55 protein-coding genes and 1 tRNA gene are annotated in these 43,586 nt (G+C 35.1%); 46 read left to right on the forward strand and 10 right to left on the reverse strand.

Annotation, left to right across the window (positions count from 1 at the left end):
- The 19 genes from NTU58_03355 to NTU58_03445 all read left to right on the forward strand — a co-directional run.
- Positions 1-1,056, forward strand: a 1,056-nt coding sequence (locus NTU58_03355) for an alkaline phosphatase family protein (protein ID MCX6764705.1), incomplete at its 5' end; no start/stop codon positions are given.
- A 56-nt stretch (positions 1,057-1,112) separates the two neighbouring features.
- A tRNA-Gln gene (locus NTU58_03360) sits at positions 1,113-1,183 on the forward strand.
- Positions 1,184-1,273: 90 nt separating this feature from the next.
- Positions 1,274-1,864 (forward strand): DUF4145 domain-containing protein, encoded by a 591-nt coding sequence (locus NTU58_03365; protein MCX6764706.1) that lies wholly within the window; start codon positions 1,274-1,276, stop codon positions 1,862-1,864.
- A 375-nt stretch (positions 1,865-2,239) separates the two neighbouring features.
- On the forward strand, positions 2,240-2,788 hold the full coding sequence (locus NTU58_03370) for a DUF4430 domain-containing protein (GenBank protein MCX6764707.1): 549 nt from the start codon (positions 2,240-2,242) through the stop codon (positions 2,786-2,788).
- Positions 2,769-5,387, forward strand: a complete 2,619-nt coding sequence (locus NTU58_03375) for a terpene cyclase/mutase family protein (GenBank protein MCX6764708.1) — start codon at positions 2,769-2,771, stop codon at positions 5,385-5,387. Before NTU58_03370 ends, NTU58_03375 begins: the two co-directional genes overlap by 20 nt.
- A 440-nt stretch (positions 5,388-5,827) precedes the next feature.
- The gene (locus NTU58_03380; GenBank protein ID MCX6764709.1) at positions 5,828-6,067 is read left to right on the forward strand and encodes a hypothetical protein; all 240 of its coding nucleotides are present in this window, start codon (positions 5,828-5,830) and stop codon (positions 6,065-6,067) included.
- 103 nt (positions 6,068-6,170) lie between these two features.
- The gene (locus NTU58_03385; protein ID MCX6764710.1) at positions 6,171-6,866 is read left to right on the forward strand and encodes a hypothetical protein; all 696 of its coding nucleotides are present in this window, start codon (positions 6,171-6,173) and stop codon (positions 6,864-6,866) included.
- Between the two features lie 198 nt (positions 6,867-7,064).
- On the forward strand, positions 7,065-7,271 hold the full coding sequence (locus NTU58_03390; protein ID MCX6764711.1) for a hypothetical protein: 207 nt from the start codon (positions 7,065-7,067) through the stop codon (positions 7,269-7,271).
- A 168-nt stretch (positions 7,272-7,439) separates the two neighbouring features.
- Positions 7,440-9,041 (forward strand): dihydroorotate dehydrogenase, encoded by a 1,602-nt coding sequence (locus NTU58_03395; GenBank protein MCX6764712.1) that lies wholly within the window; start codon positions 7,440-7,442, stop codon positions 9,039-9,041.
- Positions 9,042-9,143: 102 nt separating this feature from the next.
- Positions 9,144-10,079, forward strand: coding sequence for a M15 family metallopeptidase (locus tag NTU58_03400; protein MCX6764713.1), 936 nt, complete (start codon positions 9,144-9,146; stop codon positions 10,077-10,079).
- Positions 10,080-10,094: 15 nt separating this feature from the next.
- Positions 10,095-10,295 carry a hypothetical protein gene (locus NTU58_03405; GenBank protein ID MCX6764714.1) on the forward strand — a complete coding sequence of 67 codons (201 nt, stop codon included), beginning with the start codon at positions 10,095-10,097 and terminating at the stop codon, positions 10,293-10,295.
- A 48-nt stretch (positions 10,296-10,343) separates the two neighbouring features.
- Complete coding sequence (locus NTU58_03410) at positions 10,344-10,850, forward strand: GerMN domain-containing protein (GenBank protein ID MCX6764715.1); 507 nt, start codon at positions 10,344-10,346, stop codon at positions 10,848-10,850.
- Positions 10,851-11,070: 220 nt separating this feature from the next.
- Complete coding sequence (locus NTU58_03415) at positions 11,071-11,418, forward strand: hypothetical protein (GenBank protein ID MCX6764716.1); 348 nt, start codon at positions 11,071-11,073, stop codon at positions 11,416-11,418.
- 101 nt (positions 11,419-11,519) lie between these two features.
- Positions 11,520-11,915 (forward strand): hypothetical protein, encoded by a 396-nt coding sequence (locus NTU58_03420; protein MCX6764717.1) that lies wholly within the window; start codon positions 11,520-11,522, stop codon positions 11,913-11,915.
- 118 nt (positions 11,916-12,033) lie between these two features.
- Positions 12,034-12,537, forward strand: a complete 504-nt coding sequence (locus NTU58_03425; protein ID MCX6764718.1) for a flavodoxin family protein — start codon at positions 12,034-12,036, stop codon at positions 12,535-12,537.
- Positions 12,538-12,604: 67 nt separating this feature from the next.
- Positions 12,605-13,150 carry a tryptophan-rich sensory protein gene (locus NTU58_03430; protein ID MCX6764719.1) on the forward strand — a complete coding sequence of 182 codons (546 nt, stop codon included), beginning with the start codon at positions 12,605-12,607 and terminating at the stop codon, positions 13,148-13,150.
- Between the two features lie 120 nt (positions 13,151-13,270).
- The gene (locus NTU58_03435; GenBank protein MCX6764720.1) at positions 13,271-13,609 is read left to right on the forward strand and encodes a transporter; all 339 of its coding nucleotides are present in this window, start codon (positions 13,271-13,273) and stop codon (positions 13,607-13,609) included.
- A 40-nt stretch (positions 13,610-13,649) separates the two neighbouring features.
- Positions 13,650-14,363: a hypothetical protein gene (locus NTU58_03440; protein ID MCX6764721.1), complete on the forward strand. Its 714-nt coding sequence runs from the start codon at positions 13,650-13,652 to the stop codon at positions 14,361-14,363.
- A 12-nt stretch (positions 14,364-14,375) separates the two neighbouring features.
- On the forward strand, positions 14,376-14,840 hold the full coding sequence (locus tag NTU58_03445; protein MCX6764722.1) for an FKBP-type peptidyl-prolyl cis-trans isomerase: 465 nt from the start codon (positions 14,376-14,378) through the stop codon (positions 14,838-14,840).
- Positions 14,841-14,899: 59 nt separating this feature from the next.
- Here the strand turns inward: NTU58_03445 and NTU58_03450 are convergent, their stop codons facing one another.
- Complete coding sequence (locus NTU58_03450; GenBank protein ID MCX6764723.1) at positions 14,900-15,226, reverse strand: RNA-binding protein; 327 nt, start codon at positions 15,224-15,226, stop codon at positions 14,900-14,902.
- 314 nt (positions 15,227-15,540) lie between these two features.
- On the opposite strand from NTU58_03450, the gene ychF reads away from it, so the two are divergent.
- The 22 genes from ychF to NTU58_03560 all read left to right on the forward strand — a co-directional run bounded on the left by ychF (position 15,541) and on the right by NTU58_03560 (position 33,673).
- A complete protein-coding gene (gene ychF, locus NTU58_03455) occupies positions 15,541-16,608 on the forward strand; it encodes a redox-regulated ATPase YchF (GenBank protein MCX6764724.1) in 1,068 nt (355 codons plus the stop codon).
- 7 nt (positions 16,609-16,615) lie between these two features.
- The gene (locus NTU58_03460) at positions 16,616-16,831 is read left to right on the forward strand and encodes a DUF167 domain-containing protein (protein MCX6764725.1); all 216 of its coding nucleotides are present in this window, start codon (positions 16,616-16,618) and stop codon (positions 16,829-16,831) included.
- 69 nt (positions 16,832-16,900) lie between these two features.
- Positions 16,901-17,125 carry a DUF5654 family protein gene (locus NTU58_03465; GenBank protein ID MCX6764726.1) on the forward strand — a complete coding sequence of 75 codons (225 nt, stop codon included), beginning with the start codon at positions 16,901-16,903 and terminating at the stop codon, positions 17,123-17,125.
- Between the two features lie 62 nt (positions 17,126-17,187).
- The gene (locus tag NTU58_03470) at positions 17,188-17,976 is read left to right on the forward strand and encodes an ATP-binding cassette domain-containing protein (GenBank protein MCX6764727.1); all 789 of its coding nucleotides are present in this window, start codon (positions 17,188-17,190) and stop codon (positions 17,974-17,976) included.
- 8 nt (positions 17,977-17,984) lie between these two features.
- Entirely contained in the window at positions 17,985-18,731 is a 747-nt protein-coding gene (locus NTU58_03475) for an ABC transporter permease (GenBank protein ID MCX6764728.1), read from the forward strand.
- Positions 18,732-18,813: 82 nt separating this feature from the next.
- Positions 18,814-19,791: a hypothetical protein gene (locus tag NTU58_03480; GenBank protein MCX6764729.1), complete on the forward strand. Its 978-nt coding sequence runs from the start codon at positions 18,814-18,816 to the stop codon at positions 19,789-19,791.
- A complete protein-coding gene (locus tag NTU58_03485) occupies positions 19,788-21,533 on the forward strand; it encodes a [FeFe] hydrogenase, group A (protein MCX6764730.1) in 1,746 nt (581 codons plus the stop codon). Before NTU58_03480 ends, NTU58_03485 begins: the two co-directional genes overlap by 4 nt.
- Before the next feature lie 25 nt (positions 21,534-21,558).
- Complete coding sequence (locus tag NTU58_03490; GenBank protein ID MCX6764731.1) at positions 21,559-22,089, forward strand: iron hydrogenase; 531 nt, start codon at positions 21,559-21,561, stop codon at positions 22,087-22,089.
- A 27-nt stretch (positions 22,090-22,116) separates the two neighbouring features.
- A complete protein-coding gene (locus tag NTU58_03495) occupies positions 22,117-22,668 on the forward strand; it encodes a hypothetical protein (protein ID MCX6764732.1) in 552 nt (183 codons plus the stop codon).
- 320 nt (positions 22,669-22,988) lie between these two features.
- On the forward strand, positions 22,989-23,288 hold the full coding sequence (locus NTU58_03500; protein ID MCX6764733.1) for a hypothetical protein: 300 nt from the start codon (positions 22,989-22,991) through the stop codon (positions 23,286-23,288).
- 165 nt (positions 23,289-23,453) lie between these two features.
- Positions 23,454-23,717, forward strand: coding sequence for a hypothetical protein (locus NTU58_03505; protein MCX6764734.1), 264 nt, complete (start codon positions 23,454-23,456; stop codon positions 23,715-23,717).
- A gap of 237 nt (positions 23,718-23,954) precedes the next feature.
- Entirely contained in the window at positions 23,955-24,734 is a 780-nt protein-coding gene (locus tag NTU58_03510; GenBank protein MCX6764735.1) for an RNA pseudouridine synthase, read from the forward strand.
- A 52-nt stretch (positions 24,735-24,786) separates the two neighbouring features.
- The gene (locus tag NTU58_03515) at positions 24,787-25,062 is read left to right on the forward strand and encodes a hypothetical protein (GenBank protein MCX6764736.1); all 276 of its coding nucleotides are present in this window, start codon (positions 24,787-24,789) and stop codon (positions 25,060-25,062) included.
- A gap of 192 nt (positions 25,063-25,254) precedes the next feature.
- Positions 25,255-25,707 carry a hypothetical protein gene (locus tag NTU58_03520; GenBank protein MCX6764737.1) on the forward strand — a complete coding sequence of 151 codons (453 nt, stop codon included), beginning with the start codon at positions 25,255-25,257 and terminating at the stop codon, positions 25,705-25,707.
- 195 nt (positions 25,708-25,902) lie between these two features.
- Positions 25,903-26,184, forward strand: a complete 282-nt coding sequence (locus NTU58_03525; GenBank protein MCX6764738.1) for a hypothetical protein — start codon at positions 25,903-25,905, stop codon at positions 26,182-26,184.
- A 201-nt stretch (positions 26,185-26,385) separates the two neighbouring features.
- The gene (locus tag NTU58_03530; GenBank protein ID MCX6764739.1) at positions 26,386-27,567 is read left to right on the forward strand and encodes a cysteine desulfurase family protein; all 1,182 of its coding nucleotides are present in this window, start codon (positions 26,386-26,388) and stop codon (positions 27,565-27,567) included.
- Between the two features lie 5 nt (positions 27,568-27,572).
- Positions 27,573-27,962, forward strand: coding sequence for an iron-sulfur cluster assembly scaffold protein (locus tag NTU58_03535; GenBank protein MCX6764740.1), 390 nt, complete (start codon positions 27,573-27,575; stop codon positions 27,960-27,962).
- Positions 27,943-29,121 carry a tRNA 2-thiouridine(34) synthase MnmA gene (gene mnmA / locus NTU58_03540; protein MCX6764741.1) on the forward strand — a complete coding sequence of 393 codons (1,179 nt, stop codon included), beginning with the start codon at positions 27,943-27,945 and terminating at the stop codon, positions 29,119-29,121. The genes NTU58_03535 and mnmA overlap by 20 nt, the downstream gene beginning before the upstream one ends.
- 6 nt (positions 29,122-29,127) lie before the next feature.
- A complete protein-coding gene (thiI, locus tag NTU58_03545; GenBank protein MCX6764742.1) occupies positions 29,128-30,450 on the forward strand; it encodes a tRNA 4-thiouridine(8) synthase ThiI in 1,323 nt (440 codons plus the stop codon).
- Positions 30,451-30,524: 74 nt separating this feature from the next.
- Positions 30,525-30,758 (forward strand): DUF1858 domain-containing protein, encoded by a 234-nt coding sequence (locus tag NTU58_03550; GenBank protein MCX6764743.1) that lies wholly within the window; start codon positions 30,525-30,527, stop codon positions 30,756-30,758.
- A gap of 85 nt (positions 30,759-30,843) precedes the next feature.
- On the forward strand, positions 30,844-32,967 hold the full coding sequence (locus NTU58_03555) for a ribonucleoside triphosphate reductase (GenBank protein ID MCX6764744.1): 2,124 nt from the start codon (positions 30,844-30,846) through the stop codon (positions 32,965-32,967).
- A 4-nt stretch (positions 32,968-32,971) separates the two neighbouring features.
- Positions 32,972-33,673 (forward strand): anaerobic ribonucleoside-triphosphate reductase activating protein, encoded by a 702-nt coding sequence (locus NTU58_03560; protein MCX6764745.1) that lies wholly within the window; start codon positions 32,972-32,974, stop codon positions 33,671-33,673.
- Between the two features lie 54 nt (positions 33,674-33,727).
- On the opposite strand, the gene NTU58_03565 is transcribed toward NTU58_03560, so the two are convergent.
- Positions 33,728-34,009: a hypothetical protein gene (locus NTU58_03565; GenBank protein MCX6764746.1), complete on the reverse strand. Its 282-nt coding sequence runs from the start codon at positions 34,007-34,009 to the stop codon at positions 33,728-33,730.
- A gap of 65 nt (positions 34,010-34,074) precedes the next feature.
- The gene (locus NTU58_03570; GenBank protein MCX6764747.1) at positions 34,075-34,872 is read right to left on the reverse strand and encodes an isopentenyl phosphate kinase; all 798 of its coding nucleotides are present in this window, start codon (positions 34,870-34,872) and stop codon (positions 34,075-34,077) included.
- 66 nt (positions 34,873-34,938) lie between these two features.
- Here NTU58_03570 and NTU58_03575 point away from each other — a divergent pair, with 66 nt between their 5' ends.
- Positions 34,939-35,853 (forward strand): arsenic efflux protein, encoded by a 915-nt coding sequence (locus tag NTU58_03575; protein MCX6764748.1) that lies wholly within the window; start codon positions 34,939-34,941, stop codon positions 35,851-35,853.
- A 71-nt stretch (positions 35,854-35,924) separates the two neighbouring features.
- On the opposite strand, the gene NTU58_03580 is transcribed toward NTU58_03575, so the two are convergent.
- The 7 genes from NTU58_03580 to NTU58_03610 form a co-directional block, all read right to left on the reverse strand.
- Complete coding sequence (locus NTU58_03580) at positions 35,925-36,494, reverse strand: hypothetical protein (protein MCX6764749.1); 570 nt, start codon at positions 36,492-36,494, stop codon at positions 35,925-35,927.
- Between the two features lie 7 nt (positions 36,495-36,501).
- Positions 36,502-37,437: a methionyl-tRNA formyltransferase gene (gene fmt, locus NTU58_03585; GenBank protein MCX6764750.1), complete on the reverse strand. Its 936-nt coding sequence runs from the start codon at positions 37,435-37,437 to the stop codon at positions 36,502-36,504.
- A 7-nt stretch (positions 37,438-37,444) separates the two neighbouring features.
- Positions 37,445-38,113, reverse strand: a complete 669-nt coding sequence (locus tag NTU58_03590) for a hypothetical protein (GenBank protein ID MCX6764751.1) — start codon at positions 38,111-38,113, stop codon at positions 37,445-37,447.
- The gene (amrA, locus tag NTU58_03595) at positions 38,103-38,669 is read right to left on the reverse strand and encodes an AmmeMemoRadiSam system protein A (protein MCX6764752.1); all 567 of its coding nucleotides are present in this window, start codon (positions 38,667-38,669) and stop codon (positions 38,103-38,105) included. The genes NTU58_03590 and amrA overlap by 11 nt, the downstream gene beginning before the upstream one ends.
- Positions 38,670-38,683: 14 nt before the next feature.
- Positions 38,684-39,340, reverse strand: coding sequence for a class III extradiol dioxygenase subunit B-like domain-containing protein (locus NTU58_03600; protein ID MCX6764753.1), 657 nt, complete (start codon positions 39,338-39,340; stop codon positions 38,684-38,686).
- 1 nt (position 39,341) lies between these two features.
- Positions 39,342-40,361 (reverse strand): AmmeMemoRadiSam system radical SAM enzyme, encoded by a 1,020-nt coding sequence (gene amrS / locus NTU58_03605; GenBank protein ID MCX6764754.1) that lies wholly within the window; start codon positions 40,359-40,361, stop codon positions 39,342-39,344.
- Between the two features lie 225 nt (positions 40,362-40,586).
- A complete protein-coding gene (locus tag NTU58_03610; protein MCX6764755.1) occupies positions 40,587-40,781 on the reverse strand; it encodes a hypothetical protein in 195 nt (64 codons plus the stop codon).
- A gap of 107 nt (positions 40,782-40,888) precedes the next feature.
- Between NTU58_03610 and thpR the strand changes: the two genes are divergently transcribed.
- The 4 genes from thpR to NTU58_03630 form a co-directional block, all read left to right on the forward strand.
- On the forward strand, positions 40,889-41,458 hold the full coding sequence (thpR, locus tag NTU58_03615) for an RNA 2',3'-cyclic phosphodiesterase (GenBank protein ID MCX6764756.1): 570 nt from the start codon (positions 40,889-40,891) through the stop codon (positions 41,456-41,458).
- Positions 41,451-42,821, forward strand: a complete 1,371-nt coding sequence (gene murC / locus NTU58_03620) for a UDP-N-acetylmuramate--L-alanine ligase (protein ID MCX6764757.1) — start codon at positions 41,451-41,453, stop codon at positions 42,819-42,821. Before thpR ends, murC begins: the two co-directional genes overlap by 8 nt.
- A gap of 44 nt (positions 42,822-42,865) precedes the next feature.
- Complete coding sequence (locus NTU58_03625; protein MCX6764758.1) at positions 42,866-43,144, forward strand: hypothetical protein; 279 nt, start codon at positions 42,866-42,868, stop codon at positions 43,142-43,144.
- Positions 43,145-43,243: 99 nt separating this feature from the next.
- Positions 43,244-43,586 (forward strand): response regulator (locus tag NTU58_03630; protein MCX6764759.1); only part of this gene is annotated, 343 nt, incomplete at its 3' end.

Raw genomic sequence — 43,586 nt, forward strand, 5'->3', positions numbered from 1 at the left:
ATTTCCGCCGTTTTTGCGATAATAATAGATCTAATTGTCGCCTTATTTACCAAGTTGAAAAAAGGAGCTTTTTTTGAAGGATTTTTTATAGAAAAAATTTTGCATATTTATAGTTCCGAGCTTGCTCAAAGAGCCATTAAGAGAGGAGTTCCTTCTCTATATGTTAATTTTACGGCTTTTGACAGAAGGTCCCACCGTTTGGGTAAAAAAAATATTTTAACCAAACTGGCAATAAAAAACATAGACAGGGAGATTAAAAAAATTTACAATTTGGCGAATAAAAATAATTTGATAAATTACGATTTTTTTATTATTACCGACCACGGCCAAATAGAATCCCTGCCCTTTAAAGATTATTTCAAAAAAACCATTAAAGAAACAATAAAAAGCAATTTAAAAACAGAAGTTATAGACGGTAGCGACGCTGAAAAGGGAATAATTATCCATCAAGTTGAGGATCTTTTAAACGAAATTCGTTGGCTGAAAAGGATAAGCTGGTTTTTAAGATTTGTTGCCAGAAGATATTATCACAGATATTGTCTTTCTTTTTTGCCGGGTCGCATTATTTTGATTTCTCACGGAGACGTAGTTCATCTTTACTTTAATATAAAAAAGAGTAGAATTTTCGGTGAAGAAATAGAGAAAATATATCCCGGGTTTCTGAAATTTCTTTTGGAACACAAGGGGATAGGATTGTTAGTTTTTATTTCCAGAAGAGGAATTAAAATTTTAGGAAAAAGAGGGGAAATTTTAATAAAAGGAAATAAAGAGAAGCTGAGAGGAGAGGATCCCTTGTTCGGAGTTTTTAACCGAAAACTTGTTTTAGAATCAATTAGAGAAGCGGCGGGAATGAAAAACGCAGGAGATTTGATAATTTTCAGCTCAAAAATAGAAAATAATCTTTTGAATTTCGTTCCTTACTTCAGTTGTCATGCTGGGATCGAGAAGGACGAGCAGGAAATTTTTATAATTTCGCCAAATTCATTTAAAATGAGTTCGAAAAACATTGAAAGTCCTAAAAAACTTTATCAGTTTTTCAGAAAATATTCAAAATAAAAAAATGAATCATTGCGGGGTCGCCTGCTCAGTCGCCTTAGAATAAACAATTTCATTGCGGGGTCGTCTAATGGTAGGACAACAGCCTTTGGAGCTGTCTATCTTGGTTCGAGTCCAAGCCCCGCAGCAGTCTAGTGTTCAATATCGAGAGACCGAGACGTCTTGAGGTCGTGAATGCTTGTACCAGAGATAAGTTATAAATTAAAAAGTAAAATGTATGTTATTTTGGCACCAATCTAGTCAATTACCTTCTAAAAGTTTTACATGTGGTCATTGCGGAAATCCACTCGCTTCAAATGTGGGTTATTACAGAGGTCAGTATGAAGATGGTAGCGGGGGCATGATTGAACACATATACATATGTCATCATTGTCATAAACCAACTTATTTTGGGAGTGGAAAACAAATACCAGGGATTCGTCCAGGTTCAGACGTTAATGGCATAGATGATGCGGGAGTAGCTTCATTATATAACGAAGCAAGAGATTGTTTTTCAAAGAATGCCTTTACTGCTACTGTATTAAGTTGCCGTAAATTACTTATGCATATCGCTGTTGCTAAAGGTGACGCCCCTGGTAAAAATTTTATAGACTATGTTGAATATTTATCTTCAAAAGGTTATGTCCCTCCCGATGCGAAAACATGGGTAGATCATATTCGCACTAAAGGCAATGAGGCTAATCATGAAATTGTTATTATGTCAGAAGAAGAAGCAAAAGATCTTATTGCTTTTTGCGAAATGCTTTTAAAGCTTGTCTACGAGTTTCCTTCTGTATCAAAAAAATATATAAAAAGTCCTATTACTTAATCATGCGAGAAGCCTGACTGAGAGGCATCAACGGGGAAGCCCGAAAATCGTTGAAATTCCCTTTAAAACCTTGGTTCTCTCGGCCGTAGCCTACGAGCGAGGCTAGACCGAGGATGCCAGCAGTTGACTTATGGTTTGTTTTTGTAATAAAATTACAATAGATTTAAAAATAAATTATTGCCATCGTCGCTTTTTTAAGCGATCCCTATTTATGGGGCAGAAAGTGGGGTCAGATTCCCCGGCTGTGCCGCAACGGTAATGTCCGCATTTTTGTCGGAATAAGCCCGAATATTGTTTGGCAATAAGCGTCCCGAGCAGGACAAATTGCGGATTTTTATCTGTAATCTTTCCTGTTTCGGGAAAGATTTTTTGTTTATGAATAATTTTATAAGCGAAAATAAGAAATTATTAATTATTTTTTTTATTTTTTTAAATCTTGCAATTGCAAGTTATATTTACATAAATCAAAGTGCAGTAATTAAAAATCCGAATTATTCGCAAAGGCAAATACTAGATGGTCAGAATCAACTAAATATAAGACAGGTTCAACAAGGAAGTGCGGTTTCAGAAGAAAATCTTAAAATATCCAAATCCACATCAACTTCATCCGAAACCGAATTATCAAGCGAGCGACATATCATATATGTCGGTGAAAAAAAATATGAAATTTCAGTTCCGGAAAAAAGCACAGTTTATGAATTGATGGACTTGCTTAAAGCGAGAGGTGATTTTAGTTTTCAAGGGAAAGATTTTTCAGGACTAGGTTTCTTTGTCGAGGAAATTAATGGAATAAAAAACAATCCCAGTGGAAAGACTTACTGGATCTACTACGTAAATGATAAATCGGCTCAGGTCGGAATTTCTAATTATACTTTAAAACCAAACGATGTAATAAATTGGAAATATGAAAAACCTCAATTCTAAAATTTTACTTTTTTTAATTTGTTTTGGTTTGTTCATGTTTGTCTCGCAAACCAAAGCTGAAGGAACAACTACAGTTCAATTAAAAGTTGTCGCCTTTGACCAAGTTTTGTTTAATAACGATTTTATAGTGAATTCTTGTCCTGACCAAGCAAGTAGCACAAATTACTCTTTAAACGCCTGGTGCGCCGTTGAGCAATTAATTTCCAGTCAGGGCTGGACCGCGACTTCAACTTGGTATCCATACGGCGTAATGCTAAACACTATAAATCAATACGAAGGAGGCTACAACAATTACTGGCTTTGGTTTAGCAATTCTGAACCGGGCGAAACCGCGTTAAATCAACACCTACTTTCCGATGGCGAAAAACTACTGCTTTCTTTTGGAACAAGTCCGCTTAAGATAATAGCTTCCGCAACCTCGTCATATATTAATTCTACAACAACCTTAAATGTTTTATATTTTGACACTTCTTTCTGGCGATGGCAGCCGGCAACGGACAGCACTTTTTCAATTAATGGCCAGGAAATTTCCAGCACAAGCGGGGCTTATGAATTATGGACTAATACCACCACGGCTTATGAAATTTTTGCAAAAGAAACAGGGTTTATTGACAGCGAATTAATAACAATTAATCCTCAATTGCCGTCAGCAAATATTAATTTGCGGATTGAAACTGCAAGCTCGACTATATTCAACCAGAATCTTGCCGTTTTAGCTTGTGAAGAAAATGTCGGTAGCGGCACCTATAGTCTGAATGGCAGATGCGCCGTGTTACAATCTGGGCTTGCAAACCAATGGACGAGCTGGGGGAGTGATTTATTTTTAGATTCGATTGCAGATTATATAAATAATCAAAATAATAACGGAATTTATTGGAGCTGGTTTAAAAATCTTGATTACGGCCAAACGGCGCTAAACAAGTATATTTTAAGCGAAAATGAAGATTTGCTTCTTATTTACGGCATAAATCCTTTAAGGATTACAACCTCCACCACAACTCCGCTTTTAAATAGCACAACTACTTTATATTTGGAGCAATTTGGCTATGACTCTGGCTGGAATCCTGTTTGGCAACCGTCCGCCAGTAGTACATTTTTAATCAATGGTCAGGAATTTTATTCTCAAGAGGGTATTGTACAACTACCCATTGCGACAACTAGCCCGTATTTGGTTTTAGGACGCAAGGCTGGATATTTAGACAGCTCGACTTTAACTCTGACTGGAATTTTTCAGAATGAAACCTCGAGCCAGCCGACTACTCCGGACAATCCAGTCGGCGGTTCTGGTAGTCCAAGTTTTAATACGAGCGATGCGCCGACACACCATACCGTAGATATAAATAAAGCTATAAATTTTCTGATTTTAAATCAAAATAACGATGGTTCAATCGGTTCTTCGATTATTTATTCCGATTGGGCTGCAATTGCTCTCTCTGCTTTTGGCAGCGGTGATGCACAAAATAAATTAAAAAATTATTTATCAGGAGCTGGGTATAATACCAATGGGAGTGTTACAGACCTCGAAAGAAGGGCGATGGCTCTGATGGCGCTTTCGGTTGATCCATACAGTGAAACCGCGACCGATTATATTTCAAAAATTGTTTTGGCTTTTGACGGAACACAAATTGGCGATTCCAGTCTTTTCAATGATGATATCTTTGCGTTATTTCCCTTATTAAAAGCCGGATATTCTGGTTCAGATCCGATTATTAGCGCAACCGTAAGATTTATCATTTCAAAACAAAGCGTAAACGGTTCGTGGGGCAATATTGATTTGATGGCAGCCGCCATACAAGCGCTTTCTCTTGCAAAAAAGACCGGAAATTTAGATACAGATATTGTAAATTCAATTAACCAATCCCTGCAGTCTGCGAAGAATTTCTTAAAAAATTTTCAAGGGGCAAATGGTGGTTTTAACAACGATACAATATCAACCTCATGGGCAGTTCAGGCGATCTTAGCTTTAGGCGAACAGGTTTTGGATTGGGAAAACAATGGAAACAACCCTTTTGATTTTTTAACTTCTCGCCAAAATGGCGATGGTGGGTTTGAAGATACATCTGTTGCCGTAGATACCAGGATTTGGACTACTGCTTATGTTATTCCGGCCGCGCTGGGTAAAACCTGGGATGAAATAATGGGAAGTTTTCAAAAAAAAGTTCAAAATTCTCAAAGTCAAGATGACGATGTAAACAATTTATCTATCAGCACCAGTTCTGTTTCTGATTTATCCGCCTCCACCAGCTTAACTTTTGCTAATACCTCAATAAATGAAAATATATTGACAATTAAAAATGCGACCTCAGCGGAGTTAATTCTTGGAACATCAACGGCTCCCAATAAAATCCTACCGCAAATTACTGCTGAGCAAAATTTATCAGTCGGAGAATCAGTAAATTCTATACAACAAAATGAGCCGAATAAAGAGAATGATTTAAAAAATCTTACTGCCCAAATAAGCAACAGTATTAACATTGACTATTCCTTAAGCGAAAAAACGATAAAAATAATATTTTATTTCTCGGCTGGCGCCTCTTTCTTATTAGGGTTATATTTGACTATAAAATTTATAATGTCTCGTTTTATGTTAAAATCGTAATATAGGCCTAGACCGAGAGGCGTCAGTGGGGAAGTCCGAAAATCACTGAAATTCCCTTTAAAATCTCGGTACTAGACCGAGAATTCCAGCACGAACAAAGTGAGTGATGCGGGTATGCGCCCGTCCGAAGCCCAAGGGGCGTAGGAGGGCCCCGCAGCTTTTTTCGCTCGTTTGTAAAATATATAAAAAAGAAAAAAGTACTGAGGAGCGAAGCGACGAATGTACCGCATTTTGCCCCGAGCGAGGCGTAGGCCGACGAGAGGCCATACTCGCGAGGAGGTACTGAGCGCAGCAGCGCGAACGTGCACTTCGACTCGTAGTATCTAAAAATAAAAAATCGCCAATCAGACCTCGCCCTTAAGCGGGCTATGGCCGAGGGCGATTTTTTGATAGAATAAAGAAGGTCAAAAATATATATATAAAAAATTTAAATCTTAATTATGAATCAACTTGATATTTTTAATGTTCTAAATGCATTAATAAGTATGCCTATGCGCGCTTTAAGAGGTGATCCTCTTGGCATTTTATTTGTCTTTTTTGCATGTTTATTAATATTTCTTATTTTTCGCGCTTTTTTACTTTGGTATTGGAAAATCAGTAGAATCGAAAAATTATTAGAAGAAATAGCAGCTAATACAAAAAAAGAATCAAAATCGAAAGAAGAATTTCCTGGATTATAAAATAATTTATGTTAGATTTTAATTAAATAGGTTATAACTTCATCCAAGCCTCGCAGTAAAAAATGAAATTTATATTATGAAAAAATATTCGTCTGGCGGTGTTTTGCCCATATTAAAAACAGAGGACAATAAACAATATATTGTTTTGGTAAAGAGATCAGATGACGCCAAAACTAATCCAGGATCTCATTCCGGATTTTTTGGATGGGCCGATAGCGATGAAGAAAGTTTAGATCCTGAAGTGATCGCACATAGAGAACTTCTTGAAGAACTTTTTATTATTTCAAAAGATGGCAACAAGGCTTTCAATCTTATTTTCAAAAAAAACACAGACTCGAAATATAAAATTAAAAAACCTAAAAACTATACGCAAAATTTAATAAAGGCATGGAGAAAAGAAAAAGGAATAGAAATAAAAGATGAAATAAAGATTCAATCAGTTATAAGAGAAGAAGACTTTAAGTCATTTGATTTTATAGATCTTAATGGCAAAACTAAAGTATACATTTTAAAATTTAATTTACCATTAGATACCAATGATATATGTATATTCGACGGAGAAGCAAAAAAAGAGTTTACAGAGCCACCAGAAGATCTTTTAGATCGTGAAATCGACGTTTTTAATTTAGATGAATTTAAAAATTGGTGGTGCGAAAATAGTAAAGGGTCTTTAAATGCTGAAATTTCTTTTAAGACAGGCAAACAAAAAATAATAAAAGGATTTATTGATAGAAAAAACAAAAACAAAATATCTCCAACTTTATTAATAATTCTTAATAAATGGTTAGGAGGTTGTTAGATTTTTAGTAAAAATATATTCGTTTGAATTTCCAAATAGGTTTTAATGTCGTCTAAGCCCAGCAGCAAAAATAAATCGCCAATCAGGCAGTTTTTTTGTTTGACAAATTAGGATTTAGTATGACATAATATAAAAAAAGAAATAAGGAATTATTTTTTATAGTTTAGCAAATTAAAAAATTAAATATGGAGGTAAAAAATGGTAGTAGTAGTTAGAGCTGATAAGGTTATGAACACGGTAGAAGCCATAAAAAATGATTTTAATGCAGAAGAAATATCGGAAATAATCAACGCCTTAATTCTAGATAAAAAAGTTCAAGAAGATATACATCAGGATTTTATAGGAAAGGTCAGGTTGGTTGGGCTTTATAACTGGGTTAAAAATACAAAGATTAAATATTTTTAAAGAGGGAAAAAATAAAAACGAGGTTAATTGACCTCTTTTTTGTTTAATTCTTCATTGAATAGGTTCTAATAAAGCTCGGCAAGAGACCACTATAAAATCGCCAATCAGACCTCGCCCTTAAGCGGGCTATGGCCGAGGGCGATTTTTTGATAGAATTTATTAAAATCAATGAAATATAAATTTTTTCACAAAGAGATTAGCGGAATTTTTACAATACCCTCTGGTATTATTTCTGTAGAAGTACCAGTAATTGAGAAAATTGCCAAAGAAATTCCTGAAATCGGCATACTTACTACAAAAAGCATTGGATTGGAACCGAAAGAAGGAAACAAGGAACCAATTATAGCTGAATATGCCCCTTTTTCTTTTATCAACGCTGTTGGGCTTTCTAATCCGGGAGTAAAAGAATTTGTAAATAAGTTATCAAAAATAAAAATTCCCGATGACAAGTTTTTATTAATTTCAATTTTCGGAGATAGTGTTAATGAATTCAGAAAAATCGCAGAAGAATTATATAATTGGGCAGATGGTTTTGAACTAAACATTTCCTGCCCTCACTCTGAAAAATACGGTCAAGTTATAGGTCAGGATAAAAAATTAATGGGGGAGATAATAAAAAACGTTGTTTTTCTTGGAAAGCCGGTATTTGTAAAAATTTCACCAAACTTGAATATTAAAGAGACCATAGAGTGCATTGTAAAAAATGGTGCTTCAGGGATAACAGCGATAAACACTAAGGGTCCGGAATTATTTTTGCACAATAATTTTCCGGTTCTTTCCAATAGAGTAGGCGGAATTTCTGGAAAAGCAATTTTAGAGCTTGGTTTAAAAAGCGTAAAAGAGATAAGGGACATTACAGACTTGCCCGTGATAGCCTGTGGTGGCATTTCAACGGCTGAAGAGGTGAGAAGCTACAAACAAGTTGGAGCAGATTTTTTTGGAGTAGGTTCTGCATTAGCAGGGATGAGCACAGAGGAGATAAAACAATATTTTCATAAATTAGCTTTGGATTTAAAAGAAGGGACGAATAATGCAGCCACTCTTTTAAAAGATGAGCTAAGAATGGAATATAAAGAATATAAAGTGATAGAGAATAAACGAATAGCTGAAGACTTATTTCTTTTGAAATTAGACAGAGGAATAAAAACGGAAACAGGGCAATTCATTTTTACTTGTTTACCAGGGATAGGAGAAAAACCATTCTCTGTTTTAGATGATGACCCCCTAACCTTACTTGTTCAAAAAAGGGGCTGTTTTACAAATGAATTGTCAAAATTAATTAGTGGAGATAATTTATTTATAAGAGGACCATACGGGGATACTCCGGCCGTAAAAGGTAGAGTTTTATTGGTGGGAGGAGGAACTGGCGTAGCAGCGCTTTATTTATTTGCTAAAAGAAATAAAAATGTAGTTGCGGTGTTGGGGGCGAAAGATAAAAATCACTTGTCTTATCTTGAAAAGTTTAAATTAACATGTAAAGAATTATTTTTAACCACGGAAAATGGCGAAATAGGTTATAAGGGTTTGGTGACAGATATGTTGGAAGAGATTATAGAAAAAACACAACCTGAATATTGCATTAATTGCGGTCCAGAACCCATGGTAAAAGAAGTCATAAAAAAGGAAATTAAACATATAAATCCAGAAAAAATTTATTCTTCAATGGATTTTTTAACGAAATGCGGAATTGGTTTATGTGGAAGCTGTGCCAGCTCTAAAGGATATAGAAGTTGTGTTGACGGGAATTTTTTAAAAAGTGAACAAATTTAAAGATAATTTTTATTAAACAGATTTTGCATCATCGCCTATTAGGAGCTCGTAAAAAATCGCCAAGAAGACGATTTTTTGTTATAATATTTTTATTAATAAAAAATGTGGTATAGTTATTTAATGAAGAAAAATGATAATAAATTAAATTTATTTTTGTTTGCGTTAGTGATAATAAACCTTGGGATAATAGGATATCTTGGATATCAGAATTATCAATTGAAAAAAGATAAATTAACTCTTGAGAGTGAAATTTCGCAAACCAAAGAGAATTTTTTTTCAACAACAAAAAGTTTCCAAGAAGTCATTGATTCAGTTGAGTGGGAGCTTGCCAAAACAGAAACCGAAAGAGATGATTTTGAATTGCAATATACCATGGAAAAAAATAGAATGGATTTTCTTGCTTCGCAAATAAGCGGTATTCAGGGCACGGTGGGGACTTTGGAAAAATTAAGCAAGACTGACCCCGAATTACTTAAGAAATATTCCAAAGTTTACTTTCTAAGCGAAAATTATATTCCCGAGACATTTATTAAAATAGAGACCGGATATACTTACGATTCTCAGGAGGATTATTTGATTTATGCGAAAATTTGGCAGTTTTTACAAGACCTATTGGTAACCGCAAAGAACGGCAACATTGACATTAAAGTTATTTCAGCTTATCGGTCGTTTGATGCGCAAAGTGATTTAAAATCATCATATAAAATAATTTACGGCTCGGGCGCCAATAAATTTAGCGCAGACCAGGGATACTCGGAGCATCAATTAGGCACAACCATTGATTTTACAACATCGGAAATAGGAGCTAGCTATTCGGATTTTGAGAAAACGTCGACTTACCAATGGCTTTTAGAAAATGCTTATAAATACGGTTTTGTTCTTTCGTATCCTGAAAATAATAAATATTATCAGTTTGAGCCTTGGCATTGGAGATTTGTAGGCAGGGCTTTGGCTGAAAAATTACATCAAGACGGAAAAAATTTTTACGACCTCGACCAGCGCGAAATTGACCAATATTTAATATCATTTTTCGACTAGAAGTTCATAAAAAACATGGAAGATAAAATTTTAAAAAAAATAGAAGCGCAGGACAGAAAACTTGAAGAGATTTACTCTTCTGTTGAAAAAATAAGAAAATATTTTCTCTGGGCGCTTATTATAACGGTAGTTGCCATTGTTTTGCCGCTTATCGGGCTGATGTTTATCATCCCTCAATTTTTAAAAACTTTAAGCGGCAGCTATTTAGGTTTATAAGGTTTTTATTAAAGAGCTCAAAGTTACAGCGAAAATCAGATTTAAAATATGAAGAAAATAATATTCTTTGTAATTATTGTTTTTATCATTGTTGTTAATTTTTATATTTTCTTTTTGCAAAAAGAAAAAAAAGAAGAAGAAAATATTATTCCTGTCGAAAAAAGTATTTTACTTTATTATTACAATGCCAGCCTAGACAAGGACGAATCGGGAAACGTTCTTTGCAGTCGAGCGGGTCTCGTTCAAGTAGAACGTAAAATTCCGATTACCCAAACCCCAATCCAAGATACCATTCGTCTTTTATTGAAAGGAGAGCTTACCGATAAAGAGCGGAATCAGGGAATTTTCACCGAATATCCCTTGGAAGGTTTTTCTTTAAAGGGAGCTTCTTTAAAAGATGGAATTTTAACTCTGGAATTTGAAGACCTGAATAACAAAACCGTTGGCGGTTCCTGTCGGGTGGGGATATTATGGTTTCATATTGAATCCACTGCCAGGCAGTTTCCGGAAATCAGGGAAGTGCGATTTTTACCGGAAGAACTTTTCCAGCCTTGATTTTTACATTAAAAAAAGAATATAAAAAATCAATCAGCGGTCTTGATTTCAAGGCTGCTTTTTTCTTGACAAAATATAAATTATCGTGGTATAATATAAAATAGTTCTTTTTATAGAAGAAGGAAAATTCACTTTTGCAGAGAGGAATTAATAATAATTTTTGTCTGCAGAGGTGAATTATATGGGTTATATAGCAAAACATACTCGGTCGAGGAAAATTTTGTTAGAAAATCACGCAAGAAAACAATTAAAATTAAGTGGAGAAAAAAAACTCATAAACGCTGAAAATTTGAAAAATCCGCATCCTGATCTCTATGGAGACGCAAAATTTGCGCATGGTGAAGCTTCTAATATTTGGGGCGATATCACTGGCATCGAAGGAGATGTTTCGAAGCTTCAAGAGTGTGTTTCCGGTGTTTATGGATTTGTTTCGGATAATTCTGGTATAGTTTCTCATTTAAGAGGTAATTTGACTAGAATTTCCGGGCCATTAGAGGGTCTTTTTGGGGACGTAGAAGATATCATAGAGATATTGGAAAAACATTGCCGTACAAAAAATAAAAAATAAAACCTTCTTCTTTCTTTTTTTGAAACCGCAAGTTAATTGTGGATTCAGAAAAGGAAAATAGTTCCTTTAAAAAAATATAGACAGAAATGGAGGTATATGAAATGCCAATTGTGAAAGTTTATGGATTAGTCAATGAAATGACCGAAGAAATGTTGGTAGAATTGTATGATACAATTCTAAAGGCTGTTGTAGCAGTAAAGGAGCTTAAATTGGAAGAAAAGGATGTAACTGTTTTTTTCCCAAAAGATTTAATGCAAAAAGGACTGGGCGACGAAGTGATTATTTTTGTCGATGGTCTTTTTGAAAGACCAGAAAGAACAAAAGAAGTCAAAAAACTTCTTGCAGATATTTTAGTAATGTCAACGGCAATTTTTTTCAGCAAGATTGCAGAAAAAAACGTAATTATAAAAAAACCAAAACTGATAGAGTGTTTTGTGAGAAGCTTTGATCCTGAAAGTCCAAATTGTGCCTTCTTCTCATTTAAAGACAATGCATGATCTTTCAAAACAGCGCCAACAGTAATTAAGGGAGCGAGAAATTATAATAAATATTTCTTTCTCCCGATTTTTTATTTTTGCTGGAAAATTAGGGAGAAGGGGAGTAAAATAAAGAAACATGAAAACTCTGATAATTTATAATTCTTATCATCATCAAAATACCAAAAAAGTAGCTGAAAGGATGGCATTAATTCTTGAGGCGAACTTGACCGGACCTGAAATAATTAATCCCGATGACGTAGGGGCGATAAACGAGCTCAATATTTATGATTTAATTGGTTTTGGCTCGGGTATCTATCTTGGAAAACATCATAAAAACTTAATTAGTCTGGTTGAAAAACTTCCCCAATTTATTGGCAAAAAAGCGTTTATTTTTTCTACCTGCGGCGGAGATGAAAAAGAAATTGAAACCAATCACGATAGATTGAGGAAAAAATTACAAGAGAAAGAATTTGATATAATGGGAGAATTCAGCTGTAAGGGCTGGGATAGTTTCGGCCCTTTGAAGCTGATGGGCGGGATAAACAAAGACCGGCCAAATGAAGAGGATTTGAAAAACGCGGAAAATTTCGCCAAGGAAATAAGAGAAAAGCATCCTGAGTTTATCAATGGACACATATAAATTGTAAATTGCAAATGGTAAATGGTAAATTGGTTTGGCAAATTGTAAATTGAAGATAAAAAAACACATGAATAGTAAAAAAATTTTTAAATTTATAGTCAGTATAATAATTTGTCAAATGGCGGGTTTCGTGGGGGCCATTTTTACAATGCCGCAAATTGAAGGGTGGTATAAATATTTAAACAAGCCTTCATTCACTCCGCCTGGTTATTTTATTGGGTTGGTTTGGACGATTTTGTTTTTTTTAATGGGAATTTCTTTGTATTTAGTTTGGTCAAAGAATTTTAAATGTCAGATTTCTGATAAGGATAAAAAAATTAAAGCCTGGAATCGTTTTTCTGAAAAATTATGGATAGGCGCTTGGCGTGAGGAAAACGCGGTTTTGATTTTTATTTTCCAGTTGATTTTAAATATTTTGTGGTCAATATTGTTTTTCGGCCTGCAGTCACCCGGTTTAGCTTTTATTGAATTATTAATGCTTTGGTGGGCGATTTTATACACTATCGCTAATTTTTACCGAATTTCAAAACCTGCTGCTTACTTATTAATTCCTTATATTGCTTGGGTTTCTTTTGCCGGTGTTCTGAATTTCATCCTCTGGAGGATGAATTGAAGTCCTGAGTGCCCCGAAGGACTAAATTTTATTTTATGGAGAATGAATTAGAGAAATTGCAAATTGTAAATTGCAAAATGTAGATTAAAAGAAAGGAAAAAAGTTTATAATAAATAAAACATGAATTTAAAATTAATTTCATTGATATTTGTTGCGGTTTTAAGCTTAGTCGGCGTTATCGGTGATTTTTTTATCAATCTTGCCGGCGAAGGGAAAAAATTCATTGAACTTAAGTGGTTTGTAATCGGTTTTATAATTTACGCTTCAACGGCTTTCGGTTGGTTTTTTTTAATGAAAAACATCAAACTTTCAACACTCGGCGTGTTTTATGCAGTTTCAACAATGATTTTTTTGACAATAATAAGCGTTTTTTATTTTAAAGAACCCATTAACAATTATGAAATTTTAGGCATTGTAACGGCTGTAATTGCGCTAGTTTTAATGGGGAAATTCACTTAAACTTAAAGTTTTATTAAAAAATAAATCGTATAAATATAATATGTTTAAAACCACAATACCGGCGCCATTGGCTTTTATTATTATTATTATTTTGGTTTTCGCGGTTACGGGGGCAATTTATTGGCAGTATTCTCAATTTTCAAAAGAAATAGAGACAAATAATTATTCAACGGATAGTTATTTGAAAGAGCAAAAAGAGACGGAAGAAATTGTAATTCAAGAGGAAGAAAGGAAAGCAGAGACAAGCACTATGGAAAATGGAGGCGAAACGGAAGAAAAATTAATCCATAAAGAATTTTCTTATCCTTATCCTCTTGCTTGGACGTGGAGAGAAGAGATTAGAAAAGCCGACTTTTCTCTTACCGGAGCATATTTTGGCGAAAGAGCAGTTCCTTCGTGGATATCAAAATGGAATCTCGATGCCTCGGGCTATAAAGCCGGAGAAAGGATTGATACCTTGACCCTTTATTTTAAAATTAAAACAAACTGGGAAGATGTCGGAGTGTGTCTCGCAACCGAATTAAGATTATTGCTTAGTGAGGAAGGGGATTTGGCTCCGCCAATTAATCCGAGGTTTAATACAGAATGTCTTTACGGAAACAGAACTTATTTTAACCAAGAAATTATTTTTGCTGTTCCTGAAAATAAAAAAGAGTTTACAATTACGACCGGCGGGAAAACTAAAATTTTCTTTACAGTTAAAATTTTGGACAACGGAGATATTACAATAGACAAACAAATTAATAAAGGATAATATATTTTTAACATGAAAAAGATATTTTTAATTATTATTTTAATAATCATAGGTTTAGGAATTTATTTTGTCTTTCGGAATCCAAAAACCAGTGAAGAACCGGGTTCTAATTCCAACGAAGAGCCAGAATCAAATTCTCAAAACCATGAAATTCAAGGCATGAAAGTAGAAATTTTAAAAAAGGGGACAGGCGAGGTTTCCAAAAATAGCGACAAGGTCACCGTTCATTATGTGGGAACTTTTGAAAACGGCGAAAAGTTTGATTCGAGCGTTGACAGGGGAACTCCTTTTTCTTTTACTTTAGGGGCCGGGCAGGTGATTGAGGGCTGGGATTTGGGAGTTTTAGGAATGAAGGTAGGGGAGAAAAGAAAACTAACAATTCCTTATGATTTGGCTTACGGAGAATCAGGCTACGGTCCTATTCCCGCCAAAGCCACGCTTATCTTTGAAGTTGAGCTTTTGGGGATTAATCAATAATTTTATTTTAATCAAACTAAAAACAGGGCATAAGCCCTGTTTTTTGATTACAATTGTTTTTACCAACTGTTTCTTCGTTGCCCGCCGAAACCTCCTCTTCCGCCTCCTCCGCGGTTGAAGTCTCTTTTCGGGCGATCTTCCATTGGTCGGGCCTCAGCTACAGTCAAAGTTCGTCCTTCTACTTCTTTGCCATTCCATAACTCGATGCCTTTCTGGGCTTCTTCGTCTGTGGACATTTCCACAAACCCAAACCCTTTTGAACGGCCGGACATTTTGTCCATAATGATTACTGCAGATTCAACTTTTCCAGCCTGAATAAACATTTCTTTCAAAGAATCTTCAGTTGTGCTGTAAGGTAAACCGCCAACGTATAATTTTTTTGCCATGTTGATTTATTTTAATTAATTGTAAGTCGACTGACACTTTTCATCTAATAATTTTCCAAGACCTTAAAGATCTTTTGATACTTCGGCTAAAAGCCTCAGTATCAACCCTGAGATAGTAAACCTCGATGTTTATCATCGGAGCTACCGAAGGGTTGACTTACACTTTTAAAAAAAGTAAAGCGAAAATTTATTGAGAAAACTTACAAAATAAATTATAGCTTAAATCCAATAATAAAGTCAATGGGATAAATTGGAAGTTGTAATTTATTTTTTATAGTATATATAATATATGAAATATAATATATAAATAAAAAATGCCTCTTTCAATCGGAATTGTCGGCTTGCCCAACGTGGGCAAATCAACGCTTTTCCAGACAATAACTAAAAAACAGGTCAACATAGCTAATTATCCTTTTTGCACCATTGACCCGAATGTGGGTGTAGTTGCGGTTCCTGACGAAAGAGTTGATAAGCTGGCCGAGCTCACAAAATCGGAAAAAAAAATCAATACAACTATTGAATTTTTTGATATTGCGGGGTTGGTCAAAGGAGCCAACAAGGGAGAGGGGCTGGGAAACAAGTTTTTGGCCAATATCAGGGAAACAGATGCCACGGTTTACGTTTTAAGGGCTTTCTTAAAAAAAGATATTATTAATACGCAATCCGACATAGATGTTTTAAAAGAAAAAGAAATCTTAGACACGGAGTTAATCTTAAAAGATTTGGAAACTGTGGACAAAAGAATTGATAGCCTTGAAGGGGAAGTAAGGGCCGGGAAAAAAGAATCTTTGAAAGAATTTAATGCTTTAAAAAAAATCAAAGAATTTTTAGAAAAAGGAAAAATTCTAAGCGAAGAGATTTTCAGTGAAGAAGAGTCAAAGATAATTAATCATTATCAGTTGTTGACCATGAAGCCGAGATTGTATTTGCTCAACGGCAAAGACGAAGAAGTGCCGAAAGATATTATAGAAAAATTTAAGCAAAATAATTGGCCATTTTTGATAATTGACGTTTTAACGGAATTTGAAGCTGAAGGTTTAAACAAAGAAGAAAGAGTTTCTTTGGGATTGCCCTTGGAAGGGGAGCTGGATTTGTTAATTAAGAAAGCCTATGAGATATTGGGGCTTTTAACTTTTTTTACAACCGGTCCCGATGAAACTCGCGCCTGGACAATTAAAAAGGGCCAAAAAGCGCCCCAAGCCGGAGGTGAAATCCACAGCGATTTTGAAACTCATTTCATAAAAGCCGAAGTTATAAACTGGCAGGATTTGTTAGACGCCGGCGGATTTGCCAGAGCCAGAGAAAAAGGTTTAATCAGAACCGAAGGCAAAGAATATGTCGTTCAAGACGGAGATGTTATTGAGATTAAGCATAACGCCTAGTTTTTTTATGAAAATTTTTGTCAGGACTAAACCTAAATCCAAAAAAGAATATATTAAAAAAATTGACGAAAATCATTTTGTGGTTGCGGTTAAGGCAATTCCGGAAAAAGGAAAAGCCAACGAGGCGATGATAAAAGCTATTTCCCTTTATTTCAAAAAAAACTGTTCAAGCGTTAAAATTATTTCCGGCCAAAAATCGAAGTTAAAAATAGTTGAATTTTAAAATAAAAAAGGACGATTTGATTCGCTCCTTTATTTTATTGAAATAAAAATTGTACTATAATTTATTAATATGAAAAAAGAAATAATAGAAAAAATTTCCACTTTGGTTACTACGGCCTTCGGCTTGGTGGCGGCCTTGGCCTGGAACAGTGCCATTCAGGCTATTTTCCAGCAAGTTTTCGGCGACGCCAAGGGAATTTTGCCGATGTTGATTTATGCGGGAGTGGTAACGGTGATTGCGGTGGTAGCGACAATTTGGATAGGCAGGTTGGCTGAAAAAGCAAAGAATCTATAATTATAATAAAATAGACACATACGTTCTGTTGGTCTTTTTTCATTTGTGATAAAATTTCATTTATGAATACAATTGAAGTTAAAAATCTAACAAAAAAATTCGGTGATTTTATTGCAGTTGATAATATCTCTTTTTCTGTTGATAAGGGAGAGATTTTTGCATTTTTAGGACCTAATGGCGCTGGAAAATCTACAACGATAAAAATGCTTACCACGCTTTTACGTCCGACCAGCGGAGAAATCAAGCTGAACGGATATAATCCGATTGAGGATCCGAACGCGGTTCGTTGTTCGTTCGGCATTGTATTTCAAGATCCAAGTTTAGATGAAGAACTTACGGCCTATGAAAACATGGAATTTCATGGTGTGCTTTATGGGGTTCCAAAAAAGGTGCGCAAAGAAAGAATTGAACAACTACTCAAGTTCGTTGAACTTTGGGACAGAAAGGACGAGCTGGTAAAAAAATTTTCTGGCGGGATGAAACGCAGGTTAGAGGCCGCAAGAGGTTTAATTCACCATCCTAAAATTCTTTTTCTGGATGAACCAACCTTAGGTTTAGATCCTCAAACAAGAACTCATATTTGGAACTATATTAAGATCCTAAATAAAGAAGAGCAAATGACAGTTTTCTTCACCACTCATTATATGGAAGAAGCGGAAAAAATTGCTCAAAAAATTGCTATTATTGACCACGGAAAAATTGTTGCTCAAGGAACTATTCCAAAACTAAAAGAACAAACAAAAACTAATTCTTTAGAAGAAGTATTTTTATTATTAACGGGAAATACAATTCGCGAAGAAGAAGCCGGCAGTATTGATAGAATGAGAACAATTATGAAGATGCATAGATAAAAAAATTTATGAATGTAATTTATATTCTTTGGTTAAGACAATTGAAAAGATATTTTCGTTCCAAATCCAGAATGATAGGCTCTCTTGGCCAGCCACTGCTTCTTTTACTTGCCTTTGGTTTTGGTTTTGGACCAATATTTCAAAAAGCAGGAGGAGGAAATTATATACAATTTTTAGTTCCGGGCATAATTTCAATGGGGATTCTTTTTACAGCAGTATTCTCGGGCATTGAAATTATTTGGGATAGGCAGTTTGGTTTTCTGAAAGAAACTTTAGTGGCGCCGGTTTCTCGTCTTAAAATTATGATAGGAAGAACTTTAGGCGGAGGAACAGTAGCTATAATCCAAGGATTTATTGTTCTTGCCATCTCTTTTCTTATAGGGTTTAGGCCGACAGATTTGCATCTTTTATTGCTTTCTTTTGTTTTCATGGTCCTTATTGCTTTATTTTTTACTGCCTTAGGAACAGCCATTGCTTCGGTTTTACAAGACATGCAAGGATTTCAATTGATTATGAATTTTTTATTAATGCCCTTATTTTTTCTTTCAGGCGCTTTGTTTCCACTTCAAGGACTGCCGAGGGCTTTTGTTATTATTGCGAGCATGAATCCTCTTTCGTACGGCGTAGATGGCTTAAGGGGTACACTCGTAAACGGTTCTAATTTTGGACTAGTAAATGATTTATTTGTTTTGGGATTTATAACCTTTATAGTGTTAGCCATCGGAAGCTATCTTTTTTCTAAAATGCAGGCTTAATAATTTTAAAAAATAATTATTTAATTAGCTGAGGAAAACCTCGGTTTTTTTATTTTTTAAAAAAAGTTATAATAAATTTATTATGCAGGACATCATTAAGAAAATAGAAAAATATAAACTCTTGGGCCGAAGCGGTTCTCGTTTTCCAACGGGATTAAAATGGGAAACAGTAAAAAAAACCAAAGCTGAAAAGAAATATATTATTTGCAACGCTTCAGAGGGGGAACCCGGAACTCTTAAAGACGGTTTTATTTTAAGAACCTCTCCCGAAAAAGTCATAGAAGGAATAAGAATTGCCTTAGAAACAATAGATAATAGTTCAGCTTTTATTTATTTAAAAAATGATTATTACCGGGAATTCGGGGGAAAATTAAAAACATTATCCCAGGGCTTACCCATAACTCTTTTTGAAAAAAAAGGAGGATATTTGGCCGGCGAGGAAACCGTAATTTGCGAGGCCATAGAAGGCAAAGCTTTGGAGCCTCGAATAAAACCGCCTTTTCCGGCGGAAGCAGGTCTTTGGGGTTATCCGACTTTGGTTAACAATGTAGAAACTTTTTATGCAATAGCCCAAATAGACCAAGGCAGTTATCGCAATGAAAGGTTTTATTCAATAAGCGGAGACACGGCAAAGCCCGGAGTTTATGAGCTGCCCGAGGATTGGACTTTAAAAGAAGTTTTGGAGCAAACGGGAAATTTGCCTGATTTTGATTTTTTCGTTCAGGCGGGCGGGGGAGCGGTCGGTGAAATTTTATTGCCCAAAGAACTTAATAAAAAAATAGAGGGGATGGCGACAATTATTATTTTTGACAAAAAGAAAACCGATTTAAATATATTGATGAGAAAATGGATAAGTTTCTTTTTAAGAGAGAATTGCGATAAATGTACGCCCTGCCGGGAAGGAGCTTTAAGAATTGAGGAATTGTTAAACGAGAAGAATCTTAATCAGGTCATTTGGCAGGATTTATTTTTTGTTTTAGAAAATACCAGCTTTTGTCCTTTGGGAAAGAGCATGGCTTTGCCTTTTTCAAGTTTGATAAAAAAACTAATAGTGAAATGAAAAAACAAATTCAAATTTTAATTAATGGGAAAAAAATAAAAGCCCAAGAAGGGGATACGATTTATGAGGTTGCGAAAAGAAATAATATTGAAATTCCCTTGCTTTGTTTTCATCCGGATTTGGAAATTAAAGCCAATTGCCGGATTTGCGCAGTGGAGCTGGCGGAAAAAAGGGATTTAGTGGCTTCCTGTTCAACCAGGGTCAAAGAAGGAATGGAGATTATCACCGATTCTCTTAAGGTTAAAAAAGCCAGGAAAATCAATTTGGAATTAATTTTCGCCCAGCACAAAGAGGAATGTGTTGACTGCGTTTGGCGGTTTAACTGCCAGCTTTTAAAATTAGCTAAAAAATATGATGTTATAATCAACCGTTTCAAAGATAGGAAGACCCGTTTTCCGATTTACCAGTTTAAAAACGCCATTATTTTTGACAGCGGGAAATGCATTGATTGCCGGAATTGCGTTGAGGTTTGCCATAAACAAGGAGTTGATTTTTTGGAATTGGAAGAAAAAAAGCATTTATTCCACATCGTTCCTTCCGAAAAACTGAACCGAGACTGCGTTTATTGCGGCCAGTGCATTGTTCATTGTCCGGTTGGCGCTTTTGAAGGAGTGGGCGAGTTTGAAGACATCGAAAAGCCTCTTAAAGAAAAAGATAAAATTGTGGTGGCGCAGTTTGCTCCTTCAATCAGAACAAGCTTGGGCGAAGAATTCGGTTTGCCTTACGGAGAAGTCGTTACCGGCAAGATAACGGCCGCATTGAGGAAATTAGGGTTTAATAAAGTTTTTGATACTTCGGTCGGAGCGGACTTTACGACCTCGGAGGAATCAAAAGAAGTGGTTGAAAGAATAAAAAACAACTCGCTTTTACCGGTTTTGACTTCCTGCTGTCCGGCTTGGGTGAAATTTATTGAATTTTTTTATCCCGAATTCGTTCCCAATCTGACGACCGCCAAATCTCCCCAATCAATGCTGGGCGGACTCATTAAAACTTATTGGGCGAAAAAGGAAAATATTGACCCTAAAAAGATAATAGTGGTTTCAATAATGCCTTGCGTCGCGAAAAAATACGAAGTTGAAAGGGAAGAACAATTGTTTGACGGTTTAAAACCGGTGGATTATATTTTAACGACAAGAGAGCTGGCGAGATTGATAATGAAAAATGAAATTGATTTTAAAAAATTAAAATCGGAAAATTTAGACAGCGCTTTCGGAGAACCATCGGGAGCCGGGGTTATTTACGGAGCCAGCGGCGGGGTAATGGAATCAGCTTTTAGGACCACTTATTTTAGATTGACCGGCAAGGAATTAAAAAAAGTTGATTTTGAAGAGGTGAGGGGAATACAAGGAATTAAAAAAGCTGAGGTTAAAATAGGGCCCAATTGCCATAAAATAGCCGTGGTTAACGGTCTCGGCAACGCTAAAAAGCTTTTGGAAGAAATAAAGGCCAATCCCAAGGAAAAATACACCTGTATTGAGGTTATGGCGTGTCCAGGAGGGTGTATCGGTGGCGGAGGGCAACCTATGCCCTGTTATCCTGAAATAAGGCAGAAACGGGCGGAAAGCCTTTATGATATTGACAGCAAGAAGAAGCTGAGAAAAGCCCATGAAAATCCGATTGTCAAAAAAATATACAGCGAATTTTTAGACAAAGACGAAAAACTGAGGCGTTCTATTTTACATACGTATTATCACAAAAAAGAAAAAGAAGGATTCACAATTTTAGATTTAAATAATAAATAATATGTAAAAAACAAAAATTTTAAGTTTGTCCCTTTCTAAAATTTTATTTTGGAAAGCAGCTCTTTTTGCGAGTTTTGTCGGGATTGCTTCTTTAGCTCCTATTTTAAAACAGCAATTAATTACCGGCTCCATTGTTAATGCTCTGCTTTTAATTTCTTTAGTTTTATTAGGGAGGGAAGCGGCAATTTTAATCGGTTTTTTGCCAAGCTTAATTTCCTTATCCTTGGGATTTTTACCCTTAGTTTTTGCCCCCTTTTTGCCGTTTATTATTGTGGGAAACATTATTCTGGTTCTGGTTTTCGGGTTTTTAAGAAAAAAGAATTATTGGCTAGCCATGGTTTCGGCCGGTTTTTTAAAATTCGTTTTTTTAGCTGTCAGCAGTTCAATTGCAATTGATTTATTCATTAAAAGTCCGATAGCCAAGCAATTGACTTTTATGATGAGCTGGCCCCAGTTGTTTACCGCAATTTGCGGTGGAATTTTAGCTTATTTATTATTGGCGGTTTTTTATTCCCCCGCCGCTAAAAGAACTTGCCCCGAAGGGGATACCTTTTAGAAAAGGGTAGTTCTTTTTAAAAAATTTATGGCGATAAAAATTAAAAACAAATCCAAAACAAAACTAAAGCCCGTCAGTGCAGAAGTGACATTTTTTTTCTTGAGCAGCATTTTGCAGAAATCCGAGAATTTTGCCCGGCATATGGATAATCAAACCAGCATTTTAGTCGGCTTGAGCTCAGGTCTTTTCATTCTTTCCGTTTCCCAGATTAAAGCGGAAAATATAGCTTTTTTTCTTCCCTTGCTTATGCTGGCTCTTTTTTCTCTTTTTGCGGCTCTTGTTGCCGTGTTTGCTTTACTTCCGCCAAAATTTATGAGAAAAAAAGGTCAAAAAGAAAGTTTGCTTTATAATAAAAAAATTGCCAGTTATTTTTCCGAACAATACAGAAAAGAGCTTAAAAGCGTTTGCATGGATTTAAACAAGATAATAGATGAGTATTCTCTAGAAATTTATAATATTTGCCGTTATTATTACCGGCCCAAAAGACGACTTTTCAAGCTTTCCAGGCTCCTGCTTTGTTCGGGAATTTTTATAAGCCTTTTTGTATTATTGCTTCAAATTTTAATCAGCTTGTGGTGAGCTTGTCGAACCATATTTTCTGATAATTTATTTAATTTTTAAATCAAAAATGAGGAAGCTTGTTCTTTCTCATTTTTTTGTTTAGCTCTTGACAAATATAAAATAGTATGATATAATTTAAGCAGAAGAAGAGAAAAATAGACAGTTCTTTGAGTAAATAATAAAGAGAAAGAAAACTTGGATGGCATAACCTAATTATCAAAAAAAACGGTAATTAGATTAAGCCATCCAAGGGAAACGGTGTCTTCCGGAGGGATGGTGTCAATAGGAGCTTTGCTTCTGTTGTCAGATTATACTTCTTAATGAAGGAGGGCGAGAAAATGAATTTCGCAAGATTATTTGGGAAAAAAGAAAAGCCAAAAGAACCTGCTCGATGTCCACATTGCAATGAACTAATGAACATAAAGAGTAGACATCATGTCTGTAAGAAGTTTGCAGAAACGGGCAACGCTAGGTTTCCTAAATCTAGTATTTGCTGCCACGCAGGACACATCTTCGTTGAAGTGGGAAAAATGGAAAGACTGGCACATCTTAAAGCCGAACTCGAATATCGTAAAATGTTTGAGTCAGAAGCTGGAGAAAGCCAGGTATTCTATATTTTCCCTGACAGTCTCTCTTAATTCTTTCTCTTTTTTTCTTTCTAGGTCAGGATGAAAATCGTGATCTAAAAAAAGAAAAACAGTTCTTTATAACTCATTAGGAAGGAAGAGATTTTACCTCCAGAGAGGAAATCATGGTTCAGTATTATTATTTTAAATCATGGTTTCTTGCCTGGAGGTAAAATCATGAAACGATATGTTATTTTTATAACGGTTCGTATTTGGGAAAATGGAAAAAAGGATGTTTACTCTAAGGACGTTTGTCTTATGGAAAAGAGACTCAGCCAGTTCGTAAAAGAGCTAGACGAAGAGGAAGGAGAAATTTTAAATCTAGTTCAGAGTATGAATGATGATACTATCTGTATTATGATAGTATATCGGTGTAAGAAAAGCCTTTATATTCCACAAGGAACTTATATTCCGAACGAAGCTTATGTTCCGAAAAATTAGAAATTTTTTTTCTTCTTTCCTATTTTTTTTCTAGCCCATAATGAAAGTTACGGTTTAGAAAAAGGAGGAAACAAAAATGCAATTTTAACAAAAAGAAGGGAGAGAAGGAAGCAATGCAAATAGTATTCACTCTCCCTTCTACATAATCTCATTTTTATTTTAGTTCAGAATAAAAATTGTGAATTAAAACAAGGATGATAGAAAAAAATAATAATTAAATAAACAAAAATCGCTTTCTTGCCCTTGCCATTTGCCTCCACTATCCGCCAACCGGCGGAGGCGGACGACGAAGAGACAAGAGGCGGAGGCGATTTTTGTTTTGAATATTATCTGTTATTATCTAATAATATGAAACTTCAAGTTTTATACGAAGACAACCATTTAATTGCGGTTTTTAAACCCGCCGGAGTTTTAACGCAAGGAGATAAAAGCGGGGATGTTAATTTATTAGACGAGGTTAAAAAATATCTCAAAGAAAAATATAAAAAGCCGGGTAATGTTTTTTTAGGGCTTTTGCACCGCTTGGACAGAAACGTTTCGGGAATTGTTTTGTTTGCCAAGACCAGTAAGGGAGCCAGCCGGCTTTCAGAACAATTTCGTGAAAGAAGCGTTGAAAAAATATACCACGCCATAGTTTTGGGAAGGCCAAAACAAAAAAAAGCGAATCTGATAAATTATTTAAATAAAGACGAATCAAAAAATAAGGTGGCGATTTCCAGGGAGAAAAAGTCAGGATTTGAATTAGTCGAACTTTCTTTTGAAACAATTTCTTCAAATAATAAATACTCGCTTTTAAAAATTAAACTTGAAACCGGCAAACCCCACCAAATTAGAGCTCAATTATCTTTTTTGGGTTTTCCCATTTTGGGGGATAAAAAATATGGCGCTCCTTTTGCTTTGCCGGATAATCAACTTGGCCTTTGCGCGACTTCTATTGTTTTTAAATCAGTTGTTGGAAACGAAAGAAAATCAATTTCAATTCCTTTTCCCAAAGAGTGGAAGGAATATTTAAATTAATTTATACACAGCTTAGTTTTGACAATATTTTTTTTGTGTTAAAATAAAAACAATGAACAAAAAACAAAAAGAAAATAAGAATCAAGTTGAGGTAAGGGCAATTATTAAAGAAGTTTTTTTTGTATCTAAAATAAGATTTGCTCTGTTTTTAATTTCGATTGCTTTTCTGTCTTTTTTTCTGGCTTTAATTTCCGGCGCAATTTTCTTTAACTTCATTGCTTTGTTTTTGCTTTTTTGGATTTTATATTCAATAAGAAAATTCGACAGGAAATTAAGCTTGATTTTAAAAAAGATATATTCCGAAGAAATAGAATCTGACATTGAATAATCGTAAAAAAAATTTAAAATTGAAATAGAAATTTAATTAAAAGAGAGGAGCTAAAACGCTCCTTTTTGGTTTATCTTCGCTATTGACAAATATAAAATAGTATGATATAATTAAAGCAGAAAGAAGAGAAAAATAGATAGTTCTTTGAGTAAAATATAAGGAAAACAGTTCTTTGAGTAAAAGGTGACAGCAATGTATGTAAAAAATATCTTAGATAAAATTAAGGAAGCAACTTATTTGGGTCTTCTCGATTGGAAACCCACGAGCGAAGCAATAGGAAAACCGAGAGGTTATAGCTGTGAAGACAAAGAATCGGGGATTACGCTTACTATAAGCGTTATAGAGACAGAGAAGGATGTTTCGACTTTAGCTTTTTGTATTAAAAAAAAGAATGAAACATTGACTTTAACTTCCAATCCCGAAATCGTTCCAGGATATCTAATTACGAAACGATACTGGAACGGAAAAATAATAACAAATAATATTGTGTCTTACAATGCCTTGTCCGTTTTACTGTGGAAGATTGAAGATATCAAGGAAAAAAAGAAAAATCCTTCAAAGCTTCACGATGAATTTGTTGACATGATGATTCACGCAATTTCAGTAAAACAAATTCTTGAGAAAAGAGCTTCGCAAAATCTATGAGAGGTTAAATTTTTAAAATTTAATTCTCTCTCTTTCTTCAATCTCGTAAGTAAGCTTGCGGGATAGAAAAAGGAAAACAGTTCTTTGAGTAAATAATATAGAGAGAGGAAAAACTTGGATGGTGTAATCTGATTACTAAAATAGTAGTTAGATTAAGCCATCCAAGAATCGGTGATTCAGAGATGGCCAAGGAGAATGAAAAAAATGGAATTAACGACTATTTCGGTTATATTAAGTTTTGTTGCCATTTTCACAAGTGGTTATGGCATTGGAAAAGATTCGCTAAAGATTAAAACATTTGCTATTTTTATAGCTATTTCATCCTTTATAATTACTGGGTGTAGTATACCGAATCTTCCAACGATTAATGAAATAATAATTATAATTATTTTTGTCGTAACCGCCCTTGCCACTGGTTATTTTGCTTCAGGTATAACTTACGTGGAAAAGGGTTGTGTGAAAATTATAACATATTAATCCTCTCTCTTTCTTTTTCTAGCCCATCCTTCGACTTCGCTCAGGACAAGTCCAAGGGTAGTTTAGAAAAAGAAGAAATCTCAGGAACGCCCATTATTATGAGCGTTTTTGAGTTTATTGATTAAAGAAAAACCTTGATATATAATAAAATAGTTCGAGAAACTCATTATTATCAAAAAATAGTTCGGAAATCTCAATATTATGAGTAAACAAAGTATCTATTTAGATTATGCGGCTACCACTCCGATTGACCCAAAAGTTTTGAAGGAAATGATGCCTTATTTGAAAAAAGATTTTGGCAACCCTTCTTCAATCCATAGTTTTGGTCTAAAGGGACAAGAAGCGATTGATAATGCCAGAGCTGAGGTGGCTAAATTTTTGAATTGTTTGGAAAGCGAAATTATTTTTACCGGTTCAGCTACTGAAGCCAATAATTTGGCGATTTTTGGAACAGTTAAGGCGTTAAAATCAAAAGTGGAGACGCCCCACATTATTACCACTAAAATTGAACATCCGGCGGTTTTAGAACCATTCCGGTTTTTGGAAAAAAGAGGAGTAGAAGTAACTTATTTGCCAGTCAGCAAAGAGGGTATTGTTAATTTTTTTGAAATTGAGAAATCAATCAAAAAAAATACAATTTTAGTTTCAATAATTTACGCTAACAACGAAATAGGAACAATTCAGCCCATTAAAGAAATAAGCAAGATAATTTCAAATTACAGGGTTCAAAATGACGCTTCCAAGATTGTTTTTCATACCGATGCGGTCCAGGCAATAAATTATCTTAATTGCGATGTTAAAGAGCTGGGAGTGGATTTGTTAACTCTTTCCGCCCATAAAATTTACGGTCCCAAGGGAGTGGGGTGCCTCTATGTTAAAGAAGGAACCGCTTTGGCGCCTTTGGTTTTTGGCGGGGGACAGGAAAACGGAAAAAGGTCCGGCACTGAAAACGTTGCCGGAATCGTGGGATTAGGGGCGGCTGTAAAATTAGTAAAAAAAGAAAAACCAAAAAATAAAAAAATAATAAAGTTAAGAGATAAAATAATCAAAGAAGTTTTAAAAACAATTTCCGGCTCTAAAATAAATGGTTCGTTGGAAAAAAGGCTTTGCAATAATATTAACTTTACCCTGCCCGGAGCTGAAGGCGAGAGCATTGTAATGGCCTTGGACAGAGAGGGAATTGCCGTTTCCACGGGCTCAGCTTGCTCTTCAAAGAGCTTGGAACCCTCTTTCGTGCTAATGGCTCTCGGGCTTTCCGAGAAGGACGCCCACTGCTCTTTAAGGGTGTCTTTGGGAAGATATACGAGCCCGAAAGAAATAGACCAATTTTTAAAAATTTTACCAAAAACTATTAAAAAATTAAGAATAATTTCCGGTTATTAAACAAAATGAAATCTGGTTATTCAAAAAAAGTAATGGACCATTTTTTACATCCGAGGCATCTGGGTAAAATTAAAAATCCGGACGGAGTAGGCGATACTGAAAATTTGCGTTGCGGGGATATAATGAGAATTTATATTAAGGTTGGCAAGAAAAAAGACAAAGAGTTTATAAAGGATATTAAATTTGAAACTTTAGGGTGCGCGGCAGCCATTGCTTCTTCAGACATGATTTGCGAGCTGGCAAAAGGGAAAATATTAGAAGAGGCAAAAAAAGTTGGATTTAAGGATGTTGCGGATGAATTGGGTTTTCTGCCTTCGCTAAAGCTTCACTGCGCTAATTTAGCCGAATCAGCTTTAAAAATGGCGATAGAGAATTATGAAAAAAGAAAAAGCTAAAAAAGTAATAGTTGCGCTTTCCGGCGGTGTTGATTCTTCGGTGACCGCAGCCCTTTTAAAAAGGGCTGGTTTTGATGTTGGGGGAGTTTTTTTTAAACTTTATGATTTGCCGTCTTTGAAAGAAGGAGAAAGGAGCGCAAAAGAGGTTGCCCGAATTTTAAAAATTCCAATTTCAGTTTTAGATTTAAGAAAACAATTTAAAGAAAAAATAATCAAATATTTTTTAAAAGAACAAAAACAGGCCAAAACACCAAATCCCTGCGTTTTATGCAATAAAGAAATTAAATTTAATTTTCTCATCAGAGAAGCTCAAAAACAAAAAGCGGATTTTGTGGCAACCGGACATTATGCCATAAAAAAAGAAGTTAAGGGTAAATTTAAAATGTTCGTTGCCAAAGATAAAGAAAAAGACCAATCCTATTTTTTATGGAAGCTTAATCAAAAACAGTTAAAAAATATTTTGTTTCCAATCGGAGATTTATCCGACAAAAAAGAAACGAGAAAGATAGCCCAAACAATGAAACTCCCGACTTTTAAAAGAGCCGACTCTCAGGAAATTTGTTTTATTAAGGGCAGTATTAAAGATTTTTTAAAAACAAGTTTAAAAACAAAGCCCGGAGATATTTTAGATAAAAAGAGCAATTCAATCGGAAAACACCAAGGACTTCATTTTTATACAATAGGACAGAGAAAGGGAATTAATATTTGTGCGGGCCCCGCCTTCGCTAAAGCTTCCGCCCACACTAAAGCTTCGGCGGACAAGTCGGCGGGCAAGCCCTGGTATGTTTTAGAAAAAGATTTAAAAAACAATAATTTAATTGTTACTAATGAAGAAAAAGATTTAGATAAAAAAGAATTGATTGCAAAAAATATAAATTGGTTATCAGGAGAAAAACCTAAATTACCTTTGAAGATAAAGGCAAAAATAAGGTCAAGAGCTCCCTTGGTTTCGGCAAAAATAATTAAGGGGGAGGGGAACAGTTTAAAAGTTATATTTGATAAGCCCCAAAAAGCAATAACTCCCGGTCAATCAATAGTTTTCTATTTACCCGCCTTCGCCAAGGCTGCCTCCTTCGCCGAAGTAGATTCGGCTACGAAGGCCGAGTCGGCGGGCGAAGGAGAAGAGCTTATCGGCGGAGGAATAATCAGTGAGAAGTAAAATTTTATGAATTTTCAATTTATTATTTGCCATTATTCGGAAATCGCTTTAAAAGGCAGAAATCGGAAACTTTTTGAAGACAAGCTGGTGGAAAACATAAAAAAAGCCATAAACCCTTCTTTTTGCAAAAAAATAAAAAGAATAGAGGGTAGAGTTCTGGTTGAGTTGAAAGATAAATATAAAGAAAAGGAAATCGAAGAATCCTTAAAAAATGTTTTCGGATTATCTTCTTTTAGTTTTGCTTTTTTGTGCGAGCAAAAAATTGAAGCCATGCAAAATAAAATTCTGGAAACAATAAAAAAAGAGAAGCCCAAAAGTTTCAAAATTTTTGCAAAGAGGTCAAAAAAGGATTTCTTTTTAACTTCACCGGAAATTAATGAAAAAATAGGAGCTTTTATATTGCAAATGGTAAATGGCAAATTGAAAATTGATAAAGATAAAGAAAAGCAAATGGTACCCTTCGACAGGCTCAGGGCGACGCTGAGTAAAGGCGAAGCGTCGAATGGCAAATTGAAAAATGGAAAACGCGCCCTTCGACGGGCTCGGGGCAATACTTCGGCTGCGCTTAGTACCGAATTAAAAGTTGATTTGGAAAATCCGGAATTAACTTGTTTTATTGAAATCGTGCAAAATTACGCTTTTTTATATTTTAAAAAAATAAAAGCAATGGGTGGTTTGCCGGTTGGAATTTCCGGAAAAGCGGTCAGCTTGATTTCCGGCGGAATCGACTCGCCGGTAGCGAGTTTCTTGGCTCAAAAAAGGGGAATTGAAATAATCTTTATCCATTTTCATGCTTATCCTTTTGCCAGCAAAGCCTCTCTGGAAAAAGTGAGAAAGATTATCAAGGTTCTGAATAAATACCAATTTTGTTCAAAGCTTTATTTGGTTCCCTTTGCCGAAATCCAGAAAGAAATTTTATTGAAAACAAAATCAAGTTTAAGGGTTTTATTTTACCGGAGGTTTATGTTTAAAATTTCCGAAACAATAGCTCAAAAGGAAAAAGCCAAAGTTTTAATTACCGGAGAGAATATCGGGCAAGTGGCCTCCCAAACATTGGAAAATATCGGCGTAATTGAGGAAGCGATTGAGCTGCCCGTCTTAAGGCCTTTGATTTGTTATGATAAAGAGGAGATAATAAACAAAGCCAAGGAAATAGGAACTTTTGAAATTTCAATTTTGCCCCATCAGGATTGCTGCGCCAGATTTTTGCCGCAAAATCCCGAGACCAGAGCTAACTTAAAAGAAATAAAGGCTGAGGAAGAAAAATTAAACTCAAAAAAAATAATAAAAGAAGCAATTTTAAAAATGAACTACCTCGTCCTAAGGTGACGAGGTATCCCCTTCGGGGCAAGTTCTTTTGTCCTCGAAGATTCGGGACAAAACAAAATTAGAAATTATTTAATATGCCTAAAAAAAATACCCAAAATTTCAAAAAAATCACCAAAGAGACGACTTTGGCCGAGGTTTTAAAGCAAAAGGGAACTGAAATTATTTTACAAAAATACAATTTTCCCTGTTTGACCTGTCCGATGGCTAAATTTGAGATTGAAAACCTGAAAATCGGCCAAGTTTGCGAGATGTACGCTATCCCTTTGGAAAAAGTTCTTGAAGAGCTGAATAAAAAAATTAAATTTTAGTTTTTGAAATCAAAAACTAGTTTTCCACAGTTTGACTACTTAAAATCTTAAAACTAAAATACAATAATAGTTTTTTTTCTTTAGAATGGCGCAAAAAATTACAAATAAAATTTTAAAAGTTAAGAAAAGAACAGGCGAGGTGGTTGATTTTGACGCGAAAAAAATTGAAGATGCTATTTTTAAGGCGATTACCGCCACCGGACAGCGGGATGGAAAGGTTTCCAAGAGGTTATCCCAGAGAGCGGTCAATATTTTGAACCGGAGATTTAAAAAAGACGAGGTTCCGACAGTGGAACAGATCCAGGACATTGTTGAAGAAATTTTAATTCTAGAAGGATTGGTGGACACGGCCAAGGCTTATATTCTTTACCGGGAACAAAGGAGAAGAATAAGGGAAGCCAACGTAATAACAGAAGAAACAGTGGAGATGCTTGACCAGTATATCGGAGAATTGGATTGGCAGGTGCACGAAAACGCCAACATGGCTTATTCCTTGCAGGGATTAAATCATTATGCCGTCTCAATGCTGATTAAAAAATACTGGTTGAATAAAGTTTATCCCAATGAAGTCAGGGAAGCGGTGAAAAACGGCGATTTTCATCTTCATAATTTGGATACCCTGGCCACTTACTGCAATGGATGGGATTTATACGATTTGCTTTTAAGGGGTTTTGGAGGGGTGCCGACAAAAATTGAAGCTCGACCTCCGAAACATTTAAGAACAGCTCTCGGGCAATTGGTTAATTTTTTCTATACCTTGCAGGGAGAGTCGGCGGGAGCTCAAGCAGTAGGCGAATTTTCAACATTATTAGCTCCCTTTGTCAGATACGACGGATTAAATTTTCATCAAACAAAACAGGCCATGCAGGAGTTTTTATACAATTGCGCAATTCCCACCAGAGTGGGATTTCAGTGTCCCTTTACCAATATCACGGTTGATATCGTGCCTTCGCCAAATTTCGCCAAACAACCGGTAATTATCGGCGGAAAACCGCAAAAAGAAACTTACGGCGAATTCCAGGAAGAAATAAATATGATAAATCAGGCGCTTTACGAGTGTATGATGGAGGGAGACGCCAAGGGAAGGCCTTTTCATTTTCCAATTCCAACCGTAAACATTACAAAAGATTTTGACTGGAATAATGCTACGTTAGCCCCGATGTGGGAAGCGTCGGCTAAATACGGAATAAATTATTTCGCCAACTACATAAATTCCGATATCAATCCCGAAGATGCAAGGTCAATGTGCTGCAGGCTGAGATTAGACAAAAGACAACTATACAGCAGAGGCGGGGGAGGGTTGTTCGGCAGTGGTGCTTTGACCGGTTCCATAGGAGTGGTCACAATTAATTTGCCAAGAATCGGATATTTATCTAAAACAAAAAAAGAATTTTTTGAAAAATTAGCTGGCGTGATGGATGTTGCCAAAGAAAGCCTTGAGATTAAAAGAAAAGCCTTGGAAAGTTTTATGCTCAAAGGCCTGTATCCTTATTCAAAGTATTATTTGGCCGGAATTAAAAAAATGAGAAATAACTATTACGGAAATCATTTTTCAACCATCGGTTTGTCGGGAATGAACGAGGCCCTGCTTAATTTTATCGGAGAGGATATCGGCAGCCGGCGGGGAATAAGGTTTGCCTTAGAGGTGATGGATTTTATGAGAGACAGACTTATTAAATACCAAACCGAAACCGGTAATTTTTATAATTTGGAAGCCACTCCGGCGGAAAGCACTTCTTACAGACTGGCTTTAAAAGATAAAGAAAAATATCCCGACATTATTACAATGGGAACGAAAGACGTGCCTTATTACACCAACAGTTCCCAGTTGCCGGTCAATTATACCGGAGATGTTTTTGAGGCATTTAAACTTCAAGATAAAATTCAGTGTAAGTATACCGGCGGAACGGTTTTGCATGTCTTTTTAGGAGAGCAAGTTTCCGACACAGAAATGATAAAAAGTTTTGTTAAAAAAGTTTTTGAAAACTTTCGTTTGCCTTATATTACAATAACCCCTACTTTTTCCATTTGTCCTGTTCACGGTTATTTATCCGGAGAGCATTTTAACTGTCCGAAATGCACGATAAAACAGCCTTGCGAGGTTTATTCCCGAATTGTCGGTTATCTACGCCCCGTCAGGCAGTGGAATAAGGGAAAACAAAGGGAATTTGATGACAGAAAATTATTTAAATTAGCCAAAGCCCGTTAAATTTATGGAAATCGGCGGACTTCAAAAGTTAACCCTAATAGATTATCCGAAAAAATTAGCCTGCACTGTGTTTACGACAGGCTGTAATTTTCGTTGTCCTTTTTGTTACGCTTCCGAATTAGTTTTACCAGAAAAAATTAAAAACCAGCCCAAAATTGCTCAATCTGTTTTTTTTAATTTTCTGAAAGAAAAAAAAGGATTAATAGAAGGCGTTGTAATTTGCGGAGGGGAGCCGACTATTCATAAAGACCTGCCCTCCTTTATAAAAAAAATAAAAAAAATGAACTATTCCGTAAAATTGGATACCAACGGTTCCAACCCCGCTGTTTTAAAAAAATTAATCGAAAATAATTTCATTGATTATGTGGCAATGGATATTAAGGGCCCCAAAGAGAGTTATCAAAAGTTAACCGTCAGGAAAATCAACGTGGCAAACGTAGAAAGGAGCGTTAAAATTTTGAAAGAGTCAAAAATAGATTTTGAATTCAGGACCACGATTGTTCCGGAAATTTTGGAGAAAAAAGATATCACGCAGATTGCCCGCTGGATAGGACCGGGCGGAAAATATTATTTACAGGGCTTCCGGCCGGAAAAAACCGTTGACCCGAGATTTGAAAAAGTAAAACCATATCCTGGCGAATATATGGTGGAAATAAAAAACGCCGTCGCTCCTTTGTTTGACGTTTGTGAAATAAGAGGAATTTAAAATTTTTAACCAAAAATAAAAAAAGCCGAGATTTTTAAAGATTTAGTCGGCTTTTTATTTATTTTTATTTAATTCTTTTATTTTTTTTGTAAGAAGCGGCAAGTTGGTTCCCGATTGATTTTCAATGGTTTGGCAGATTTCAAGAAGAATTTCAGGTATTTCTTTAAAATTTCCTTCTAAATCGTCGATTCTGTCTTCAAATTCTTTAATTTCATTTTCTTTTTTATTGTTTTCATTGTCTTTAGTTTCTGCCATCTTTTCTAATATATTTTTGGCTTCTTCCAACTTTCCTATTCCATCTTCCATTTTTTCTACAGCATCTTTTAATGTTGTCAAAAAAATACCTCCTTATTTTCTAAATTTACTTATTTTTAAAATTTTGTAAAGAAAATTAGTTTATTTTACCACTCAATTTGAGTTCCAAGAAGCTCTCCTAAAAGAGCTCTTTTTAAATAGTCGGGTTTATTTCCGTTTATAATTAAAACCTTGCTGCCGGTTTTTGCCAATTCAAGGCTTTTTTCCACTTTGTGAAGCATTCCGCCGGTAACATCAATTCCATCAGAACCTTTTAAATATTTTTTAATTTTATTCCAATTTTTTCGGTTTATTTTAGGAATAAATTGGGCTTCTTTGTTTTTTAAAGGGTCATCGGTGAAAACTCCATCAACCTTATCAGCAATAATAACTTCTTTCGGTTTTAATTTTTTTGCCAAATATAATAAAATTTTTTCTGTAGATAAGATACAACAACCCTTTTTTAGGTCAACGACAGCATCTCCATAAAAAACAGGAACAATATTATAGTCCAGTAATTTTTTTGTAGTTTTCAAATAAGAATCTGAAATTTCTGAATTACTTGAAAGAAAACAAGAAGAAGGCGGGATTGAGAAAACTTTCTCGCCAGCCTCGATTAAGAACTTAATAACTATTTGATTTAATTCCGCGGCATCGCTCCGAACTTTACAAAATCCGTACTTGCTTTCTTGGTTTAAAAAGCCTTCGTGAGTTTTGTATTTTTTAGCTGAGGTATGAGGAAACGAGCCTCCGCCATGGCCTAATAATAAATTAAAATTTTTTTCTTTTCTCGCTTCAATAATTTCTTGAGCAAGCCTGCCAATAACGTCTAATTTTGGAGTGTAAGGAGTGGTTTTATCGGTAATTAATCCGCCGCCCAGTTTAACGAAGATTAGATTTTTCATATATTATGAATATAATAGATAATACATAATAGAACAGGCAAAATAAAAATCAATATTAATTTTTTTATGTTTCAAGTTTTTTCAGACGCCATAACAGATACGGTAAAAATGATTCCCTTGCTTCTGGTAATCTATATTGCGATAGAGTTAATCGAATATAAATTCGGAAACAAGATTAGAGAAAAGATACAGAAAGCCGGAGCATTGGGTCCTGCGGTAGGGTCTACGGTCGGCAGTTTTCCTCAGTGCGGCTTTTCCGTTGTGGTTACAGCTTTATATACCCAAAGATTAGTCACAATAGGAACGTTATTGGCCGTTTATCTTTCTACTTCCGACGAAGCGATACCAATAATTCTTTCCCAACCGGACAGGGCCAATATTATTTTACCTCTTATTTTAACAAAAATTTTTATTGCTTTAATTGCCGGTTATGCCGTTGATTTTGCATTCAGGAAAACCAACAAAGAAACGTTGACGCACATTAAAGCTTTCGCCAAGGGTCTAGACGATGGAAGCCATCACCATGAATCAATTATGGAAGAAAAGGCTTGTTGCGGGCACAGCGCCAGCCCGTCGGCTAAAAAATTCAATCCTAAGGAAATTTTTTTTCATCCCATAATTCACACCGCAAAGATTTTTGTTTTTATTTTTATCATTTCATTATCGATAAACGTTATTATTTTTGAAATAGGGGAGGAAGCGTTGGGTAAGTTTTTTTTAACTCATAGTATTTTACAGCCGTTTATATCGGCGCTGGCCGGGCTTATTCCGAATTGCGCGGCTTCGGTTGTTATAACGGAGCTGTATCTTAAGGGAGCAATTACCTATGGTTCCGTTATCTCCGGGCTTTGCGCAAGCGGTGGATTGGGAATTTTAGTTTTATTTAAAGAGGAAAAAGATAAAAAAAATATATTTAAAGTTTTATTTTTGCTTTTCGGAATAAGCGTTACTGCGGGATTAATAATTCAATATTTTTTCTGAATTTAACAATTCTGATTTAAGCCTAAAACAAAAGAAAGCGTTTTTTTTCGCTTTCTTTTTTTTGATAATTTTTATTCTTTATCTATTCTTCTGATGTATTCGCCATTTTGGGTATTTACTTCAATGGTGTCTCCTTGTTCTACAAATAAAGGGACGTTTATCGGAGTTTTAGTCTCCAGTATAGCTATTTTAGTGCCGGCTTGGGCCCTTTCTCCTTTAACTCCGGGCGGGGCTTCCGTGATTTTTAAAAAGATTTTTATCGGCAGCAAAACGTTAACCACTTTATTTTCAAAAACAAGGCCTTCTAATATTTGATTTGATTTAAAAAATTTGGCTTGGCTGCCTATCTGCTGGCCGGTCAAGCTGAATCTTTTTGAAGGGTCGTTTTTTTCGCAAAAGAAAAATTGGTCCTTATGGAAATATAAAAACTTGACGTCTATTTTTGTCATCTCGGCTTCTTCGGCGGTGTCTCCCTGGTGGAAATTTTTATCTAAAACGTTTCCGGTAATTAAATTTTTAATCCGGGCCTGAATCACAACTCTTCTTTGGGCTTTTTTCATCGGCTGGGACTCTAAAATTTCATAGGGCTCTCCGTCAATAATAATTTTTGCTCCTCCTCTGAAATCAGTATGTGTTAGCATGGTTTTTTTATTTTAATATTTTACCGATGAAATTCATGTTTCCTTTTAAGAAATCCTTGGCCGTCATTTTTTTCTTTCCCTCAAACTGCAATTCTTCTATTATCAGATAATCTTTTTTGCATTGAACGGCAATTTGTTCGTTAGTTGCCAAATAAGTCTTTCCAATGGGACCCTGAGGGCCCACTTTTGTTTGTTCTAATGCGGATGCTTTTAAAACTTTCATGATTTTATCATCAATTTTGCAAAAGCTGCCCGGCCAAGGATGAAAAGCTCTTATTTGTTTTTCAAGATATTCGGCCGGTTTTGACCAGTCAATCTTGCCGTCTTCTTTTTTGATGATTTTGGTATAAGTTGCCTCTTTTTCGTTTTGTTTTTGAGGTTTTATTTTATTTTTTATCCATTTCGGGATTATTTTAACCGCCAAATCAGCTCCCAATTCCGCCAGTTTTTTTTCCAGTTCTTCCGGAAAGATTTTTTGATTTTCAATTTTAATTTTTAATTGGTCCAAAATCGGACCTTCGTCCATTTTTTCCGTCATTAAAATTAAAGTAACCCCGGTTTCCTTGTCTCCGTTTAAAACCGTAAATTGAAGAGGGGAAGCTCCCCGATGTTTGGGTAAAAGAGAGGGATGAACGTTTAAACAGCCGTGTTTTGGTATTTGCAGTATTTTTTTAGGGATTATTTTGCCGTAAGCCGCTACTAAAATCAAGTCGGGATTTATTTTTTCTAATTCTCTCTGAATATTTTCAATTTTATCCGGCTGTAAAAACGGAATTTTATATTTTTTAGCTAAAATTTTAACCGGCGGGGGAGTGATTACTTTTTTTCTGCCTATGGGTTTGTCGGGCTTGGTGACAACCAAAACCGGTTCCATTTTATTTTTTAACAGTTTTTCTAAAACAATCGCCCCGAAATTCGGGGTGCCAATGAATATTATTTTCATAATTTTTTTATTTGATAATTCTCCATTCTATTTTCTCTTCTTTATCGGCGAATTCCAGCCAGCTGCCGCCGTCGTCAATTACGTACCATTTTTTTTTGGCTTCCGACCAAACCATTGGCCGGCCATCGTAAAAAGGTTTCTTAACAAGGTCTTTTGGTTTTAATCTATCTAATTCTAACCATTTTTTAAAAACCGTTTCAATGGCGTAGTCCAGATTGCGGGAATTAGCCCAGTTAGCCACAGTATTAATTGCTTCCTCAGCTTTTTTTACGGAACCCGCCAATTCTAAAAGTTGTTTTGCGGGTTTGGTAAATCTGGAATATATTATTTTCTTTTTTTTGGCGTTTTTTTTAAGTTCGTCCAGAGCAACGCCTTTTGTTTTGAAATAATGGGTAACTATCTGGCGGATAGCGGTTTCTTCTTTCAGCTCTTCGTAATATTTTATTTTCCCTGTTTTCAGATGCTCTTCAATTTTTTGGGCGATGCTTTTTCCCACGCCCGGGAGCTCTTGTATTCCCTTAAGGCCGGATGTTTTGTAAATAATGGAAACATCTTCCTTTAAATTTTCCAGGGATTTAGCGGCTTTTTCATAAGCCCTGGGCTTGAAAGGAACGCTTTTTATTTTAAGAAGTTCGGATATTTCGTAAAGTATTTTAGCAAGCTTATTATTCGCCATATTTTTCTGCTGAAAATTTATAAATCGTTATTCCTTCTCTTTCCGGGTCAATTCCCGCTTTTTGGCAGGCAATATCAATTTGTTCTTCTGAATTATCTATTCCTTCCAAATCAGGCAATAAAAGTCCGGATTTGGCTCTCGGCCAGTCATCAAATATCGCATCTTTTTTTTCAGAAAGAAGAGAGGGAATATTTTTTATAATAATACCATATTTTTTGGGATTTAACTCCTTTAAATCCGTAATAATTTCCGGTGTTCCCAAAATATAAACAACATAAGAAAGTAAGAGCAGTTCTTCTTTTTTGATTTTTCCGAATCTGTGATCTTGGGTAGCGGCAGTAATCGCATTTTCTATAACCTCTTCGGCAATATTTTCTTTGGTTGCTAAATAAGTGCCGATACAGCCTCTTAATTTTTTCTGTTTCATTATTGTGACAAAAACACCGGCCTTTCTTTTCAGATATTCTTTTGGAAAGTCGGAGGGAATTGAAATAATTTTATTGTTTTCAATGTAGTTTTCAATAGCTGACTTTGCAAGTAAAACCAAGGGATGCATATTTTAATTATTTTTTATTTTAATTTAAAATTAACCACTAAATATCCCACGCCAAAAGGTCCTTCATAGGATAAAATTTCAGGTTCCCATTTTAACCCTGAGCTTGCCTGCACTGAGTTTATTGAATGTGTCGAATGGGCTTCTAAAATTCCCAAAGTAAAACAAAAAGAACGAAGACCGCATTCTCCGGCTTCCGGAAAATCATCGTTTAACTTTAAAATTGCGCTTATATCTTTTCTTTTCAAAGATTCAATCAAAGCTTTATCAAATTTTGGACCTTGGGGATTGAAACCGTATGGCCCGTCTTTTTTTAAACAATGGGAAAGGTCGCCGGAAGCTATTAAACCAATTTTCATTTTACAATTTAAAATTTGCGTTTGATAAAACTCTTTTCCTTTTTTAAAATAAAAATCAGGGGGTTCTAAGCCCACAAGATAGGGCTTAACTTCGCTTTTAAATTCATTTGCCAAAAAAAACAAAGGAACGTTAAATCCCCAATCAGGATGAGGAGAGGAAATTATAATCAAATCAGGGTTTATTTTTTTAAACTTTTTGCCCAAACTTTCCAGAGACTGGATTGTTTTTTTGACTTTATTCCTGTCTTTTTGAGAGCCGATTGACGGAAGCAGAATCGGCGGGTGAGGAGAGAAAACGGAGAAAACAATGTCCATGTTAATTTAAAATTAAGTTTAAATTTTCTTTGCACTTGGCGCACTTTCCTTTTTTATCAAAACGTTGGATGTCATATCCTGTTCTTTTAATCATTAAAGAGTCACATTTCGGGCAAAAAGTATTTTCACTTTCCAGTCCTTGAACGTTGCCGTTGTAAACATATTTTAAACCGGCGTCCTTTCCGATTTGCCAAGCTCTTTTAAGAGTTTCAACCGGAGTATCGGGTAGTTTTTTTAATTTCCAGGAAATTTTACTGTAAAACTGGGTTAGATGCCAGGGAGTTTCCGCTCCCAATTCTTTTTTAATAAACTTGGCGATTTTTTCAAACATTTCCAATTGATCGCTTAACCCGGGAATTACCAAGGTTGTAATTTCAAGCCAGATTTTTTTATTTTTTATTCTAACCAGGTTATCTAAAACCGGCTGCAGTTTTCCACCGCAATTTTTTCGGTAAAAATCATCAGAAAATCCTTTCAAGTCTATGTTGGCGCCATCCAAATAAGGGGAAATTAATTTTAAAGATTCTTTGGACAGAAACCCGTTGGAAACCCAAATATTTTTTATGCCTCCTTTTTTAGCAAGCCGCATGGTATCTAGGGCGTATTCCAAGAAAATAACCGGTTCCGTATAAGTATAAGAAATACTGGGAGTATTGTTTTTAAGGGCTAATTTGACTATCTTTTCCGATTCTATTTTTTCCCCGGGAACCTCATCTTTATTTTTAGAAAATTGGGAAATATTGTAATTCTGGCAGTTTAAGCAACGGAAATTACAGCCCATTGTGGCAATAGAAAGAGAGGAGCTTCCCGGCAGAAAATGGAAAAGAGGTTTTTTTTCAATCGGGTCAACATTGCAAGCGATTAGCTTTTCATAATTTAAAGCGAAAAGCTTGCCTTTTATATTTTTTCTGACTTGGCAAATTCCTTTTTGATTTTCTAAAATAAAGCAATAATGAGCGCAGTTTTTACACTGAACCTTGTTTTTCGGAAGTTTTTCGTAAAGATAAGCTTCTTTAATCATTTTTTTATTTTATCATTTTTTTGAGATGAAAAAAAAGAGCGATATTAAATTTCGCTCTATCAATGGTTTTACTTGTTTAATTTTTTGAAAACAAACTTGTAAAGACTTATTACTATCATTACGAGAAGTCCAGCAAGAAATCCTATCATACCGAAAGCTAAAACGCTAATTATTATCCCTCCTTTAAAAATTTGAGGGGGTGAATTTCACCCCGTCGTTCAATGTCTAGGGCGTTGAGAAAAGAGCTGTTTCCAGTTTTGTTTGCATTTTTTTCAAATCTCGGAAGTCACTTTCCAAAGTTTCCAGAGATATATTTCTTCCGTTGTCTATATCCCTAAGATCTGTTTGGAAGTCTCTCAGAGCCTCTTCCCAATCATGGCGTTTCTCTCCTACTTTTTTATCCAACGTTATAACATCCATTTTTTTCCTCCTAACGTAAGGTATATTAGAGATTAACAAGTATTTAAATTTTTGTCAAATTAAAATAGAAAGTGTAATATGAATTAAAATTATTATAATAAAATAAAATGAAACACAGGGTTTTTATAGCTATTAATCTTCCGGAAAAGATAAAGAAAACGCTAATGGATTACCAGGAAAGATGGCGGGATTTGCCCGTCCGCTGGGTAAGGGCGAACAGCCTTCATTTAACTTTGGCTTTTTTGGGGGATATCGGAGACCAAGGCCTGGGCCTGGTTTGTCAGGGACTAAAAGATATCGTTAAAAAATATTCTCCTTTTTTTATTAATTTAACTCAAATTGATTATGATTTAAAAGAAGAAAAAATGCCTCGTTTGGTTTGGATAATTGGAGAAAAATCGGAGAATCTTTCTCTGTTAAAAAAAGATTTGGATGATTTTTTAAACAAAACTGTCGGATTTTTACCCGAAAGTCGAGATTTTTTGCCTCATATTACTTTGGGAAGAATTAATAAATGGCAATGGAATAAAATTGAACCTGACGAAAGGCCGGAAATTAAAGAAGATTTTTTTTATGATTTTGAAGTCAACTCAATTGAAGTAATGGAAAGTCATCTTAAAAGAACAGGAGCTGAATACATAACTTTACAATCAGAATTATTGAAAAATTATGAATAAAAAAATTCATTTTATAGGCATCGGGGGCATAGGAGTTTCTGCGTTAGCTAGATATTATTTAGAAAAGGGTTTTTCGGTTTCCGGGTCTGATTTGGTTGATTCTGAAATAACAAAAGCCATTAAGGAAAAAGGGGCAGTTGTTTTTATCGGCAAACACAAAGCGGAAAGTTTGCCCAAAGGAACTGATCTTGTGGTTTTTAGCCCGGCTGTTCGTTTTGATAACCCGGAATTAATGGAAGCTAAAAAATTAAAAATAAAAACTCAAAGTTATCCGGAAGCTCTGGGAGAGTTAACTAAAAATCATTTTACCATAGCGATTTCCGGCGCCCACGGAAAAAGCACCACTACGGCGATGATAGGGCTCTTATTAATTAAAGCCGGCCTTGACCCGACGGTTATTGTCGGAACTAAAGTAGGAGAATTCGGGGATTCTGCCCTGAGCAACGCCGAAGGGTCCAATTGCCGAGTGGGCAAATCTAAATACTTGATTATTGAGGCCTGCGAGCACGAAGAATCTTTTTTAAATTATTGGCCAAAAATTGCGGTAATAACCAATATTGAAAGAGAACACCTGGATTATTACAAAAATTTAAATAATATTTTAAAAGCTTTTAAAAAATTTATTTTACATCTGCCGAAGGACGGATTTTTGGTGGCAAACAAGGAAGATAAAAATATTAAAAAATTGCAGATTGCAAATTGTAAATTTCAAATTAAGGGATACTCTTTGAGACAGAAAGAGGCCAAGAAAATTAAAAAAATACTTCAAATCCCGGGCAATCATAATATTTACAATGCCCTGGCCGCCCTTTCCGTAGCTAGAATTTTAAATATTCCGGATAAAGTCAGTTTTAATTCGATATCCCAATATCAAGGCGCCTGGAGAAGATTTGATATTAAAAAAGGCAAAGTTTTTGGTTCAAAAGAAATTATTCTTTTAAACGATTACGCCCATCATCCCACGGAAATTAAAGCGCTTTTTTCGGCGATTCAAGAAAAATTTAAAAATAAAAAAATTTGGGTGATTTTCCAGCCCCATCAATACCAAAGAACTTTTTATTTGTTTAAAGATTTTGTTAAGGTGCTTTCCGGATTTAAAGGAGAGCGGCTCATCCTTACCGATATTTACGACGTTGCCGGCAGAGAAGAAGAGTCCATTAAAAAATCGGTTTCTTCGGAAAAATTAGTTAAAGAAATCAAAAGTAAAAAAAAGAAAGAAGGTTTTGTAATTTATCTTCCTGGTTTTAAAGAAATATTAAAGTTCTTGGAGAAAAACTTAAAAGGCGGAGAGGTTTTGGTGATCATGGGAGCGGGGGATATCTATAATTTAAATAATTTTATCCACTTGACAGAAAGCATATAAAAAAGAGAATGGATTAAGATTAAGAAATAATTTTAAATAAAAATATGTATTTATTAGGCGTAATTGTTGCCACAATAATTACAGTTTTAATAGCTGTTTATGTTGGCGTAAAGAAAAAAGAAGAACCTATTGTTTCAAAAAGTTTTTTAAAAAAGGAAAAAATTTTCGAGGTCGAAGAACCGGAAATTAAGAAGCCCGAGAGGATTATTGAGCAAAATCAACCGCAAAACCGGGTATTAGAAAGGCAAGAATCAGAATCCAAAGAGTCAGGGCCAGACTCAGAACAGCCGTTTCAACCGCCTTCAGAGCCCGAAGTTTTATGAAATTTAAATTCTAAAAAGAAAGCCCGAAAAAATCGGGTTTTTCTTTTGCTTTTTTAAAATATTTGTTATAATAAATCAGAATAAAATTAAGGTTAAAATATGAAAATTTTACTCATAGAAGATGAAAAAATTTTGTCGGAAATGTATAAAGACAAATTTTCCAATGCTGGCCATAAGGTAATTTCCGTAATGACGGCTGAAGAGGGATTGGTGGAAGCAAAAAAGCAAAAACCAGTCTTGATTATTTTAGACATATTACTGTTAAAAGAAAACGGCATTTTTTTCTTGAAAGAAAGAGCTAAAATTCCCGAAATTGTTTCAATCCCGGTGATTGTTTTCAGTAATTTTGACGACTCTGAAACGAAAAATCAAGCATATAAGTATGGAATCAAAGATTATTTAATAAAGTCAAACTACACGCCGAAAGAATTTTTAGCCAAAG

The organism is Candidatus Nealsonbacteria bacterium (assembly GCA_026396195.1).
Taxonomy (GTDB): domain Bacteria; phylum Patescibacteriota; class Minisyncoccia; order Minisyncoccales; family JAGGXC01; genus JAPLXH01.

Coding starts and splice junctions, on each gene's coding strand:
- NTU58_03365 (MCX6764706.1), top strand. CDS start 1,274: ATGTTATTTTGGCACCAATCTAGTCAATTACCTTCTAAAAGTTTTACA.
- NTU58_03370 (MCX6764707.1), top strand. CDS start 2,240: ATGAATAATTTTATAAGCGAAAATAAGAAATTATTAATTATTTTTTTT.
- NTU58_03375 (MCX6764708.1), top strand. CDS start 2,769: ATGAAAAACCTCAATTCTAAAATTTTACTTTTTTTAATTTGTTTTGGT.
- NTU58_03380 (MCX6764709.1), top strand. CDS start 5,828: ATGAATCAACTTGATATTTTTAATGTTCTAAATGCATTAATAAGTATG.
- NTU58_03390 (MCX6764711.1), top strand. CDS start 7,065: ATGGTAGTAGTAGTTAGAGCTGATAAGGTTATGAACACGGTAGAAGCC.
- NTU58_03395 (MCX6764712.1), top strand. CDS start 7,440: ATGAAATATAAATTTTTTCACAAAGAGATTAGCGGAATTTTTACAATA.
- NTU58_03400 (MCX6764713.1), top strand. CDS start 9,144: ATGTGGTATAGTTATTTAATGAAGAAAAATGATAATAAATTAAATTTA.
- NTU58_03405 (MCX6764714.1), top strand. CDS start 10,095: ATGGAAGATAAAATTTTAAAAAAAATAGAAGCGCAGGACAGAAAACTT.
- NTU58_03410 (MCX6764715.1), top strand. CDS start 10,344: ATGAAGAAAATAATATTCTTTGTAATTATTGTTTTTATCATTGTTGTT.
- NTU58_03420 (MCX6764717.1), top strand. CDS start 11,520: ATGCCAATTGTGAAAGTTTATGGATTAGTCAATGAAATGACCGAAGAA.
- NTU58_03425 (MCX6764718.1), top strand. CDS start 12,034: ATGAAAACTCTGATAATTTATAATTCTTATCATCATCAAAATACCAAA.
- NTU58_03430 (MCX6764719.1), top strand. CDS start 12,605: ATGAATAGTAAAAAAATTTTTAAATTTATAGTCAGTATAATAATTTGT.
- NTU58_03435 (MCX6764720.1), top strand. CDS start 13,271: ATGAATTTAAAATTAATTTCATTGATATTTGTTGCGGTTTTAAGCTTA.
- NTU58_03440 (MCX6764721.1), top strand. CDS start 13,650: ATGTTTAAAACCACAATACCGGCGCCATTGGCTTTTATTATTATTATT.
- NTU58_03445 (MCX6764722.1), top strand. CDS start 14,376: ATGAAAAAGATATTTTTAATTATTATTTTAATAATCATAGGTTTAGGA.
- NTU58_03450 (MCX6764723.1), bottom strand. CDS start 15,226: ATGGCAAAAAAATTATACGTTGGCGGTTTACCTTACAGCACAACTGAA.
- ychF (MCX6764724.1), top strand. CDS start 15,541: ATGCCTCTTTCAATCGGAATTGTCGGCTTGCCCAACGTGGGCAAATCA.
- NTU58_03460 (MCX6764725.1), top strand. CDS start 16,616: ATGAAAATTTTTGTCAGGACTAAACCTAAATCCAAAAAAGAATATATT.
- NTU58_03465 (MCX6764726.1), top strand. CDS start 16,901: ATGAAAAAAGAAATAATAGAAAAAATTTCCACTTTGGTTACTACGGCC.
- NTU58_03470 (MCX6764727.1), top strand. CDS start 17,188: ATGAATACAATTGAAGTTAAAAATCTAACAAAAAAATTCGGTGATTTT.
- NTU58_03475 (MCX6764728.1), top strand. CDS start 17,985: ATGAATGTAATTTATATTCTTTGGTTAAGACAATTGAAAAGATATTTT.
- NTU58_03480 (MCX6764729.1), top strand. CDS start 18,814: ATGCAGGACATCATTAAGAAAATAGAAAAATATAAACTCTTGGGCCGA.
- NTU58_03485 (MCX6764730.1), top strand. CDS start 19,788: ATGAAAAAACAAATTCAAATTTTAATTAATGGGAAAAAAATAAAAGCC.
- NTU58_03495 (MCX6764732.1), top strand. CDS start 22,117: ATGGCGATAAAAATTAAAAACAAATCCAAAACAAAACTAAAGCCCGTC.
- NTU58_03500 (MCX6764733.1), top strand. CDS start 22,989: ATGAATTTCGCAAGATTATTTGGGAAAAAAGAAAAGCCAAAAGAACCT.
- NTU58_03505 (MCX6764734.1), top strand. CDS start 23,454: ATGAAACGATATGTTATTTTTATAACGGTTCGTATTTGGGAAAATGGA.
- NTU58_03515 (MCX6764736.1), top strand. CDS start 24,787: ATGAACAAAAAACAAAAAGAAAATAAGAATCAAGTTGAGGTAAGGGCA.
- NTU58_03520 (MCX6764737.1), top strand. CDS start 25,255: ATGTATGTAAAAAATATCTTAGATAAAATTAAGGAAGCAACTTATTTG.
- NTU58_03525 (MCX6764738.1), top strand. CDS start 25,903: ATGAAAAAAATGGAATTAACGACTATTTCGGTTATATTAAGTTTTGTT.
- NTU58_03530 (MCX6764739.1), top strand. CDS start 26,386: ATGAGTAAACAAAGTATCTATTTAGATTATGCGGCTACCACTCCGATT.
- NTU58_03535 (MCX6764740.1), top strand. CDS start 27,573: ATGAAATCTGGTTATTCAAAAAAAGTAATGGACCATTTTTTACATCCG.
- mnmA (MCX6764741.1), top strand. CDS start 27,943: ATGAAAAAAGAAAAAGCTAAAAAAGTAATAGTTGCGCTTTCCGGCGGT.
- thiI (MCX6764742.1), top strand. CDS start 29,128: ATGAATTTTCAATTTATTATTTGCCATTATTCGGAAATCGCTTTAAAA.
- NTU58_03550 (MCX6764743.1), top strand. CDS start 30,525: ATGCCTAAAAAAAATACCCAAAATTTCAAAAAAATCACCAAAGAGACG.
- NTU58_03555 (MCX6764744.1), top strand. CDS start 30,844: ATGGCGCAAAAAATTACAAATAAAATTTTAAAAGTTAAGAAAAGAACA.
- NTU58_03560 (MCX6764745.1), top strand. CDS start 32,972: ATGGAAATCGGCGGACTTCAAAAGTTAACCCTAATAGATTATCCGAAA.
- NTU58_03570 (MCX6764747.1), bottom strand. CDS start 34,872: ATGAAAAATCTAATCTTCGTTAAACTGGGCGGCGGATTAATTACCGAT.
- NTU58_03575 (MCX6764748.1), top strand. CDS start 34,939: ATGTTTCAAGTTTTTTCAGACGCCATAACAGATACGGTAAAAATGATT.
- NTU58_03580 (MCX6764749.1), bottom strand. CDS start 36,494: ATGCTAACACATACTGATTTCAGAGGAGGAGCAAAAATTATTATTGAC.
- fmt (MCX6764750.1), bottom strand. CDS start 37,437: ATGAAAATAATATTCATTGGCACCCCGAATTTCGGGGCGATTGTTTTA.
- NTU58_03590 (MCX6764751.1), bottom strand. CDS start 38,113: ATGGCGAATAATAAGCTTGCTAAAATACTTTACGAAATATCCGAACTT.
- amrA (MCX6764752.1), bottom strand. CDS start 38,669: ATGCATCCCTTGGTTTTACTTGCAAAGTCAGCTATTGAAAACTACATT.
- NTU58_03600 (MCX6764753.1), bottom strand. CDS start 39,340: ATGGACATTGTTTTCTCCGTTTTCTCTCCTCACCCGCCGATTCTGCTT.
- amrS (MCX6764754.1), bottom strand. CDS start 40,361: ATGATTAAAGAAGCTTATCTTTACGAAAAACTTCCGAAAAACAAGGTT.
- NTU58_03610 (MCX6764755.1), bottom strand. CDS start 40,781: ATGGATGTTATAACGTTGGATAAAAAAGTAGGAGAGAAACGCCATGAT.
- thpR (MCX6764756.1), top strand. CDS start 40,889: ATGAAACACAGGGTTTTTATAGCTATTAATCTTCCGGAAAAGATAAAG.
- murC (MCX6764757.1), top strand. CDS start 41,451: ATGAATAAAAAAATTCATTTTATAGGCATCGGGGGCATAGGAGTTTCT.
- NTU58_03625 (MCX6764758.1), top strand. CDS start 42,866: ATGTATTTATTAGGCGTAATTGTTGCCACAATAATTACAGTTTTAATA.